This is a genomic window from Planctomycetota bacterium (genome assembly GCA_016235865.1).
GTDB lineage: Bacteria > Planctomycetota > MHYJ01 > JACQXL01 > JACQXL01 > JACRIK01.
In genome coordinates, this window is the sequence record JACRIK010000014.1 from 1 (window position 1) to 57,283 (window position 57,283).

Annotated in this window: 56 protein-coding genes and 1 tRNA gene (1 of these 57 cut by a window edge); 33 read left to right on the forward strand and 24 right to left on the reverse strand. The window is 48.3% G+C overall.

From position 1 onward, the window contains the following. The 8 genes from HZA49_04650 to HZA49_04685 all read left to right on the forward strand — a co-directional run. On the forward strand, nucleotides 1–531 hold a 531-nt coding region (locus tag HZA49_04650), incomplete at its 5' end, for an AAA family ATPase (protein MBI5778724.1). Nucleotides 532–540: 9 nt separating this feature from the next. Beyond that, nucleotides 541–2,610, forward strand: coding sequence for a polysaccharide biosynthesis tyrosine autokinase (locus HZA49_04655; protein ID MBI5778725.1), 2,070 nt, complete (start codon nucleotides 541–543; stop codon nucleotides 2,608–2,610). Nucleotides 2,611–2,695: 85 nt separating this feature from the next. Then, a complete protein-coding gene (locus tag HZA49_04660; protein ID MBI5778726.1) occupies nucleotides 2,696–2,929 on the forward strand; it encodes a NifU family protein in 234 nt (77 codons plus the stop codon). 68 nt (nucleotides 2,930–2,997) lie between these two features. Then, on the forward strand, nucleotides 2,998–3,336 hold the full coding sequence (locus tag HZA49_04665; GenBank protein ID MBI5778727.1) for an SCP2 sterol-binding domain-containing protein: 339 nt from the start codon (nucleotides 2,998–3,000) through the stop codon (nucleotides 3,334–3,336). Nucleotides 3,337–3,469: 133 nt separating this feature from the next. Then, nucleotides 3,470–5,173: a bifunctional phosphoribosylaminoimidazolecarboxamide formyltransferase/IMP cyclohydrolase gene (gene purH, locus HZA49_04670; protein MBI5778728.1), complete on the forward strand. Its 1,704-nt coding sequence runs from the start codon at nucleotides 3,470–3,472 to the stop codon at nucleotides 5,171–5,173. A gap of 240 nt (nucleotides 5,174–5,413) precedes the next feature. Further along, entirely contained in the window at nucleotides 5,414–6,334 is a 921-nt protein-coding gene (locus HZA49_04675) for a hypothetical protein (protein ID MBI5778729.1), read from the forward strand. Nucleotides 6,335–6,367: 33 nt separating this feature from the next. Then, a complete protein-coding gene (locus HZA49_04680; GenBank protein ID MBI5778730.1) occupies nucleotides 6,368–6,838 on the forward strand; it encodes a hypothetical protein in 471 nt (156 codons plus the stop codon). 40 nt (nucleotides 6,839–6,878) lie between these two features. After that, nucleotides 6,879–7,256, forward strand: a complete 378-nt coding sequence (locus tag HZA49_04685) for a PAS domain S-box protein (GenBank protein ID MBI5778731.1) — start codon at nucleotides 6,879–6,881, stop codon at nucleotides 7,254–7,256. 709 nt (nucleotides 7,257–7,965) lie between these two features. On the opposite strand, the gene ftsW is transcribed toward HZA49_04685, so the two are convergent. From ftsW to HZA49_04705, 4 genes are all read right to left on the reverse strand, one after another. Then, a complete protein-coding gene (gene ftsW, locus HZA49_04690) occupies nucleotides 7,966–9,096 on the reverse strand; it encodes a putative lipid II flippase FtsW (protein MBI5778732.1) in 1,131 nt (376 codons plus the stop codon). Between the two features lie 64 nt (nucleotides 9,097–9,160). Next, nucleotides 9,161–9,511 (reverse strand): four helix bundle protein, encoded by a 351-nt coding sequence (locus tag HZA49_04695; protein MBI5778733.1) that lies wholly within the window; start codon nucleotides 9,509–9,511, stop codon nucleotides 9,161–9,163. Nucleotides 9,512–9,557: 46 nt separating this feature from the next. Next, on the reverse strand, nucleotides 9,558–10,640 hold the full coding sequence (gene mraY / locus HZA49_04700; GenBank protein MBI5778734.1) for a phospho-N-acetylmuramoyl-pentapeptide-transferase: 1,083 nt from the start codon (nucleotides 10,638–10,640) through the stop codon (nucleotides 9,558–9,560). A gap of 61 nt (nucleotides 10,641–10,701) precedes the next feature. After that, nucleotides 10,702–12,111 (reverse strand): UDP-N-acetylmuramoyl-tripeptide--D-alanyl-D-alanine ligase, encoded by a 1,410-nt coding sequence (locus HZA49_04705; GenBank protein ID MBI5778735.1) that lies wholly within the window; start codon nucleotides 12,109–12,111, stop codon nucleotides 10,702–10,704. 144 nt (nucleotides 12,112–12,255) lie between these two features. Here HZA49_04705 and HZA49_04710 point away from each other — a divergent pair, with 144 nt between their 5' ends. The 5 genes from HZA49_04710 (at nucleotide 12,256) to HZA49_04730 (ending at nucleotide 17,759) form a co-directional block, all read left to right on the forward strand. Next, a complete protein-coding gene (locus HZA49_04710) occupies nucleotides 12,256–13,011 on the forward strand; it encodes an ATPase (protein ID MBI5778736.1) in 756 nt (251 codons plus the stop codon). A 119-nt stretch (nucleotides 13,012–13,130) separates the two neighbouring features. Continuing rightward, nucleotides 13,131–14,843 (forward strand): phosphoenolpyruvate carboxykinase, encoded by a 1,713-nt coding sequence (locus tag HZA49_04715; protein MBI5778737.1) that lies wholly within the window; start codon nucleotides 13,131–13,133, stop codon nucleotides 14,841–14,843. Between the two features lie 41 nt (nucleotides 14,844–14,884). Further along, nucleotides 14,885–15,088, forward strand: a complete 204-nt coding sequence (locus HZA49_04720; GenBank protein ID MBI5778738.1) for a hypothetical protein — start codon at nucleotides 14,885–14,887, stop codon at nucleotides 15,086–15,088. Nucleotides 15,089–15,101: 13 nt separating this feature from the next. Further along, the gene (locus HZA49_04725) at nucleotides 15,102–15,623 is read left to right on the forward strand and encodes a hypothetical protein (protein MBI5778739.1); all 522 of its coding nucleotides are present in this window, start codon (nucleotides 15,102–15,104) and stop codon (nucleotides 15,621–15,623) included. Nucleotides 15,624–15,662: 39 nt separating this feature from the next. Next, nucleotides 15,663–17,759, forward strand: coding sequence for an acetate--CoA ligase family protein (locus tag HZA49_04730; GenBank protein MBI5778740.1), 2,097 nt, complete (start codon nucleotides 15,663–15,665; stop codon nucleotides 17,757–17,759). Between the two features lie 9 nt (nucleotides 17,760–17,768). Here the strand turns inward: HZA49_04730 and HZA49_04735 are convergent, their stop codons facing one another. The 8 genes from HZA49_04735 to HZA49_04770 form a co-directional block, all read right to left on the reverse strand. Continuing rightward, entirely contained in the window at nucleotides 17,769–18,128 is a 360-nt protein-coding gene (locus HZA49_04735; protein MBI5778741.1) for an STAS domain-containing protein, read from the reverse strand. A 2-nt stretch (nucleotides 18,129–18,130) separates the two neighbouring features. After that, nucleotides 18,131–18,835: a PAS domain-containing protein gene (locus HZA49_04740; protein MBI5778742.1), complete on the reverse strand. Its 705-nt coding sequence runs from the start codon at nucleotides 18,833–18,835 to the stop codon at nucleotides 18,131–18,133. A gap of 177 nt (nucleotides 18,836–19,012) precedes the next feature. Then, a complete protein-coding gene (locus HZA49_04745) occupies nucleotides 19,013–20,194 on the reverse strand; it encodes an FprA family A-type flavoprotein (protein ID MBI5778743.1) in 1,182 nt (393 codons plus the stop codon). A 19-nt stretch (nucleotides 20,195–20,213) separates the two neighbouring features. Then, the gene (locus HZA49_04750) at nucleotides 20,214–20,903 is read right to left on the reverse strand and encodes a rubredoxin (protein ID MBI5778744.1); all 690 of its coding nucleotides are present in this window, start codon (nucleotides 20,901–20,903) and stop codon (nucleotides 20,214–20,216) included. Next, nucleotides 20,900–21,946, reverse strand: a complete 1,047-nt coding sequence (locus tag HZA49_04755; protein ID MBI5778745.1) for a DNA recombination protein RmuC — start codon at nucleotides 21,944–21,946, stop codon at nucleotides 20,900–20,902. The genes HZA49_04750 and HZA49_04755 overlap by 4 nt, the downstream gene beginning before the upstream one ends. A 38-nt stretch (nucleotides 21,947–21,984) precedes the next feature. Continuing rightward, nucleotides 21,985–23,499 (reverse strand): MFS transporter, encoded by a 1,515-nt coding sequence (locus tag HZA49_04760; protein ID MBI5778746.1) that lies wholly within the window; start codon nucleotides 23,497–23,499, stop codon nucleotides 21,985–21,987. A 22-nt stretch (nucleotides 23,500–23,521) separates the two neighbouring features. Next, nucleotides 23,522–24,151, reverse strand: a complete 630-nt coding sequence (locus HZA49_04765; GenBank protein ID MBI5778747.1) for a hypothetical protein — start codon at nucleotides 24,149–24,151, stop codon at nucleotides 23,522–23,524. A 110-nt stretch (nucleotides 24,152–24,261) separates the two neighbouring features. Next, a complete protein-coding gene (locus tag HZA49_04770; GenBank protein MBI5778748.1) occupies nucleotides 24,262–25,401 on the reverse strand; it encodes an aminopeptidase P family protein in 1,140 nt (379 codons plus the stop codon). A 352-nt stretch (nucleotides 25,402–25,753) separates the two neighbouring features. Here HZA49_04770 and HZA49_04775 point away from each other — a divergent pair, with 352 nt between their 5' ends. The 4 genes from HZA49_04775 (at nucleotide 25,754) to HZA49_04790 (ending at nucleotide 29,584) form a co-directional block, all read left to right on the forward strand. Further along, entirely contained in the window at nucleotides 25,754–27,025 is a 1,272-nt protein-coding gene (locus tag HZA49_04775; protein MBI5778749.1) for a MiaB/RimO family radical SAM methylthiotransferase, read from the forward strand. Between the two features lie 16 nt (nucleotides 27,026–27,041). Beyond that, on the forward strand, nucleotides 27,042–27,563 hold the full coding sequence (locus tag HZA49_04780) for a sel1 repeat family protein (protein MBI5778750.1): 522 nt from the start codon (nucleotides 27,042–27,044) through the stop codon (nucleotides 27,561–27,563). 29 nt (nucleotides 27,564–27,592) lie between these two features. Beyond that, nucleotides 27,593–28,270 (forward strand): hypothetical protein, encoded by a 678-nt coding sequence (locus HZA49_04785; GenBank protein ID MBI5778751.1) that lies wholly within the window; start codon nucleotides 27,593–27,595, stop codon nucleotides 28,268–28,270. A gap of 600 nt (nucleotides 28,271–28,870) precedes the next feature. Beyond that, entirely contained in the window at nucleotides 28,871–29,584 is a 714-nt protein-coding gene (locus HZA49_04790) for a hypothetical protein (GenBank protein ID MBI5778752.1), read from the forward strand. A 190-nt stretch (nucleotides 29,585–29,774) separates the two neighbouring features. Here the strand turns inward: HZA49_04790 and HZA49_04795 are convergent, their stop codons facing one another. Next, on the reverse strand, nucleotides 29,775–30,656 hold the full coding sequence (locus HZA49_04795; GenBank protein ID MBI5778753.1) for a hypothetical protein: 882 nt from the start codon (nucleotides 30,654–30,656) through the stop codon (nucleotides 29,775–29,777). Nucleotides 30,657–30,789: 133 nt separating this feature from the next. On the opposite strand from HZA49_04795, the gene ribD reads away from it, so the two are divergent. From ribD to HZA49_04855, 12 genes are all read left to right on the forward strand, one after another. After that, on the forward strand, nucleotides 30,790–31,872 hold the full coding sequence (ribD, locus tag HZA49_04800) for a bifunctional diaminohydroxyphosphoribosylaminopyrimidine deaminase/5-amino-6-(5-phosphoribosylamino)uracil reductase RibD (protein MBI5778754.1): 1,083 nt from the start codon (nucleotides 30,790–30,792) through the stop codon (nucleotides 31,870–31,872). Between the two features lie 36 nt (nucleotides 31,873–31,908). Further along, nucleotides 31,909–32,508, forward strand: a complete 600-nt coding sequence (gene purN, locus HZA49_04805; protein MBI5778755.1) for a phosphoribosylglycinamide formyltransferase — start codon at nucleotides 31,909–31,911, stop codon at nucleotides 32,506–32,508. A 153-nt stretch (nucleotides 32,509–32,661) separates the two neighbouring features. Continuing rightward, nucleotides 32,662–33,216, forward strand: a complete 555-nt coding sequence (locus tag HZA49_04810) for a hypothetical protein (GenBank protein MBI5778756.1) — start codon at nucleotides 32,662–32,664, stop codon at nucleotides 33,214–33,216. A gap of 50 nt (nucleotides 33,217–33,266) precedes the next feature. After that, nucleotides 33,267–34,043 carry a nucleotidyltransferase family protein gene (locus HZA49_04815; GenBank protein ID MBI5778757.1) on the forward strand — a complete coding sequence of 259 codons (777 nt, stop codon included), beginning with the start codon at nucleotides 33,267–33,269 and terminating at the stop codon, nucleotides 34,041–34,043. Nucleotides 34,044–34,129: 86 nt separating this feature from the next. Beyond that, nucleotides 34,130–35,185 carry a type IV pilus assembly protein PilM gene (gene pilM, locus HZA49_04820; protein MBI5778758.1) on the forward strand — a complete coding sequence of 352 codons (1,056 nt, stop codon included), beginning with the start codon at nucleotides 34,130–34,132 and terminating at the stop codon, nucleotides 35,183–35,185. Nucleotides 35,186–35,188: 3 nt separating this feature from the next. Then, nucleotides 35,189–35,812 carry a hypothetical protein gene (locus HZA49_04825; GenBank protein MBI5778759.1) on the forward strand — a complete coding sequence of 208 codons (624 nt, stop codon included), beginning with the start codon at nucleotides 35,189–35,191 and terminating at the stop codon, nucleotides 35,810–35,812. 3 nt (nucleotides 35,813–35,815) lie between these two features. Further along, nucleotides 35,816–36,400, forward strand: a complete 585-nt coding sequence (pilO, locus tag HZA49_04830) for a type 4a pilus biogenesis protein PilO (GenBank protein MBI5778760.1) — start codon at nucleotides 35,816–35,818, stop codon at nucleotides 36,398–36,400. A gap of 37 nt (nucleotides 36,401–36,437) precedes the next feature. Continuing rightward, a complete protein-coding gene (locus tag HZA49_04835; GenBank protein MBI5778761.1) occupies nucleotides 36,438–38,114 on the forward strand; it encodes a general secretion pathway protein GspB in 1,677 nt (558 codons plus the stop codon). A gap of 14 nt (nucleotides 38,115–38,128) precedes the next feature. Next, entirely contained in the window at nucleotides 38,129–39,904 is a 1,776-nt protein-coding gene (locus HZA49_04840) for a hypothetical protein (GenBank protein ID MBI5778762.1), read from the forward strand. Between the two features lie 9 nt (nucleotides 39,905–39,913). Beyond that, nucleotides 39,914–40,561, forward strand: coding sequence for a DUF2344 domain-containing protein (locus tag HZA49_04845; protein ID MBI5778763.1), 648 nt, complete (start codon nucleotides 39,914–39,916; stop codon nucleotides 40,559–40,561). Between the two features lie 16 nt (nucleotides 40,562–40,577). Then, entirely contained in the window at nucleotides 40,578–41,321 is a 744-nt protein-coding gene (locus HZA49_04850; GenBank protein MBI5778764.1) for a WbqC family protein, read from the forward strand. Nucleotides 41,322–41,608: 287 nt separating this feature from the next. Next, on the forward strand, nucleotides 41,609–42,400 hold the full coding sequence (locus HZA49_04855; GenBank protein ID MBI5778765.1) for an undecaprenyl/decaprenyl-phosphate alpha-N-acetylglucosaminyl 1-phosphate transferase: 792 nt from the start codon (nucleotides 41,609–41,611) through the stop codon (nucleotides 42,398–42,400). A gap of 3 nt (nucleotides 42,401–42,403) precedes the next feature. On the opposite strand, the gene ftsY is transcribed toward HZA49_04855, so the two are convergent. The 3 genes from ftsY to HZA49_04870 are packed head-to-tail and all read right to left on the reverse strand — an operon-like array spanning nucleotide 42,404 to nucleotide 44,220. After that, nucleotides 42,404–43,327: a signal recognition particle-docking protein FtsY gene (gene ftsY, locus HZA49_04860; protein MBI5778766.1), complete on the reverse strand. Its 924-nt coding sequence runs from the start codon at nucleotides 43,325–43,327 to the stop codon at nucleotides 42,404–42,406. Then, nucleotides 43,324–43,752, reverse strand: a complete 429-nt coding sequence (nusB, locus tag HZA49_04865; protein ID MBI5778767.1) for a transcription antitermination factor NusB — start codon at nucleotides 43,750–43,752, stop codon at nucleotides 43,324–43,326. The genes ftsY and nusB overlap by 4 nt, the downstream gene beginning before the upstream one ends. 3 nt (nucleotides 43,753–43,755) lie before the next feature. Further along, the gene (locus tag HZA49_04870) at nucleotides 43,756–44,220 is read right to left on the reverse strand and encodes a 6,7-dimethyl-8-ribityllumazine synthase (GenBank protein ID MBI5778768.1); all 465 of its coding nucleotides are present in this window, start codon (nucleotides 44,218–44,220) and stop codon (nucleotides 43,756–43,758) included. Nucleotides 44,221–44,406: 186 nt separating this feature from the next. Between HZA49_04870 and ispF the strand changes: the two genes are divergently transcribed. Beyond that, on the forward strand, nucleotides 44,407–44,886 hold the full coding sequence (gene ispF, locus HZA49_04875; protein MBI5778769.1) for a 2-C-methyl-D-erythritol 2,4-cyclodiphosphate synthase: 480 nt from the start codon (nucleotides 44,407–44,409) through the stop codon (nucleotides 44,884–44,886). Nucleotide 44,887: 1 nt separating this feature from the next. Next, nucleotides 44,888–46,327, forward strand: a complete 1,440-nt coding sequence (locus HZA49_04880) for a cysteine--tRNA ligase (protein ID MBI5778770.1) — start codon at nucleotides 44,888–44,890, stop codon at nucleotides 46,325–46,327. Here the strand turns inward: HZA49_04880 and ispH are convergent. From ispH to HZA49_04900, 4 genes are all read right to left on the reverse strand, one after another. Further along, nucleotides 46,322–47,200 (reverse strand): 4-hydroxy-3-methylbut-2-enyl diphosphate reductase, encoded by an 879-nt coding sequence (ispH, locus tag HZA49_04885; protein MBI5778771.1) that lies wholly within the window; start codon nucleotides 47,198–47,200, stop codon nucleotides 46,322–46,324. The genes HZA49_04880 and ispH overlap by 6 nt on opposite strands. 4 nt (nucleotides 47,201–47,204) lie before the next feature. Then, nucleotides 47,205–49,922 (reverse strand): hypothetical protein, encoded by a 2,718-nt coding sequence (locus tag HZA49_04890; protein ID MBI5778772.1) that lies wholly within the window; start codon nucleotides 49,920–49,922, stop codon nucleotides 47,205–47,207. After that, nucleotides 49,919–50,200: a GIY-YIG nuclease family protein gene (locus HZA49_04895; GenBank protein ID MBI5778773.1), complete on the reverse strand. Its 282-nt coding sequence runs from the start codon at nucleotides 50,198–50,200 to the stop codon at nucleotides 49,919–49,921. The genes HZA49_04890 and HZA49_04895 overlap by 4 nt, the downstream gene beginning before the upstream one ends. Nucleotides 50,201–50,343: 143 nt before the next feature. Next, nucleotides 50,344–50,415, reverse strand: a tRNA-Gln gene (locus HZA49_04900). A 158-nt stretch (nucleotides 50,416–50,573) separates the two neighbouring features. Here HZA49_04900 and HZA49_04905 point away from each other — a divergent pair. Further along, entirely contained in the window at nucleotides 50,574–51,437 is an 864-nt protein-coding gene (locus HZA49_04905) for a polysaccharide deacetylase family protein (protein ID MBI5778774.1), read from the forward strand. Between the two features lie 1,339 nt (nucleotides 51,438–52,776). Beyond that, nucleotides 52,777–53,586 carry a hypothetical protein gene (locus tag HZA49_04910; GenBank protein ID MBI5778775.1) on the forward strand — a complete coding sequence of 270 codons (810 nt, stop codon included), beginning with the start codon at nucleotides 52,777–52,779 and terminating at the stop codon, nucleotides 53,584–53,586. Between the two features lie 376 nt (nucleotides 53,587–53,962). Here HZA49_04910 and HZA49_04915 read toward each other — a convergent pair whose 3' ends face one another. The 4 genes from HZA49_04915 to HZA49_04930 form a co-directional block, all read right to left on the reverse strand. Continuing rightward, nucleotides 53,963–54,565, reverse strand: a complete 603-nt coding sequence (locus HZA49_04915; GenBank protein MBI5778776.1) for a hypothetical protein — start codon at nucleotides 54,563–54,565, stop codon at nucleotides 53,963–53,965. 557 nt (nucleotides 54,566–55,122) lie between these two features. Then, entirely contained in the window at nucleotides 55,123–56,058 is a 936-nt protein-coding gene (locus HZA49_04920) for a WD40 repeat domain-containing protein (GenBank protein ID MBI5778777.1), read from the reverse strand. 98 nt (nucleotides 56,059–56,156) lie between these two features. Continuing rightward, a complete protein-coding gene (locus tag HZA49_04925; protein ID MBI5778778.1) occupies nucleotides 56,157–56,411 on the reverse strand; it encodes a GIY-YIG nuclease family protein in 255 nt (84 codons plus the stop codon). 85 nt (nucleotides 56,412–56,496) lie between these two features. Continuing rightward, on the reverse strand, nucleotides 56,497–57,283 hold the 3' end of the coding sequence (locus tag HZA49_04930) for a HEAT repeat domain-containing protein (protein ID MBI5778779.1). 1,262 nt of this gene lie beyond the right edge of the window; 787 of the gene's 2,049 nt are visible here — the last part of the coding sequence; the start codon falls outside the window, past its right edge; it ends in the stop codon at nucleotides 56,497–56,499.

Below are 57,283 nucleotides of genomic sequence, written 5' to 3' on the forward strand. Positions count from 1 at the left end.
GATAAAATCCCGACTGCCAAGGTAGAACTGATTGAGGTTATTAACGGGATGCTCCAGCGTAACCTGGACATCAATAAATACACCGTGGTCATAGTCGATGAAGCTCATCTGATTGAAGACCGGCTCATCTTTGAGGAACTCCGGCTGTTATTGAACTTTCAGTTAAATGACAAATTCCTGCTGACCCTGGTGCTGATCGGCCAGTCGGAATTGCGAGAGAAGGTTAATCTGGTCCATCCGTTAAGGCAGCGTATTTCCATCAGATACCATCTGGAACCGCTCAACGAGGAGCATACCCGGGAATATATCCTGCACCGCCTGAAGACGGCGGCGAAAGAGGGCGGCGATTTGGCCCATCTCTTTTCCAAGGATGCCTGTAAATTAATTTACCAGTACTCCAAGGGGTTTCCCCGGGAGATAAATCATATCTGCGACCTGTCTTTGTTGGAAGGGTACCTCAGGCAGGAAAAATCCATCCCGGTGGCAATTATCGAATCCGCCGCCAAGGATTTGGAAATCTCGTATGCCTAACCTATAAATATGGCACAATATGAACTCAGTTTAAGGGATTACTGGCGGGTCGTCCGCAAGCGGCGTTGGATAATTATCATCATTATCGTCCTGGTCTCGGTTATTACCTTCATTTATTCTACATTCCAGTCTCATGTCTATCAGGCCACAGCCACGGTCCACTATAAGGAACAGCGGCTTCTGGCCACGATGTTGAGCGAATTAATATATCAGCCGATAGGGGATATCATGCTGTCGCAGGCGAAGCTGATTGAGGGGTATAATGTGGCAGAACTAGCCGCCAAATCACTGGGTTGGGTCAAGGCCGATATGCCGAAGAAAGAGGAAATCAGGATCATTTCCTCTATCCAGGCCGCGGTTGATGCCAAGGTGGTGCCCAATACCGATTCGATTGATATCATTGTCCAGCACAGCGACCCCCAAAAAGCCGCGGAGATTGCCAATGCCATGGCTTATGCCTATAAGGACTATAACCTCATTGAGAAGAGTAGCCAGGCTACCAACCTGCGCGAGACCGTGGAAAAACAGCTGTCTCAGGTTCGCATTGAACTTGGGAATGCAGAGGCCGCCTTGCAGAAATTTAAGGAGGAGAATAAGGAGGTGACCGGCACGGCTCTCCCGGCCTATAGCAGGTACGACTCTTTGAAGAAAGAGGAAGAAACGCTATTGAGAAAATATACCATAAAGCACCCCGATGTTATCAGAATAAGGCAGGAACTTGAGGTGCTGGAAAAGGAATTAGCCAGATATCCGGAAAAGGAAATAGTTCTTTCCCGATTAATCAGGGATAACACCATTAACAGCGGTCTTTATGCCGACTATAAACAGCAACTTGAAAGGGCCAAGATAGCTGAGGGTGAAAAGACTCCTGATGTTCGCTTTGATAATCCGGCCTGGCCGCCGAGCAGTCCGATCAGGCCGGACAAGGTGACCAATCAGCTTATCGGGTTGATACTCGGGATAATCATAAGCTTAAGTCTTGCCTTTATCATTGAGCATCTCGATACCTCCATCGGCACCATAGAGGAAATCGAACAGCTGGTTCAATTGCCGGTCCTGGGCGTGATTCCCTATCTCTCCCCGGAAAAATCCGGACCGGAGAAACAGCATTCCAAGCATCATAAGAAAGATTTCTGGTTATCCGCAACCGATTTCCTACTGGATACTTTCTATACGCCCCTTTTTAAGGAAAACAGCAAGTCGCCGTCCGGGGAGGGCATGTCCAAACAGGATTTCTATATCAAGTCGGAGAAGTCCATATCCGAGACCGAGCGGGTCCGGACGCAGCTGATCTGGAATTACAGCCCGACCTCGCCGTTATTCGAATCCTATCGCACCCTGCGCACCAATCTGGTCCGTTCCGCAAATAAGCCGGGCGCTGAGAATGCCGCTCAACCAATCCTGCCGGATGAGTCTAATAAAGTTATTGCCATCACCTCAACCGGCCCCCAGGAGGGAAAAACCATTACGGCCAGCAATCTGGCCATTACTATGGCCTTGCAGGGCGGTATGGTCCTGCTGGTGGATATGGATATGCGCAAGCCCCTGGTCCATAAGATATTCGGCCTGGAGCGGGAAAACGGATTGAGCGACATCTTAATCGGCATCAAGAAACTGGATGCCTGCGTCCATAACATCACCGATATGCTGGTGGGAGGTATAAAGTTTGATGTCATTGTCAATACTCCGGGCATAGATAATCTTCATGTGATCACGGCCGGCACTGCGGTGCCTAACCCCTCGGAACTGCTGACCCGGGGTATGTCGGAATTGTTTAGCCAGCTGCGGAAACGGTACCAATACATCATCTGTGACTGCCCGCCGGTTTTAGCGGTCGCCGATGTTCTGGTATTGGGGCCGAAGACCGACCTGACCGCTCTAGTATACCGGGCCGGCAAGACCGCCAAGGGCGCGTTGCTCCGGGCCAAGGAGCAGATAACCTCCTCGCATATTAACCTCAAAGGGCTGATTCTTAACTACGTTACGCCGGAAATTGAGGTTTCGCCTACCTATTACTATAATTACTACCGGTATTATCCTTCCGATAAAGAGCCAAAAGAGCCGGCCGCCAAAGTATAATCTTCGGATTTTGTTGACAACCATATCAAAATAAGGTAGCCATATCTGAAATAAACCTCTGAACCGATAGAAGGAGAATAGGAAAATGCCAACTCTACAGGAAAAGGTTGAAGCCGCGTTAGGCAAGGTCAGGCCGATGCTGGCGGCCGACGGCGGCGGCATCGAACTGGTCAGCGTGGATGACAAGGCCGGAGATGTCAAGGTCAAACTGACCGGCGCCTGCGGCTGCTGCCCGATGTCACAGATGACCCTAAAGATGGGGGTGGAAAAGGCGTTAAAAAAGGAGATCCCGGAAATCAAAACCGTTACCGCGGTCTAAAACCTGTGAAACTTTGGACCGTGGCTGGTTACCGGCCGCTGTCCACTTTATTAGAATAGGAGTTGTCTATGGCGACTGTAAAGGAGATGGTTAACCAGATGCCCGGGATGTTCAACTCAGCCAGGGCTAAGGGCTATAACCGGCAAATCCAACTCAATCTTACCGGCGCTGATGCCGGACTTTGGTGGCTGGAGATTAAAGACCAGAAATGCGTGGTCCATGACGGTAAGCTCGATAATGCCCGCCTGATTCTGGAAATGGACTCCAACGATTTCCTGGATTATTTCACCGGCAAGGTTCATCCGATGGATTTGGTCCGTTCCAAGAAGATGAAGTTCACCGGCCCGATGACCGAAGGCATCGCCTTTAACGCCATCTGGAATATACCGGTGGTGCCGCAGCCGTAATTCTAAAGGTAAGTCCCGACGTTCGCTCGCAGTGAGCGAAGCGAATCTGTCGGGATCTAACTCGCTGTCCCTCACGGGATCGATCTGCGGTCGTAACGACCGTAGGTCTAACAGCGAGTAAGAGAGGATTTTCATGCTCAAAATCAAACGCGCGGTTATCAGCGTCAGCGACAAGACTCATATCGTGGAGTTTGCCAAACACCTGAAGAAATACAAGGTGGAAATCATCTCCACCGGCGGCACGGCCAAGACCCTGCAGGAAAGCCGGATCGGCGTCACGCCCATCTCAAAAATCACCGGCAACAAGAACGATGAATACTTTGACGGCCGGATGAAAACCATCAGTTTCAATTACGAAAGCGCGTTGCTTTACAAGCGCAATAATTCCCAGCACGCCAAGCAGGCCCGGGAACTGAAAATCCCCCAGATTGACATGGTGGTCTGCAATCTCTACCCGTTTGAAAAGGTGGTGGCCAAGGAAGGCATCACCAACGAGGAAGCCATCGAGAATATCGATATCGGCGGGCCGTGCATGGTCCGGGCCGCGGCCAAGAACTACGAATGGGTAGTGGTGGTCACCGACCCGTCCCAGTATAAAGAGGTCCTGGCTGAAATGGACAAGCATAACGGTTCAGTCTCGCTGGAGGTGCGCAAGAAACTGATGATAGAGGCGTTTGACCGGACGGCCGATTACGACAGCGCCATCCATACCTATTTCAGCAGCCATCTGGGCGAAAATATGGTCAAGCGGATAAAATTCCATGACGGCAAACAGCTTGGTCGCTATGCCGAGAACTGGCACCAGAAGGGCTGGCTCTATAAATCGTCAGCCAAGGCCTGCAGTATCCCCTGGGCCCGCAAGGTGCACGGTGAGGCGCTGGGTTATAACAATTATCTCGATGCCGAAGGCGCCTTGCAATCGGTCCTGGAAATGAAGGATTACATCGCGGTTTCAATCATCAAACACGCCAATCCCTGCGGCTATGCCACGGGCAAGACGCTGGATGAGGCGTTTGAAAAGGCCTGGGCCGGCGACCCGGTCAGCTCCTTCGGCAGTGTCATTGCGCTTTCCCGGCCGCTGGATATTTCCGTGGCCCAGATACTGGGCGAGCGGTTTGTGGAAGTGGTGGTGGCGCCGTCGGTCAGCAAGGAGGCCCTGGGCTATATCAAATCACTGGGCAAGAAAAAGGAAAACCTGCGTATCCTGGAAGTCGGGCCGCTGGAGAATGTCAACACCTCAATGCTGCGCTTTATTACTGGTGGCGTCATGGAACAGGAACCGGATAACAAGTTCTACCTGACCAAGGCCATTGACGAACTCTTCAAGCGGGCCTTTAAGGTAAAGTGCGAGAACAGCGGCAAGGAACTGACTGTTGGAATGGTGACTAAGGCAAAACTGAATCCCAAGCGCGCCAAGCTCTATGAATTCGCACTGCGTTATGTCAAGCACGTCAAATCCAATGCCATAGGTATCGTCCGCGAGTATGAAGACGGTTTATTCCAGGTCATCGGTATGGGTTGCGGCCAGCCCAACCGCAAGGATTCCGTGGCCCTGGCCGCCCAGAAGGCATACGACCACCTGAAATTAGAATACGAAAGGACCAAGCCCAAAGGCACGATGGCAAATTGGGTTGCTAATGAACTGGCCAGCGACCGGGTGGTCCTGGTCTCGGATGCCTTCTTCCCGTTCCGGGACGGACTGGACAATGCCGCCAAGGTTGGTATCAAATACCTGATTCAGCCCGGCGGCTCCAACCGCGATGAAGAGGTCATCAAAGCCGCTGACGAACACAAGATAGGGATGCTGTTTACCGGCGTTAGAAAGTTTTACCATTAAAGCCGGTTTGGTAGCTAATTGTCAAGTGACCGGGAGCGCAGCGAGCGAACACAAGATAGGGATGCTGTTTACCGGTGTACGGAAATTTTACCACTAATAAAGGATTTGCCACTAAGACCCGAAGGCACGAAGGGAACAACCCCCGTACCCCCCTTAATAAGGGGGACTAATGGGAAAATTCCCCCTTAACAAAGGGGGACTCAGGGGGTTGTTAGTGTCTTGGTGGCAAGGAAGTTTTCTATGAAGCTTAAAACTGTTCCTATTTCCCAGCGTAAAACCCTGGTTGATGTCAGGCACTTTGCCAGGTTAACCCCGCCGTCAAAGGCATTTAATGCCTTTGTCAACTCATTTCCGGATATACTCGGCGGAAGCGACTTTAAGGCGCTGGTTGACTCTATCGTTAGGGCAGTCAAGGCGAAAAAGACGGTGGGCGTTGGTTTGGGCGCGCACGTAATTAAATGCGGGCTGTCTCCGGTGATTATTGACCTGATGAAGCGCAAGGTCATCAAGGCCATTGCCATGAACGGAGCTACCGCCATACACGACTACGAAATCTCGCTGGTTGGCAGAACCTCAGAGGATGTGGCCGCGAGCATCAAGACCGGTCAGTTCGGAATGGTGGACGAGACCGCCCAGGCGTTTGTCCGGGCATCTAAGGATGCGGTGCTGAATGATAAAGGACTCGGTGAGTCATTAGGCCATCTCATCCTCAAAGACCGCAATAAATACGCCTCGTACAGCATCCTGGCTCAGGCCGCCAAACTGGGTATTCCGGTCACGGTTCATGTTGCCCTGGGCACGGACACGATTCACATGCATCCGGCCATCTCAGGCGCTGAGTTAGGCGAATCATCTCTGAATGATTTCCGTATCTTTACCCAGGTCATCTGCGGGCTGAACAGGGGTGTCTGGCTTAATATCGGCTCAGCCGTGATTCTGCCTGAGGTGTTCCTCAAGGCCGTATCCCTGGCCCGGAACCAGGGCTATAAACTGGACTCCTTCACCACCGCCAATCTGGATATGATACAGCACTACCGTCCGCGGCAGAACGTCACCGGCCGGCCTCTTAGCAAGACATCTGTGGGCATCAATCTCACCGGCCAGCACGAGATACTCCTGCCGCTGTTACGTATGGCGGTGTTGGGTAGGGTAGGCAAATAATTAATACTAGGAAGTAGACGTTAAGACGTTAAAATGAGATTTACAGCATTAGTGCTGATGTTCAACCTATGTGTGTTGATAGCAAGTTGTGCACGACAAGAAAAGGTAGCCACGATCGATGAAGCGTATAAGGACGGATTTGAGAGTGTCGTTCTGGATTACAAGAATAGTACCCAACTAACGGTACTAAACTTACGCCTTAAAGAAGCAGAAGATTATATTAGCAATTCGCCAACCGCAACATTTATCGTTCCCGTTGAAAAAGTTAAATTTGTGAAGGAAGAGTTGACGAGATATAACAGGGGTGGTTCAAGGAATTACCCTGTTGTTCTGGTAAACGTCAAAAATACCAATAACGATAGCCAGATTGTTAATTTGTCATTTCATTACAGTAAATGCACTTTTGATTATTGTTACGAGGCAACAAAGGATAAGGTGATTCCTCTCTGGTCAAGTTTTAGGGATTTTGCTCGAAATTCAAAGACGGTTTACAAGAAGAGGTAGATTTATTCTTAGTGTCTTCGTGCCTTAGTGGCTAATAATTATGAAACAAATCAACTGGTCCGATGAATTCCCCGGCGCGATAACGGTTTGTGATGCCAAGGGGATTATCCTCTATATGAACCAAAAGGCCGGGGAGGTGTTTAAGAAATACGGCGGGCTGAAACTCATCGGCCAGAGCGTGTTAGACTGCCATCCCGGACCGGCGCGAACCAAATTGCGTAAGATGCTGAAAAGCCATAAGCCCAATACCTATACTATCGAGAAAAAGGGGAGAAATGAGCGCCATAAGGGCGCCATGGCGCTTCGGCGCCAGAAGATTATCTTTCAGACACCCTGGTATCTCAAAGGTAGGTATAAGGGATTCGTGGAACTCTCGCTTGAAATCCCGTTTAAGATGCCTCATTTCGTAAGGAAATAATAAGTTCCAGGTGTAATCCGGTGATATAATACTAATTAACCACCGCACCTCTATTTTTATTGAGGCCTTTATCCCTGTTCTTTACCCGTAGTGTAGGTAATCTATACCATGGGGGGAGGTGTTCTATACAGAGGGGGGAGGGTATGGCACCAGATACGGAGAGGTATGGCACCCGATACTGGTAGGTATGGCACCCGATGTGGAGGGGTATGGCACCCGATGTGGATGGGTATGGCACCCGAGGTGGACGGGTATGGCACCCGAGGTGGACGGGTATGGCACCCAGTATGGACGGGTATGGCACCCGATATGGACGGGTATAGCACCCGCTATGGACGGGTATGGCACCCGCTATGGACGGTTATGGCACCCGCTATGGACGGTTATGGCACCCAGTATGGACGGTTATGGCACCCAGTATGGACGGGTATGGCACCCGATGTGGATGGGTATGGCACCCGATGTGGATGGGTATGGCACCCCATATGGATAGGTATGGTACCCGATATGGATGGGTATGGTACCCCATATGGATGGGTATGGCACCCTCTATGGGTATACACCCCCTATCACCATATTTTTGTGATAATACGATGGTAGATAAGTGGTTAGGTAAAAATAGAGGTATTTTTGACCGTCTTTTATTAGGATAGCAGGCTAGATAGTTAATAGGCAGTATCTGCTATGGGGTATATGGCAAGTAAAACAGTTATTTTTGGATGCGTAACTGGTTGGGGTTTTTATGCTCGGATTGGACGGCGATATTTACCAGGATTCCGATGGCGAACATAAAGACGAGTAACCCCGAGCCGCCGTAACTGATAAATGGCAGTGAGATGCCTTTGGTGGGCATTAGGGCGGTGACCACGGCGATATTTATCACGGCCTGGATGACTATCATCAGGGTGATGCCAATGGCCAAGAGCGAGCCGAACCGGTCTTCGGTATGTTCTGATATCTTCCGGCCGTGCCACATCAGGAAGAAGAATAACAGGACTACGAGCAAGGTGCCGATGAGCCCCAATTCTTCACCGATGATGGACAGGATAAAGTCCGTGTGTTGCTGGGGTAGGTAGAAGAGTTTCTGGTAGGACAGACCCAGTCCGTGGCCGAATACACCGCCGGAACCTAAGGCAATCTGGGCCTGGTTTATCTGGTAGCCCTTGCCGGCGCTGTCGGCCATGGGATTAAAGAAGACGCTCAGCCGGGTTTGGATATGCGGATAAAATGACGCCACCAAGGCAAACACCACCGCGCCGACAACCAACCCGATAGGTAGTATATAGCTCACTCTGATTCCGCCGATTATCAGGAGTATGCCGGCAATCAGGGCGATAAAGACCGAGGTGCCGATGTCCGGCTCTATGATAGTCAGGAGGATAGTGAATCCGATGACCAGGGACAGCGGGATGAATCCTTTTTTGAATGACTTGACTTGGTCCGGGTAGCGGTTGACGAATGCCGCGATGAAGATAATCAGGACAATCTTGGCTATTTCGGATGGCTGGAATCCGATTGGGCCGATACGCAGCCAGCGTCGGGCCCCTCCGGCCACGTGCCCGATGCCCGGAATCAGCACCAGGATTAAGAGCAGCCAGGATATGGCCAGCAGGAACGGGCTGACCTTGGCCCAAAATTGGTAGGGGATGCGGCTGGCGATTATCATGGCGATAATCGAGAAGAGAATCAGAATACCTTGCTTCTTGAGGAAGTAGTTGCCGTCCTGGATAGATTTGGCTGACTCAGCCCTGATGGAACTGCTGCTGTAAACCATGATAATCCCGAAGCCGAGCAGGGCCAGGGTAATGAGCAGGATTTTGTGCGAGTTTCGTAGATGCATAGTGTTTAGCTTAGAGCATAGAGCGTATAGGTTATAGTAATATAATTCCAGGGCGCATAGGTTACTATGAAAGACTTCTTCCAAAGCCGGTCATCATTTTACACAATTCTTCAACTGCGCCGGTGAGCTCTTCTTTTACCGGATTAGTTATATATTTTCTTCTGTTAAATACGACAAGCATGCTGACTACTTCATAGGCAGAGCGTTTCGCATAGGTTAAAAAGAGCCTGGTTTCCTTGGTAGTGTCGCACCCGGTTCCTTCGGCTATATTATTGGTGATTGAAAGGCCTGCGCCCCGGAGTTGCTCGGCGAATCTGAATAGGTTCTTTTCAGTTAAATTGTCTGCGATATCAATAAGTTTATCCAAAACATCAATTGATTTCTGCCAGACCTTTAATGTTTCAAACCTGAACATATTTGTTTTCCTATACTCTACGCTCTAAGCTCTATGCTCTAAGCTTTTAGAGTTCAATCTTCAATGTTGCCAGGGTTAAAATGGCCAGTATGGCCGCGACAATCCAGAACCGCAGGGTAATCTTGGGTTCCGGCGTTCCGTTAAACTGGAAATGATGATGGATGGGCGCAATCTTGAAGACCCGCTTGCCCCAGAACCGGAATGAGATAATCTGGATGATGACCGAGAGGGTGTCAATGACAAATATTGCGCCGACCAGGAAGAGCGTCAGTTCTTGCTTGCCGGTGACGGCTACGAATCCCAGGGCGCCGCCCAAGGCAATGGAGCCGACATTGCCCATAAATATCTCGGCCGGGAAACTATTAAACCACAGGAAGCCCAGGCAGGCGCCGACAAAGGCGGCCATGAAGATGGTCAGTTCGCCGCTGCCCGGGATATAGGGAATCTCCAGATAGCCGGTGTAGTCCACGCGCCCGACGATATAAATAATAATCAGATAGGCCAGTCCGGCCATAATCAGGCATCCGGTGGCCAGTCCGTCCAGTCCGTCCGTCAGGTTGACGGCATTTGACGAAGCCATGATGACCAGGGCCACCAGGAAGGGATACCATCGGCCTAATTCGATGCTGATCTTTATGATGGGGATATAGAGGGTGATGGCAGAGGGCTGGTATTCTTTGAAGTAGTGCCAGAGCCCGAAACCCACGGCCAGGCCGATTAATCCCTGGCCCAGTAATTTGGAGAGCTTACTGATGCCGCCGTCTTTTTTGGCCCGGAGTTTGACCAGGTCGTCAATGAATCCCAGGGTCAATAATCCGAAGGTGAGCAGGATGGCGTAGACCACAAAGATATTATCCAGCCGGGCCAGCAGGGTAGTGGTGATTAAGATAGAGCCGATGATGGCAAATCCGCCCATGGTCGGGACCGATGCCTTGTGTTGGTGCAGTTCGACGAGCCGTTCTGAGTCCTTTTTCTCGGTGCGTTCCAACACGCTCTTTTTCTTGAGGAGCTTAATCAGCAGTGGAGTAAATATAAAGACCATGATAAAGGAGACGACCGCAGCCAGCGCGGTCCGGAAGGTGATGTAACGGAATTGGGATACGAAGGACGAGATTAGGTCGTATAACATAAAATAAAACTTTACCCCTCACCTATTCTCTCCCCCAAGGGAAGAGGATAGGGTGAGGGGGTTATATAATCTTCTCCAAAGCATTAGCCCTGGAGCCCTTTAGTAAAACCGTATCGCCCGGTTTAAGTATCTTATTGAGCGTGGGTCGGGACTTATCCACGGTCGCATAATAAAACACCGTTTTATTTCTCGGCTTAAGCCGCAATAGTTTATTCACCGTGTATCTGGCTTCCGGCCCGATGGCCACCACCATATCAATACTGCTTCGGGCGATATCATCCGCCGCTGCTTCATGGAACCGGCGGGAATACCGGTCTAATTCCCGCATCTCGCCGAACACCAGGATTTTCCGGCCTTTGGTCTTCATCCCGGATAAATCATTAATCACCAGCCCGACTGATACTGGGTTGGCGTTGTAGGCGTCGTTTATAAAAGTTATCCCATTTTTGATGCGCTTATCCATGCGCATGGCCGGGAGTTGGAAATCTTTTAATGCCTGGCATATCTCCTTTGGTTTTAGGCCCAGATGTTGAACTGCCGCGAAAGCCGCCAGTGCATTCTTGACATTCCACGAACCAAGAACCGGTATAAAGCAATCATAATGCCCGCCGTTTCTAATTGATACGGCAAATCTTAGGCCGGTTGGGGATACTTTTATCCTGTCCGCCCGGATATCAGATGAACCGTTAATACTAAATGTTACTGATTTATATTCGGCATATTTTGCCAATCTCTTAAGCCCTTTATTAGTAGAGTCAAACACTGCCTGAGCGTGGTTTTTCAGGGATTTAAACAAAGAGGATTCCTCTTTGAAAACACCGTCCGGGGTCTTTAAACCGTCCAGATGGGTGGCGGAGATATTGGTAATGACCGCGATATCGGGCTTGAGTATCTCGGCCAGGTAGTCAATCTCGCCGGGTTTGTTGGTGCCAACCTCAGCCACCAGGTATTGTGATTTTTCATCGACTGAAAGTATGGTTAGGGGCAGGCCGATAAAGTTGTTGAAACTCCTGGGCGATTTGGTTACCGCGTATTTCTTGGATAGGATATGGGCAATCATATCCTTGGTGGTAGTCTTGCCGTTGCTGCCGCCGACGGCGATGACCGGGATAGTCAGTTGCTTGCGGTAGTAGACGGCAATATCGCCTAGCGCCAGAAGAGTATCCTTGACTTTTATGATAGGGGGTCGGGTGGATTTAATACCTTTGGGAATACGAGAAGCTATAATGGCTGATGCGCCCTGGCTGACAGCCTTTTTGATGAAGTTATGGCCGTCAAAGTGTTCGCCTTTGAGCGCAATAAACAGGTCGCCTTTCCGAATGTCGCGGGTGTCCGTGGAAATCCGGCGGATAACGAGTTCGCACAGGTCCCCGCTGGGCACGTCAAAGGGCGCGGTAAAGATGCGGTTCTTTTTCGAGGCGATAATCCGGCCTTTAGTGGCCTTGATTATCTCGTACAGGTGTAATGGCATCATTAGATATATTATCGGCAGATTTTAGGCATCCCATTATCTGAATTATCTGTGTTTACCCCCACACCAATTTATTGGTGTGCGGGGTTTATCTGTGGTTGCAACTTTCTTGAATAGTAAAACTGATTTTGCTATGATATTGTTATGTCACAATATTTTGCCGGAATAGACGTGGGCGCCTCGGCTGTCAAGGTGGTTATTATCAATGACAAGAAAGAGGTGGTGGCCAAGGCATTACGTAAGACCGGCGTGGATATTGTCAATTCAGCCCAGGCAGCTCTGGACGAAGCCCGTACCTCGCTTAATATTGCGCGAATGTTCTCGACCGGATTCGGCCGGAGCAACCTGCCCTTTGTTCAGGGGGCCATCACCGAGATTTCCGCCCATTCCAAGGGTGTCTACTATTATTTCCCCAGGGCGTTGACCATTATTGACATCGGCGCCCAGGATAATAAGGTGATTCATCTGGATAACAACGGCCATATGGTTAATTTCAAAATGAACCGCAAGTGCGCGGCCGGCACCGGCGCCTTTCTGGAGGAGATTGCCTATAAGATGGATATTCCGATGTCCGAACTTAATGGACTGGCCAAACGCTCTGATAATCCGGTCGAGCTGGGCAGTTATTGCACGGTCTTTACCGCCACCGAGATTCTGACGCGCATCCGCGAGGGCAAGCAGAAAGAGGATATTATCCGGGGCGTCTATAGTTCGGTGGTAAAGCGGATTGTCGAGATGGATCCGTTGCAGGGTGAGGTGGCCATTACCGGCGGCGTGATTGCTCATAATGACGTGATAGTGGACTTGTTGAAGAAGTACGCACAGAAGGATGTGCTGATACCGCCCAGCGCCCAGTTTACCGGCGCGCTCGGCGCGGCGCTAATGGCACTGGGATTCTAAAATGTTAACGATTTAGAATATTAGGAATGGTATCTATTACCAAATTAACGCTGAGACGGGATGGAAAACAGGTAATCATTCATACAAATGGCTATATCTGCCGGTCCAAGGAGGAGCTTTTGAAAAGCGCCGCCTTTAAACGGGTGGTCGGCTGGTATGTTGATTATCTCAGCAAGCACGACTTGTTGCTTCTTAAGTCATTAAACGGTAATATAGCCAGGAAATCAACGGTTGTCGATTTGGTTAAACTTTTAGTCGGGTTGGAGAATGCACCGTTAAGCGAATTGGCGCGGGTTTCCCCCGGTCTGAAGATTTACCTGAAGAAACGCGAATTGCTCCACGAGTTTGCGGAGGGTCTTTACAACTTCTGGCGCAGTTACGGCCGTTTCCTGGTCTGCCATTTTGATCCTGAAGCCAGGTCGGGATATGAGGAAAAACCTTACCGCACCTTTAACCAGACCGTGGAGCAGCTTACCCATATTGTCAGGAGCGCTTATCGCGACATCTGCGAAAATATCACCGGCGACCACCCACGGGTTTACCGCCAGGTCTCAGCCGGCTGCGAAGTCGGATTGATAGTAACACCCAAATCCTGGCCCGCACCCAAGGGTTTATACAGTAAACTTAAAAATACATCTTTCATCCGCCAGGTCTGGATACACCCGCCGCTGATTATTGACCCGCCGATGAACAAACGGACCGGCCAATTCCAGCGGATTTATGAGAATCCCCTGAAGTACATCTCGCCGGATGAAGGCAAATGGTTTTGCTATCCGGCCCGGGTCGGGCATCTGGTCATATTTATATATTTCCATCAATCGGTTATCGGATTGGGATGCGCCTTGTCCAATTTATTTGAGTTGGCCGGCGATGAACAGATAGCCGAGGGCCCTGATGCCGTATATTTCTATGGCGCATCGCCTGAGAGTTTGGCCCGGTTCGGGAAAATGCCGACCGTTTTCTATGACGACGAGCCGAACCGGATTTTGCTTGCCGCGGTGCCGGCCGGCGACGAATTCGGCTATTTCGGATATCTCAAGAAGATGGTTCTGACGCTCCACAATATCATTATGCTCAAACAGGGCCGGATGCCTTATCATGGTGCGATGTTCCGGATTATACTAAAAGACGATACCCGGGCCAATATCCTGATGATGGGCGATACGGCCACCGGCAAATCAGAATTACTTGAGGCTTTCCGGACCCTGGGCCGCGATTATATCCAGGAATTAAGAATAATCGCCGACGATATGGGGTCGCTGGAGATTAAGCCCAATCGCACCATTGCCGGTTACGGAACGGAAATCGGCGCCTTTGTCCGTTTGGACGACCTGCAACCGGGCTTTGCCTTTGGACAGATGGACCGGTCAATCTTTATGAGCCCGCAGAAAATCAATGCCCGGGTGGTTTTGCCAGTTACTACTATGGAAGAAGTTTTGCGTGGTTATGAATTAACTATGCTGTTTTATGCGAACAACTACGAATCCGTTGACGACAATCATCCGGTGATTGAGCGATTCTCAAATGCCGAAGAGGCGCTGAAGGTTTTCCGGGAAGGCGCGGCTTTGTCCAAGGGCACCACCACGGCCACCGGATTGGTACATACCTATTTTGCTAATATTTTCGGCCCGCCGCAATACCGGACGTTGCATGAGAAGATTGCCCGTAGGACATTCAAGGCCGCCTTTGATTCAGGCGTTTTCGTGGGCCAGATACGGACCCGGCTGGGGATTGCCGGCTGCGAAACCAAAGGCCCCCGGGCCGCAGCCCAGGCGTTATTTGAGTTAATCAGAGAAAGAACATTATTAGAGACGTCTGTATATGCTAAATAGACAACGAGGTTTATCCTCGTTGATATGCTTGGGAAATAACCATGAATAAAGAATGCCCGAACACTAAACTCAATCTGGCGCACTGCAATTGTACCTATACGCCTTGTGACCGGAAGGGCAATTGTTGCGAGTGCTTGTATTATCACCGGCTGAATAACGAACTACCGGCCTGCTTTTTCCCCAATGATGTGGAAAAGACCTATGATCGTTCAATAGAGAGATTCATACAATTAGTGAAGAGGTAATTACAGGGATAAAATGAAAGTTGTTATTACATATATTTTTCTCATTCTTATATTGGGGCTTACATCTGTGGAATGCTCAAATAGAGAGACAGTTATAAAGCAAGTACTGAACAAGAAATCCACTTTAACATCTCTCTCACCGGGAAAAGCTGTTGAAGAGACGATTAAAATGATATATCAGGATATTAAGGCACTGAATGGTGTTTTCCCTCAGCTTGCAGAGATTGAATTAGCTAATGTCGGTTTAAATAGCTTTCGCTATGAATATGGATTTATAGATGACGGCAAAATGAAAGGGCCTTCGTTTGAGAAGAATGGTTGTGGGGTTTATGTTGAGATTGAATATCCGATCTATCCTGATAATCTAACTCAATTAAAATCATATGATTATCCGGATATTAATCTCAGGTTTTGGCGTTTAGTCAGGGCAGACCCAAACAGTGACTATACAAAAGAATTTAATTCAACCGTGAATGAAATTATTAGTAATAGGATGAATACTTTAATCCAACACCTTAAGGATGGTAAGAAATAAATCTGTGTAATCTGTGGCAGAATGGAAAGAAGATTAGTTATGTTAGATTCATTATTTTCCCCAAAATCCATAGCGGTCATCGGCGCGTCAAACCGGCCCCTGACCATCGGTTACCGGATTATCCAGAACCTGAAAGACATCGGATTCAAGGGCCCGATTTATCCAATCAATCCCAAGGATCCGGAGATAAACGGCCTAAAGGCCTATCCGTCCATTACGGCTGTGCCGGGCGGGGTTGACCTGGCTCATATCGTGGTCAAGAATACCATGGTGCCACAGGTGGTTGAGGAATGCGGAAAGAAAGGCGTTAAGGCGGTGATTATCAATACGGCCGGATTCAAAGAAATCGGCGGCGCGGGCATAGAACTGGAGAAGCAAATAAAGGAAATAGGCAAGAAATATGGCGTGCGCATCTTCGGCCCGAACTGCCAGGGCGTGATGAATACCGAAGTAACCAACCCGGTTTATGCCAATTTTACCTTTACCCGGATTAATCCGGGTTTTATCTCCATCCTGGCCCAGAGTGGCGGGGTGGGCGAGGTGATTAACCAGCGCCTGGCACAACTGGACGTTGGTATTCGGATGTACGCCTCGAACGGCAATGCGGCGGATATTTCCATCCCGGAAATTATGGAATATTGGGGCAGTGATGATAAGACCCGGGTGATTATCTTGCACATTGAAAGCCTGGCCAATCCGCAGGAGTTTATCCGGGTGGCCAGCCAGATAACTCCGCACAAGCCGATTCTTGGGATGAAGACCGGCCGGACCGCCATGGGCGCCCGGGCCGTGGCTTCACACACCGGCAGCTTGATGAAGGCGGACACAGCTATCGAAGCTGTATTTAAGAAGTGCGGTATTATTAGTTTTACCAATCAGGAAGATATCTGCCAGGCGGCCATTGCCTTTGCCTCACAGCCGGTGCCGCTTGGGCCGAGAGTAGGAATCATTACCAATACCGGCGGGCCGGCCATTATTGCCACTGATGAATGCATTGAAGGAGGGCTGACTATTGCCGATATCTCTGAAGACACCAAGAAACATCTCAAGGCCAATCTGTTTCCTGAGGCCAGTGTCAATAACCCGGTTGATGTCCTGGCCACGGCCGGGCCCAAGGAGTTTGCGGTGGCCATTGAGTCGCTGCTCAAGGACTCGAATATTGATTCTATTCTGATTAACTTTGTCACGCCGTTCTTTGTCGACTGTGCCGGCGTGGCCCGGGAGATGAAACGCATCGCGGCTACGGCCCAAAAACCGATTGTCATTAATAACATGACCGATAAAAAACAGTGGGCCGAAACACTGGAAATCATCAAATCCAGCGGCATTCCGGCTTATGACCTGCCGGAAACCGCAGCCAAGGCGTTGGTGGCACTGACTAAATACGGCGAATACCGGAAGAGGTTATCAGGAAGCAATGATATTAAGGTGTCAGAACCAAAGGATGTTAAAGCCCAGGCCACCCGGGATATTATTTCTAACGCCCGAAAATCAGGCCGGGAATTCCTGTCGCTGGGTGAGGCGCTGGGCGTGCTGTATAATTATAATATCCCGACCGCTAAATTCGTCATTGTGGATAAGCCCGAGGATATTCAGGTCTCGGCCGGATATGTCGGATTCCCGCTGGTGCTTAAGATTGATTCGCCGGAAATCATCCATAAGACCGAGCAACAGGCCGTGATACTTAATATTACGAACAAGGAACAGTTGGCTAATGAGATTGTTAATATTCGAAAGAGATTCGGCGGTAAAGTGGCTAAATACCTTATCCAGGAATACCTGACCGGCGGCCGGGAGGTGATTATCGGCGCTAATTACATGGAAAATCTGGGCCATTTGATAATGTTCGGCCTGGGCGGGATATTCGTCGAGGTGATGAAGGATGTGGCTTTTGCCATCAATCCCTTAACCTATCTTGAGGTGCAGGAAATGATTCGTTCGGTTAAGGGTTATAAGATGCTTGAGGGCGTCCGCGGGCAGCCGGGCATTGATATGGACCGGCTCATTGAGATTATGATGAGGGTGTCGCGGCTGCTTAAGGATTGCCCGGAAATAAAGGAGTTGGACCTCAATCCGGTGGTGCTGTATCCTGAGCGCGACCGGTGTAAGGCCGTCGATGTCAGAATAAGGATATAATCGAAACCGCTAGGGATGCGCGGGCGTGTGTTGTTCGATTATTTTCAGGGCATTAGGTATTGTATCGGTAAACGAGAGCATCTTGGACATGCCGAGCATCTCGAATATTTCCCTGACTTTTGCTTTGGGATTAACCAAAACAATGATACCTTTATTTTCTGCGGCCACGCAGTGGACGGCGATAAAAATACCGGCCCCGACGCTGCTCATATAATCGACTTTGGATAAGTCCACGATGAGTTTGTAATTATTCTTTTCCATCAGCTGGTCGAAGGATTCTTCGAATTTTTGGCAGGAGAACGCATCAATAAAACCCTCCAGTGAAACTATTGTAATGTCGTTCTGGGCTTGGGTGTTTAGTTTTAGCATAATTACTTCCCTCCTTTTTGTCCGCTGATATCGCGGAATATACCCTGAATGACTTTTCGGTTGTTAATTTTCATCACCCGGGAACTGATCAGGACCGGCACAATAGTGCCGTCTTTTCTTGCCACCTGTTGCCGGTCTGTCTCGACTATCCGGCCCATTTTTACATGGTTTTTGAAGTGTTTTTCGTAATAGTCTTTCTTTTGGAGCGGGTGGAGTTGCGACTGGTGCATTCCGATGATTTCTTTTCTTGAGCGTCCCAGCAGGACTTCGGCTTCTTTGTTGCAGTCAATTATTACCCCGGTTTTGGCGTCGCCAACAAAGATGGCGTCATTGGCTTTCTCGAATAAGTCGTGGTGGTGTTTATTGTGTGCGCTGGTTGATTGGAACATCTCGTATATATCATTAAATAAGAATTTTACTAATTCATTAGAGTCTCCGGCCTTAATCAGGCGATGGACTTTTTGAGCGGGCGCGCCATTGGAAACCCGGCAGATGATGTGTGTGCTTAGGCCCAATACTTTAGCCAGTTCAACTAGTTTAGGCAGGCGGGGAACCGGGTATTTGCCGGTTTTAAATTCGTGGAAGTTCTTCTCATCCATTTTCCATCTGCGGGCAATCTGCCGGTCTGAAACCTCCGTGCCTAATACTAGGCGGATGAATCTGTAAAGATTGATGGAGTCCTTGAATACTTTTCGTTTCTTTTCCATACTTAGGTTGTCCTTTTTTGCTTATTGTCTGCCCCCGGCAGTGGCAATCACTTAAAATACCGGTGAATTTTGGCAATATACCAATGTTATGGCATTATGTCAAGAAAATATGAATAATTTAGTGAAAATATTGGTATGGATGTGGTGGTGGGATTTACCAGTGAGCATCTCCGCCGGCTATCCGTTTAGTTGCCTGTGTTTCTGGAGAATGCTGTCAGCCAACCGGTCTAAGGCCTTAAAATCAGTTTCCTTGGGAAATCCCCTGATGATAACCGGCTCGATGACTTCGACTTTGAGATTAGTCAGCATTCCGGTAATCTGTTCGGCCATCTTGCCGCCCCAGCCGTAAGAGCCGATAAGTGAAGCGAATTTCGCCTTGGGTCTCAGGGCATTGGTCAGGTAGGTGGCATAAAGCGCGGCCGGATGCGGTCCGACCAGCACGGTCGGTGAGCCGATAACGATAGTCGCCGCATCAACCAGGGCCATAGCCAACTCGCCGATGTCGGTTTTGGTCAGGTTGAACGGCTTTACCGATATATTCCGCTTAATAAGCGCCTCGGTAAAGTAATCAACCATTTTTTTAGTCGAGCCGTGCATGGAAACATAAGGGATGAGCACTTCGTTCTTGACATCATCAGATATCCAGTCCTTATAGGCGTCCATGATAAATGACGGCTTGGGGTAGGCCGGCCCGTGGCTTGGGGCGATTATTTCTATCGGCAGATCCTTTATTTTTTCTATGTGCTTTTTGATGCTGGTTCTGAAGGGCATCATTATCTCCGCATAGTATCGCTTAGCCGACCGGTAGACCAGTGGTTCATCAGTCACATACAGGTCGCTGGTGGCCAGATGCGAGCCGAATAAGTCGCACGGGAACAATATCTTATCTTCCTTGAGATAGGTCAGCATGGTTTCCGGCCAGTGCACCCAGGGCGCCAGGATAAAATCCAATGTCTTGTCGCCCAGTGAAATGGTTTCCCGGTCTTTGACTTCAATAAAGCGGTTATCAGGAATGAGCAGTAAATCCTTGAGCATCTCCTTGCATTTCTGGTTGGTTACCACTTTGGCCTGCGGGTAGAGCTCCAGAATCTTGGGGATGGTGCCGGAGTGGTCCTGTTCGGCGTGATGGCAGATTACATAATCAATCTTGCCGACTTCCAATTCCTTTAGGTTGCTTATAAGTTCCGATTCCTTGGCCGGGTCAACCGAATCCAGCAGGGCGGTTTTATCAGTGCCTTTTATCAGGTAGGCATTGTAGCTGGTTCCCTCCGGCAGGGGAATCAATTCGTCGAATAGGCGGCGGTCCCAATCAATCGCTCCGACTGAAAAGATATTGGTTTTTATTTCTCTGGCGGGCATAGTTATTATTCCTTTCCGGTTATATTTTCTCGAATACGGACTTATCAGCCCCGCAGGTCGGGCAGACCCAGTCATCCGGTATATCCTTAAATTGAGTGCCGGGTTTTATGCCGCTGTCCGGGTCGCCTTTGGCCGGGTCATAGATATAGCCGCAGACCGTGCATTTATATTTCTCGGATATAACAGCCGTCTTCTGGGCAACGTCTTCTTTAATATAGGTCGGGGCTGACTTGGGCGCCTTGCCGCCTTTGATTTCGTGATAATAGGCGTAGGTCATGGGTTCCTTGTCGTTCAATATTTCGGCATCAACCACCTTGCCGACAAATATCGTATGGGTTCCGACATCCATTGAATTAATCACCTCGGCTTCCAAATAGCCAATGGAATAATCCAGGACTATCGGCGCGCCGGTTACGCCAATCTTGTATTTGACATCTTTGAATTTGTCGATGGTGCGGCCGCTTTTGAACCCGAATGTGCCGATGAACTGCATCGGTGCCTCTTGCGACAGGATAGCCGCGGTAAATATCTGGCTGGCTGTGATGTATTCATGGGTTAGGTTGGTCTTGCAGATGCTCACCGCAATGGTGGCTGGTTCCGAGGTGATCTGGAATACGGTGTTGGCAATCTGGCCGTTGAACCTGCCGTCTTTCCTGGAACTAACCACGTACATCCCGTAACTGATTTTCCAGAGAGTCTTATTATTCATGGTATTAATCTTTGCTGGCTATCCTCGGCTTCCTCCGGTTCCTCGGTCAGGCTGATGATTTCTTCAGGCGCCGGAAGCGTCTGGACGTTTCTTAATTTCTTGTCAATAGTGCGTGATTTCCGGGCCGCGTCGTCAATGATATTGCCCGCCTCCTGGACTTTTTTCTGGGCGCGGTCAAGGATTTCCCCGAACTTGGCGAACTCGGTCTTGATGGTGCCCAGGATGGCCCAGACCTCGCTGGAGCGTTTCTCGATGGCCAGGGTCCGGAATCCCATCTGCAGGCTGTTCAGGAGCGCGCCCAGCGTGGTCGGTCCGACAACCAGGACATGATACTCCCTCTGCAGGGTTTCCGACAAACCCGGCCGGCGCAATACCTCGGCATACAATCCCTCAATCGGCAGGAACAGGATGCCGAAATCAACCGTATGAGGCGGGTCCAGATATTTATTCCGGATATCCTTGGCCTCGGCCTTTATCCGGATCTCCAGGAGTTTCCCGATTTCCTCGACTAACGGCATGTTGGCCTTTTCCTGGGCGTCCACTAATTTCTGGTAATCCTCCATGGGAAATTTGGCATCTATAGGCAGCCAGACGACATCCTTGCTGTCCCGGCCCGGCATCTTTATGGCGAACTCCACCCGGTCGTTGCTGCCTTTCTTGGTGGCGACATTCTTGGCATATTGTTCGGGGGTTAGGATTTGTTCCAGCAGGGCGCCCAATTGTATCTCACCCAGCGTGCCTCTGGTCTTGACATTGGTCAGCACCTTTTTCAGGTCGCCCACGCCTGATGCCAGTGATTGCATCTCGCCCAATCCGCGCTGGACCGATTCCAGTTGGGTATTGAGCAGATTCATGAACCGGTCCAGCCCGCTCTGCAGGGACTCGGATATCTCCTTCCGGTTCTGGCATATCTCTTCTTTTACGACCCGTTCGGTCCGTTCCTGGGTCGCGGTGTTAGAGGAATGCCTGGTCAGCAGGATGACTACCAGGATAACCAGGGCGATGTTAAACGCCACCAGCAGGAATAACAGGATTTCACTCATTGGCTTGATTATAAATAATCAGTCGGACAAAGCAATATTTAATTATTCTTAATATTCTCTGACTGGCCCGGGTTGCTGGGTGGCTCGTCATTTTTGTCGGCGAGTGCGTTGTAATCTGCCTTGGGCATAAAGAATTTTGGTAGGCCTATAAATCCCTCCTTGGCCTCTGTTATCAGATGCATAACCAGCTGGACCATGGGTTTTTCCTTGGGGTCGTTTATTTTGGCAAACCATATCAGGCATCCGAACCTGCCGACAGAAACCAGCCAGAGAACGATAGGGATAGCATGCAGAGATAAGAATGTCCGATTGGCAACCAAATCTACAACCCAGCCGCTAATAAGCATTGGGATGGTAAAAGTCAGTCCTACTAAGGCGGAATAAATACCCAGGTAAATCTCACGGCCGTGCTTGGGGATAAAGGCCAGCTGGAGATTGAGAATGGCAATAGTGAATCCGCTCCACATCAGTCCGCTGGAGATGGCGTCGAGATAAATCAGGGCGGTAAAATTGGGGCTGGACACCACGTAGAACAGGGGGTGGAATGCCGTGACATAGAGCGTGAACAGGATAACGGTCTTGTTACCGAAGCGGTCGATAATCTTACCCCAGACCATAAGAGACAGTATGGTGAACAGCGGCGCCAAGAATAAATCGCAGGTATTCACCGCGGTCAGCGACATCTGAAGGTGTTTAAGTCGGAAAAGACCCCAGAATGGAGCCGAGAACCCATTGACAATATGCCAGATAGTCATCACCAGAAATAAGACCTTCAAGTCCTTGTTCTTGAGGATATACTTGATTGCAGCGACAATGGTTACTTTATCGCCTGAGATATCCTTGTCATCTTTCGGCACCGGTTTGACGTAGGGCGGCTCTGGCTGTTTTATCAGGAATATCATGGATGGCAGGGCGCCGGCAAAAACAGCTAAAATAAATATTAAACCAATCATGATAAATAAAAATGTTTGGTCAGGGGCCATAAATGCCGGAGTTACGAACGAAAACGCTCCAATTAATGGAATGCTGTAGTTATTCTTAACAAAGGTGTAGAGCCATCCTGCGAGAACTCCAGTGGGGTTAACTATTGTACAGAGTAGGTTGCGTCGGCTGAAATATCGGCCGCGCAGCGCAGAGGGGATGGCGTCGGCCATCCAGGATATCCATGAGTTTCCGGCTATGGCCATGGATAGGTTTATGATGGCGTAAACTATAAAGAATAATGATAGAACTTTTGTTTTAGGGAATAGGAATGGAATAATAGCAATCAGTAGCCAGGCGAAACGAGAGATGTTGGCGGTAATAATGGTAAGTGGCTTTCTCAGGTGCATGTGTGATTGTAGCCAGTGTGCTGAAATCGGTTGAATCAGTAAGGCGAAATTCGGTATGGCCGACACTAACGAGAATTGAAAATATGATGTGTCGTATGCGAGTAAGTAGTAAGTGAGAAAATTACCGCCGGCCAAGACCGCGTGGAACTGGGCAAAGACGCCGTCCCAGATGGATAGGTTTAACGATGAACGCCTCTGTTGAGGCGAGAAATCTTCAGCCATAGTGTTCAGAACCTAGCCTTACCTAATCAATCGGGTATTCAGGTCCGTGGAACATCTCGCTTTCCATGAGTTCCTTGTCTTTTTTCCGGCTGTCCGGCTTGCGATGTTCCCGCTCCACGATGTTGGACAGAATAATGGTGAATACCGGAGGTTCTTTGACCTCAATAATCTCGTTGAACCTGATGGTGATGGCGGTTCTGATTTTGTCAGTCACCTCGGTGACATTGGTGCCTTCCCAGACCGAGAAGGTGGTGTAAATCTGGATGGGCTTGTTCTCCGGCTTGCGGACCTTATAGACCCGGATATGGGCGTCGTTGATTTCCGGCAGTTTCCGGACCGCCCGGCGCAGGGAGTTTTCTATGGCCGAGATGGCGATGGAGAACGAGCCGGCTTGGGAACTGACCTTGACGCTCGAGGCGTAATTCCGGGTGACCCAGCGGCCGATAAGATAAAGCAGATTAAATAGAATAAGATAGAATGCGCCGATGGCCAGCAGCCAGCGATAGGTATCTCCGCTGTCATTCAGGTCGCTGGCCCATTTACCGATCATTCCCAAATCTATGACATTGCCGACCCATAAAAGCGAGAGCACAGTAAAAAACACTGCCACCATCCAGTTAACGGTTTTCATTATTGCAGAGATTGTCTTCATAAATATGACTCCAGAAGCCACTGATTGCACCGATTGAGATTAATTATCAGTGCTTATCATGGTGAACCTATAATACAATATATGTTTATAAATGTCAAATAATATAAATATTAACGTCCCGATGCCTTCGGATGCGGGGCGCTCCGCTCGTGAGCATCGGAGCGCAGCCGCATATCCGTCAATTCCTTGGGCAGCATTCTGGTTAAGACCTCGCAGCCCTGGGCCGTCACCAGCACCATATCCTCAATCCGGACGCCGATTTTGCCGGGCAGATAAATCCCCGGCTCGACCGTAAAGACCATCCCGGGCTTGAGCGTTTCCTTATTCTTGCCGCCTATCCGGGGCTGTTCATGGACCAGCCGGCCCACGCCGTGTCCCAGACTATGCCCGAAGTATTTACCATAGCCCTTTTGCTTGATATAACCCCGCGCCGCGTCGTCCAGGTCCTTGATAATTGCGCCGGGCCGGCATTTGGCAATGGCCCGTTTCTGGGCCTCCAGGACTATCGCGTATATCTTCTTGGCCAGAGGTGAAATCCTGCCCCGGAACAATACCCGGGTGGTATCAGAGTTGTAGCCGTTGACCCGGGCGCCCCAGTCAATCAATATGGCGCAGTCCTTGGTCACCTGCTTATCCGAGACCGGCGCATGCGGCAAGGCAGCCCGCTCGTCAACAGCAATGATGGTGCCGAAAGCGCTGCCTTCAGCCCCGTATTTGCGCATGGTGTAATCCATCTCATTGGACATCTGCTTTTCCGAAACCCCGGGCTTGATGAATCGTTTAAGCTTATTAAAGGCGTCAACCGCGCACTTGATGGATTTTCTGATATTGGCGATTTCCTCCGGCGTCTTAATAGCGCCCAAAGATTCTATGGCGCCCTGGGTCGGCACTAACTTGATAGGCTTCTTCAGCCGCTTTTTCAGTTCATTATAAGAGGTTAGATTTATGAAGACCGACTCGAAGGCCAGGCGTTTGCCGAACTTACGGGAATTCATCATCTTGGCGACTTCGGCGAACAGCCCGTCTTTATGACGGACAATCTTGATATCCTTGTCCGTGATTTCTTCCTGCGCCTGGACAATGTATCTGAAATCGGTAATCAGGTAGGACTTTTTGGGCGTGACCAGCAGAAAACTATCCCCGCCGGTAAAGCCGGACAGATACTGGACGTTATTGGCATTAAGCACCAGGAAGGCATCGCATTTCAGTTCCGGTAGTTTCTGGCAGAATTTGGCTAAATACTTGTTCATAATCCATTCTTTCTTTACAACGGGCCCTGTGCGCAGCACTGGTCGGGAGTACGCCGAAGGCGAACGCACCGGGTACTTAAACGAGTAACAACCCCCTCGTCCCCTTTAATAAGGGGGAATTAGTGTACCCCGAATTAGTCCCCCTTAACAAAGGGGGAATTAAAGGGGGTTGTTAATTTCCCTTGACTGACCACATCTTTTTAGTATAAGATTGAAATTATGTCAACGAATCAGAAGAATGTTTTAATCCAAACCTTTGGTTGCCAGATGCCCCTCGCGATAGCGATGGTCGGGAGCACCCCGAAAGCTTTCGGGGAGCGCACCGGGAGGCATCAAACGGATAGGTAAAACTATGTCTAAAAACCTGCTTATGCAAACCTTCGGCTGTCAGATGAATAAACTTGATTCCGAACTAATCTCCGGCTCATTCATCGACGCCGGATACAAACTGGTTGATTCCGAATCACGAGCCGATGTCATCCTGGTCAATACCTGCAGTGTCCGCGAACACGCCGAGGAGCGGGTCTATTCCCGGATGATGAATCTCAAGCCGTTAAAGGCCAAGAAACCCGGCCTGGTCATCGGCATCATCGGCTGTATGGCCCAGAAGGACAAAGAGGGCATCTTCAAGCGACTGCCGCATGTCTCTCTGGTCTGCGGCCCGCATCGGTATAAGAGTATTGTTAAACAGGTGGATAAGCTACGCACCAAAGACACTGACAAAGTGGTCTGCGCTGATAAAGAGGGTCTGGTCAAAGGCGAGTCATACGAACACTCCACCTTTCTGGCGGATAAAGACCGCGCCTATGTTCAGGTAATGAGGGGCTGTGACAATTTTTGCAGTTATTGCATCGTGCCTTATGTCAGAGGCAAGGAAATCAGCCGCCCGCCTGAAGATATTATTGACGAGGTCGGCTCGCTGTTAGATAGGGGAGTCAAGGAGATTACTCTGCTCGGCCAGAATGTCACGGCGTACGGCAAATCGCTGTCCCTTGATGTCATTGCGAGGAGCGAGACCCCTCGCTTGTCATTGCGAGCCCCAACGGGGCGAAGCAATCTCATTTACTCGGAACAGGCTCCGCAATCTCATGGATTGCCACGGTCTGACGCCTCTGGCGTCATCCCTCGCAATGACAATGTTAATAAGTATAATCTCTCCTGTCTTCTTAAAGAGTTAGTCATTCGTCATTCGTCATTAGACATCTCCTTCATCACTAGCCACCCCTCAGATGTAACCGACGAACTCCTAACCACCATGGCATCGCTGCCGCAGGTGAAAAGGGAACTCCACATGCCGGCGCAATCAGGGTCAGACCGAATCTTAAAGATGATGCGGCGCAGATATACCCGGGCTGAATATTTGGACATAGTGCGGAAGGCAAAGGAACTCATGCCCGATATCAGGATTGTCTCGGACTTTATTGTCGGATTCCCGACCGAGACCGATGCGGATTTCCAGGACACGGTTTCGCTGGTCAAGGAAGCCAGATTTTATAAGGTATTTATATTCAAGTATTCGCCCCGTTCCGGCACTAAGGCATCCAAAATGGCCGACGATGTGGCGATGGAGATAAAGAAGTATCGAAATAATCGCTTGTTAGAGGAGTTTAAGAAAACAAAATAGGGCGGGGGATTTTGATATGAAAAAAATAGAAGTATTAAAAAGAAAAGCCAAAAAAGGCGATGTTGATGCTATTTGCGACCTGGGATATTTTTATCAGAACGGAATTGGAGTTAGGAAAAACTTCAGAAAAGCATTTGAGTATTATAAACAGGGCCCAAAATTGCATTCGGCTTATTTGGTTGCTTGCCTTGCTGAGGCTTATGGATGTGGAGAAGGTGTTAGAAAGAATCTAAAGCTTGCATTTAAATACCACGACTTAGCCGCAATAAATGGCGATTCAGATGCTATGACTAGTTTAGGCGTTTGTTATCGTTATGGGAAAGGGGTCAAGAAGAATGAAAAAGAAGCTGTTAAGTGGTATAAAAAAGCAGCCAAGCAGGGACAAATAAATGCTCTTTATAATATAGGCCTTTGTTATATGAACGGAGAAGGCGTTAGAAAAGATCTAAAGAAAGCGTATGAATACTTTAAATCTGCGGCAAAGAAAGGACATAAAGAGTCTAAATATAATCTCGCCAAAATCAGAAAGTTTTTGTAATCACGGGCCGAGGATGGGAGAATAAATTAATGATTTTTAATATACCTTCTAAGGATGACGTTAAGGATTTATTAAGCCAAATATTAAATCAGCAAAAATTAACCTATAGTGACTTGGTGAACTTGATTACAAAGACAAGGCTGTTGATTGAAGGGGAGAATTTACGAAATGAATATCAAACGTTAAATTTTTACTGCGATTGGTGTTTACACACGGTTATTTCTAGATCTGCTAAAGGTTATAAAATACTAGAGCAAATAGCTGATATTTTTCTGGATGATGCCAGGGTTGATAAGAAAACTCATACAAACACGCGTATGTGTGAAGTTGTGTCCCTTAAGGAATTGAGACAAGAATTTATATCTCTTTATACACAATATGGGATTCCTGTTTTTTTATTTACAGATAAGCAACGGTGGAAGGGGTTTTGTGGAATGTTGTTAAAAGAATTGATGCATAAACCAATCGAATTTCAGCCAATGTCAAAAATGAGTAAAGAAGCAAAGAAAATTTATGATTCTATAATGAACAAAACCAAGGGCACTAATTTAGCTCCGTGTAAATTTGTTATATCAGGTGATATAAACCATGGTGTGTTTTGGAATGTAACTTTAATTTCTAAACCTAATGTCCTAGTATCCGGTCCTCTTCTTTTTACTGAAACGGACAAAGATTTTTCAAGCGGCGATCAGGGTACACACGCCTAACTTATCAGTGCCCATCAACTCCGTGGACAGCGTGTTTGATTAATACTTTACCCGCTTGTAAATCACCAGTATTTTCCAGAACGGGCTTGACAAACCACAGGTAAAGGGTATAATATTATTGGGTAGGGTGGTAGGACGTAGATTTAGCGTCTTTTCATCCCTTCTTATAACGGCTTCGTTACGAGTTATAACGGCAACGTTACGAGTTATAACGGCAACGTTACGAGTTGTAACGGCAACGTTACGAGTCATAACGGCAACGTTACGGGTCATAACGGCAACGTTACGAGTCATAACGACACCGTTACGGGTCAAAGTCAGGTGATTTTGTGCTTAAATCAGCGCATTTCACCGTTTAATCAGGTGGTTTTAAGGGTGATTTAGGAGTTTTCCCGCCGGAGGCATATACGCCTCTGACGGAGATGGTTGTTTACATGGTCCGCCTACGCCCTTATGGGCTTTGGCGAGATGAATTAAAAGGGGATTTAGTTGGTTCTGATTGCCCCCGCCGTGGCGGGGGTCTAAGAGTCCCGCCTGAGGCGGGTCTAAGAGGCTGTAATGCTCCTGCGTCGCTAACAGCCTCTAAGAAAGGTTGTTGTTATGGCCGGTAAGAGAGGCAGTGACTGGATTCCGAACAAGGATAGTGAGTTTTTTACCAAGCAGCGCATCTATGTGGACCGGGTGGATACGAATAAGGTTGCCTGGGGCATCCCGGATGCTGATATTCAGGTGCTGAAAGACCTGCGCGCGGAGTATGAGCCGCGTTACAAGCAGGTGTGTATTAAGCAGAACCGGACCAGCGCCCAGGTTTCGGCGCACCGGGCCTGCCGCAAGCGATACGAAAAGGCCTGGCGGGCATTTCACAAGGAATGGGTTCTGAATAACCGCCGTATCCCCAAATCAGACCTATTAACACTGGTCGGCCGGGAACCCGATATCAAGCCCACGCCCAAGCCGAAGATTAACGATATTCCCTGGGTCGGCTTGACGCCCATGGGCGGCGGCTGGATAAAGGTCACTTGCCGAAGGTTGACAGATGAGGACAGTCCGAGCATGCATAATGACGCAGATGTGATAGAATGTCGGTATACGTTTCTGCCGGTCCATATCAAGCCGGTGGAAGGCAAGAAGTTTTTCTTCCCGACTCCGGAGGAATGCCAGTATGTGCAGAACTCAACCCGGGCGCGGTTTATCATCAAGTGCGCGTCCGAGGGTGTGGGCATGAAGTTCTACGGCTACTTCCGCTGGGTTAATCAGAGAAATCCGGCCAACAACGGCTCCTGGACCAATGGACTGCAAGTGGTGATAGCTTAGGGGCAGTTAGCGAAGAATGAGCGTTACTGCCACTTAGCCTCGCCTCAGGCGGGCTTAGAAAAATACCTTGCCACACGTTCGCTTTGCTCAGTGTAAACTCCGACACAGAGGGCACAGAGAAGGATAAACCACGAGATTGCACAGATTAGCACAAGAATAATCTGGTGAAAATCTGGTGTTAATCTAGTGGTTACTTTTTCTGCTTGGCTTGTTCGTCCGGCGTGAATCCGAAATCACTCAGAAAATCTATATTAAAACCGCCACTCGAATTTGCGCCATCATGGATAATAATCCAGTCATTGCCGGATTTACGGAATTTTATGTGGTAACTGCTGCCGTATCTCCTGGCGTGGAATAACCACAAAGTATAGCTGGCTAATTCATGGTTTGCTGAGAAGTCTATCCAGGCGTTGGCCTTGACTCCTTTTTGCCGGTCGAAAGAATGCATAATGATATTTATGCGGTCTAATGCCAGTTTTTCTATATTTTTCACTTCCGGAAGGCCGATAGCGTTGACATATTCGTTCATATCTATTTTTCCCGGAATAACAAAAGGTTTAACCTGATTGCTGTTTTTAGTCCGTGTTATGGGAGTGGCTGACGCATCACTTTCTGAGAATTCATCTTTCTTTTCACCCGGCGGCTGGACATGAGTCGTGACCGTCACGACATTTTTTGGCCAATATTCGTATTCATCGGTTGTTACGAAAAACAGGGCAATGCCGAATGGTATGCAGACCAGGAAATAGATGAGGGCGGTTTTTCTTATGAATTGGAATGTGGTATGTGTCTGGCCGGAGCGTTTAATGACAAAACCTATGATAAATGCGATGGTTATTTGGATGCCGAGAATTATCAAAAATGGGGCAAGACCGTAGAATTCCACGCCGGCTCGGCATTGCAAATAGCTGAACGGGGCGGATGAACCCAGAAATAAAGCGGAAATGCAAAAGGACAGTATGGCCTCAGAAATCCTTGTGAGGTCAATCAGGGCTAACGGCAAAACTAAGACAATGGCAACAATCAAAAATATAAACGGCATGAGCAGGCTGGTGATGATAACCCTTTTCATGGGTTCTTTCTACCAAATTCTGATAGGGATGTCAATACTTGTTATAATCTGTGAACTCTACTGAGACCGCGCTAGCGAAATCTGTGGCTACTTTTTTCTTGAGTTATTTGCCTGTTGATGCTAATTAAGGGATATGACTCACGAGAGATACATGCGCCTGGCTTTGGAACTTGCTATCAAAGGCGAGTGGTATGTGGCGCCGAATCCGCAGGTCGGGGCAGTTGTGGTTAAGAATAACCGCATTATCGGGCGGGGCTATCACCAGTATTTCGGCGGGCCGCATGCGGAAATCAATGCCATTAATTCAATTAACAATCCGGAGCATCTCAATGGCGCAACGCTTTATCTGACCCTGGAACCGTGTTCGCATTTCGGCAAGACTCCGCCCTGCGCTGAGGCCATAGTCTCAAGCGGGATTAAGAAGGTAGTAATTGCCACCAGAGACCCGAATCCGTTGGTCCGGGGCAGAGGGATTGCATTGCTCAAAAAGCATGGTGTTACTATAATAGAAGGTGTGTTGGCCAAGGTGGCGCAAGCCATTAATAGGCCATTCTTCAAAACGCAGGAAAAAGGCCTGCCTTATGTGATTGCCAAGTGGGCCATGTCCCAGGATGGAAAGATGGCCTTGCCCAAGGGTCAGGGGCGTTGGATTACCTCCAAAAAGTCGCGCGACTACGCCAAGTCCATCCGGGCACAGTGCCAGGCAGTGATGGTCGGCATCAATACGGTCTTGAAGGATAAGCCGCGGCTGCTGGCCCGGGTTGGATATCTGATGAATCCGGCAAGGATTATTCTGGACAGCCACGCGCGGTTGCCTTTGGATTCCAAAATCATCAAGACCATTGACCAAGGCGATGTTTATCTTATGGTCTCACCGGCTGCGCCTAAAATTAAGAGAGCAAAACTGGAGAAGAAAGGCGTTAAGGTGTTGACCGTGCCGGCGCGCAAAGGACGACTGGACTTTATGGCGGCGATGAGGACGTTGGCCAGGAACGGGATTAACAAGTTAATGATAGAAGGCGGTCCGAGCGTCTTAAAGAGCGCCTTTGATAATAAGGTGGTGGACGAGGTCTATTGCTTTATCTCCCCAAGGATAATCGGGGGCAGTAAGACCATTAGCGCAAGGGGATTCTTTAAGATTGACGGCGCGATACGACTAAACAATTCCGGCGTGAAATATATCAGGCCGGATTTGCTGATACATGGGTATGTATAGCGTAGAGCGTAGGGCATAGAGCATAGAGGTATAATTATGAAAAAGTTAAACCTGGCGGTTCTGATATCCGGTTCAGGCCGGACCTTGCAGAACTTCATTGATTTGATAGGGCAGGGCAAACTGCCGGCTAACATTCAAGTCGTGATTTCCAGTAAGCCGGATGTGCAGGGCCTGGAGCGCGCCAAGAAGCATAACATCCCGGCATTTGTGGTTGACCGCAAGAAATACAAGACCAAAGAGGAATTCAGCCAAGCTATCAATGACATCTTAAAGAAGTATCCAATTGACCTGATTACCCTGGCCGGGTTTCTTCATTTATATGTTATCCCGCCGGAGTATCATCGCAAGGTGCTGAATATCCATCCGGCGTTGTTGCCGGATTTTGGCGGCGATGGTTTTTACGGGGACAAGGTCCATCAGGCAGTTCTTAATGCCGGGCGTAAGGAGTCGGGTTGCACGGTGCATTTCGCGGATAATACCTATGACACCGGTCCGATAATCGTGCAGAAGAGGGTGCCGGTATTGGCCAATGACACGGTTCATACCCTGGCTGACCGGGTGTTTGAGGCGGAGAAACAGGCGTACCCTGAAGCCATCCGGATATTTGCCGAAGGTAAGTTGGTAGCGAAGCAATAAAATGCCTTTTGTAGTCTCTTACTGAATCTATTCCCCTCCCTGGATGGGAGGGGTTAGGGGAGGGTGATTACTTTCCCCCTCACCCTGCCCTCTCCCGCAAGGGGAGAGGGAGTATTTCTTTCAAGCTTGCTTTATTCGAGCTGTTTAATCTTTATGCTAAAGGAACTCTACGAAGAAGCCATTGAGTGGTGCAGAGGCCGGGTTTGGTATCTGCGCCTGGCGGTGTTAATCTTCTTTGGCTATGTCTTTATAAATCATTTATCCAGTTCTTCGTATCAGAGTATTTTCAAGCCGCTCAATCTGGGTATTCACGAACTCGGACATTATGTCTTTGCTTTTGGGAGATTTATGGAAATGGCCGGGGGCACGCTGGCCCAGTGCCTGGCGCCGGTCGTTTCGATGGCGATGTTTTTCCGACTTCAGCGGGACTTCTTCGCGGTGGCATTCTGTTTCGGCTGGCTGTCAACCAATTTTTACGATGTGGCGGTTTACGCGGCCGATGCCCGGCTGATGCAACTGCCTTTGGTCAGTCCGGGTGGGGGTGATGTATTCCACGACTGGAATTGGCTCTTGGGCCGGATGGGTCTGCTGGAGTGGGATAGCGCCATAGCATTTCTGTTCAATGCCGGTGGGGTTATTTCAATGTTGGTCTGTTTGGTCGGCGGCGGTTGGCTGGTCTGGAATATGGTGAAAAAAAGCGGTGAATAATCTCTTTTTTTGGTTGACCCTGTTAGCATATTTAAATAAAATTAAGCATTATGAAAGCATTAATTCTCGGCGCCGGGTATGGGTTGCGTTTGTACCCCTTAACCGCCAATACACCCAAGCCGCTGCTGGATATTGCCGGCAAGCCGGTAATTGAATGGACCCTGGATTTACTCCTGCCGCGCAAGGAGATTGACAGGATATTTATCGTCAGCAACCACCTCTTCTATGGTAATTACGAAAAGTGGCTGGCCGATAGGATGGAGCAGCGGTCCGGGCTGTTTCGGACCTACGGCAAAAAGATTGTGCTGTGCGATGATATGTCGGAGAGTGTCAATGATAAATTAGGCGCCATCGGCGATATTAAATTTGTCATCAAGAAGAACAAAATCAACGACGACCTGCTGATTGTGGCCGGCGATAATTTGTTTGAGATTGACTTCACTGATTTTATAAAGTATTTCAAGAAGCAGGGCACGGCCATTTCACTTAAGGATTTCAAGGGTAGCCATAAAGAGATTATCAGCCAGTATGGCGTGGTGACCCTGGATAAGGACAAGCGGATAATTGATTTCGAGGAAAAGCCGGCCCAGCCGCAGAGCACCCTGGTGGCCATGTGCCTGTATATCTTTGCCAAAGGCGACCTGATGCTGATTGACAAGTATCTGAACAAGGGTTTTAATCCAGATGCGCCCGGCTACTACCTGCAGTGGCTGTATAAACAGAAGGATATCTACGGCTATACCCTGAAGGGCAACTGGTTTGACATCGGGGATATTGATTCTTACCAAAAGGCGTCTGATTATTACCGGCAGAAATACGCTGAATGACGCGGCCGGAACCGGCTTTAAATTAGCGGATAAAAAATTATTAAATACTTGAAGTAATATACGTATTTTGATATAAACAATAATCTATGGCAGTAAAGTTAAAAGGCAAACCGCTGATTGGTTTAGACATCGGTTCGCGGGCTATTAAAGCCGTGGAATTGTCATACTCGCCCAAGACCGAGGGGTATGCCATGAGCGGGTATGTATACCGCGAAATAGCCCCCGGCGAGGACCTAAAGGAGGTTCTGAAACAAATCTGGGCCGAACACCAGTTCCACACCAACAAAGTCGCGACATCGATATCAGGCCGGTCGGTTATTGTCCGTTACATTACCATGCCGGATATGACCGACGAGGAATTGAAGAACGCCATTAAATACGAGGCCAGCAAATATATTCCGTTTGAAGTGGATGAGGTGATGATAGATTGCCTGAAACTTCCGCATATCAGGAAAGAGGATGCGGGCGGCAAACCGTCAAAGGATATTACCGTGCTGTTAGTCGCGGCCAAGCGGGATAAGCTGGATGAGCATATCACGTTGCTTGAGGAAAGCGGTCTTTGGCCGATAGCGGTTGACGTGGATTGTTTTGCCCTGGGTAATTCATTCGAACTGAAGCAGTTGATTAATCCGTCGCCGGATATCGGCAACAAGGTCACGGCTCTGATTGATATCGGCGCGGTCAAGACTAATGTTAATATCATGATCGGCTTGCAGGTGTTTTTTACCAGGGAAATCTATATCGCCGGCAACGATTTTACCGAAGCCATCAGCAAAAAGATGGGCATGCCGGAAAACGAGGCGGAACAACTCAAGCGTAACCCGGCGCTCAAAGCCGATGAGATTAAGGACTATGTCAGTTCGCTGCTGGATGACCTGACCCACGAGATACAGCTTTCATTTGATTATTTTGAGCACCAGTTTGACAAGCCGATAGAAAATATTTATCTTTCCGGCGGCGCGTCTCAATTGCAGGGTCTGGAGGAGTCGTTTGATTCGGCGTTTAACCGGAAATTGATTCGCTGGGACCCGTGCGAGTCATTTGAGGTGATTTCAGACAAGATTGACCCGGTTGAATTAAAGAAAAAGGCCACCCAGCTGGTTATTGCCGCCGGACTGGCATCAAGGGTAAAAAAGGATTAGATTATGATTCGGATAAATCTGCTTCCGGAAGAAAGAAGGCGTAAGGAAAAGACCCCATTGCCGCGCTTTCTGGCAATGAATGCGGCTGTGATTATCTGCTTGCTTCTGGGTATTTGGGATGCTTATACGTATGTGGACATCAATCGCAAGACCGAGATGTTAAGGACCGATAAGGACGCGTTGTCAAAACTGCAAATCCAGACCGCCGACTATAATACCATGCTGGCTGAAGAGCAGAAATTGAGCGAATGGAATAAAGCGGCTCTACAGATAAAAGAGACCCGGGAATTCTATTGGTGGGAGAAGATTGATGAAATCTGGGATATTATTTATGGCGCCCGGGATGTATGGATTACCTCCCTCCTGGCGAACGAGAGCGCGCCGGCCGGTTATCGCGGTAAGGCGTCGGTTTCGGCATCCATCAGCATGAATTGCCTGGCCACGGGATTTTCTTCAGAACGGATGACGAATTTCCGGCTAAAGCTAAAGAGCCATCAGAGTTTGATGGAAACTTTTAATCTCAAGATTAACGAACCTCCCCAATTTTCGGTGGTCGCCCAACCGCAAGCTAAGGAGGAATTCGCGGTCAAATTTGACATTGATATGAGCCGGGAGCGGAAGAAATAACAGATGAAATTGACTGAAAAACAACTGCTGATTCTGACCATTGTGATACCGGCCGTGGTAGCCATTGGTTTGGCCGGTGTCGGGTTCTTTGTGTTCAGTAAGGATATCGCCAAGTTAAACAAAGACATCGCTGAAGTTAATTTGAGGATAAAAGACGAGAAGGACAGATTAACTAAAATGGTGGAATTGGAAGAAAAACTGAAAAAGCTAAGGTTAGAGCGGGATGCGCTCCAGGCGCTTTTGCCGACCAAGGAAGAGGCGTCTTATGAGAATTTTATCGACACGCTGACCAGATTCAGCCGTGAAGCGGGTGTTAAGCTTTCCAGCGCCACCGCCGACGAAGGACGGAGTGGCCCGCCAACAACCGGTTCAACCTCCTTTGACAAAATGGCATATTCGTTAAAAATTCAGGGTAATTTTTTCCAGATTATTAACTTTGTCTATCTGCTGGAAACCTACCAGCGGTTCATTAAGGTGGATAACTTTTCGGTCAGGCCGGTTGGCGCCGTAACAGCGGATAAGCCGACTCAATACAACCTGGATGTAAAAATAACATCCTATGTCTACAAGGAACCGGGAAAGAAATAAAATACGGTATTTGCACCGGGTGATGCGAGTTTAAATTATGAAGCGTTTTATTTGTCTATCAGTTATAATTACTTTGGGTTGTTTATTGTCTGAGGCGCTAATATGGGGGCAGGCCACCGCGCCTGCGGCCGCAGATAAAAAACAACCGGAGGCCGGCCAGCCAAGCCGTTTTGTCAAAGATGAAAGTTGGTATACTATCGTTCTGAACGGGGAAAAAGTCGGTTCCCGGCATACGACGCTTGATGAGATACCTGTGCAGGTCCAAGGCAGCACAGCAACACAAAAGGCATATGTATTTCTGCAGGAGGTATTTCTTGGTAACCCGGCGGCATTGCCTTATGTGAAATTGAGCGAAGAAATGCAGTTTAACGCCTCCGATATGACTTTGCTGAAATCAACCCTCAGGCTGTCATTGGCAGATAAAAGGGAGATTGTTCTTAAGGGGAATAGGGAAGGGGACAAGCTAATGTTTGTCACTACAATAATCACTCCGGTGCCTTCAGGTGAGCCTGTTTCCCAACCTCCGGCCAACCAGGAGTTTGCAGATGGTGAGAATTTGTATTCAGAGCAGGCTTTGGGTTTTCTCTTGATTAATAATAATTGGACGGTTAATCAGAGCTATCCCTTGAAGCTTATAAACAGCTATAATCCCGGCAATTTGTTCGCCGATGCCCATCTGATGATAAGGGAAAAAACAACCCAAAGGATAATGGGAGTTCCGACCGAGGGATATATGTGTTCTTTGGTGGTAATGGATCCTTCTTCCAGCGTGAAGGATATGGAGTATTTTATCGGGTTGAATGGCATGGTTTTGAAGCAAGCCACGGGCAATCTTACAGCAATCAAAATATCTCAGGAGGAGTACGCGAGCGGCATGGCCGCTAAACGTGTTTTTGAGCCCAAGGGGCGGATTGACCCCTTTGTGCCGCGCCTGACTGCGATAGGTCCTGGACGCACTTCAGGTAGTGACACGCCAGTCACCCCGCCAAAGACGCCGATAGGCGACGTATGGCTGACCGAGGCAAGAGAACAACTCCAGTTGATGAAGGATATTTACGAAAAGACACCTGCTGAGGAAAGAGATGCGTTGTTAGTGGCGCCATACCAGAGAATCCTCGATCTGTATGGGAAGGTAAACAGCACCAATGATATTAAGGCGAAGAATGAGATGGAGGATATTCGGACCGAAGCGGAACGTCTCTTTGGCGGGGCAGAAAAGATATACGCTGAAGCAGTCTATATAAGAAACGAGGCCAAGAATGATTTTGAAGGCGGCATGACTATGGGGCTTTATAAGGACATCCCCAAGAAGTTAGTCAGGATTTCAGAGTTGGTTGATAGGAAAGAAATAAGAAAGACTGAATATCAGTCCAAGGTTAAAGCGCTGGTCGATGAGGTGGCGGAGCTGGCCCGGCGGGCAAAAATAATAGAGGAGTTCTTTGCCACCCGGCCGGTTATCAGCGGCATTATTTATTATATGAAGGCGGAAGAGGTAAAATTACAGCCGTTGGTTATTAATTTCCTCGGCTCCGAGATTTCCCTGCCGATATCGTATTTTAAGCAGATACCGGCTTCATCAATTATGATAGGTACTAAGGTCTATAAGGAAGGGGACAAGGTGTCCGATGATTTGGCCGTTAAAACGATCCGGCCAAATGTAATAATATTCGACTATAAAAACGAGGAAATTTCGTTAGAATATAAGGGAAGATAAAAGGAGTGTAATTTATGAGGAAAGATACCTATCGATTAATGGCAGTTTGCGTATGCGTGCTGATGATTGGGGCGCTGGTATTATCGGCCCAGGAAAACCCGGTTCCGGCAGCCGGTTCGCCGGCATCAGCTCAGCCGGTGACAGATAAAGATAAATCTATTGCTCCGACTATTACGGTTGAGTGGGTGGAAAAACCATTGAGAACGGCATTGGAAGCCATTGGAGAAGCCGCCAATGTCAATATAATAATTGACACTCAGATATCAAACGAAGATAAAGTTACGGTGACATTCAGAAACCTTGATTGGCGCCTGGCCCTGGAAGCAACTACCCAATTGGCAAAGTGTATCCTGGAAGAGACCAGCCCTTCAGTTTTCATGGTAACCAAGCCGCCGACAATTAATATGGACCTTAAAAATGCCCCGCTGGACGAGGTTATTCGTCAGATTGCCAAAATGGCCGATGTTAATATTATTATGACAGACGACATTAAAGGGTCTATTACGATGATGCTTTCAGATGTGCCCTGGCTGGAAGCGTTGCAGAATATCATTAAGACTACGGGTTTCAGTTTAGTGCAGGAGAGACACAAAGTTATTAGGATTGTCCGAACCGAGACGCTGAAGGAACAGTTGGAAACCAGGGTCTTTCAGTTAAAATACCTCAGGCCGCCCGGTTCTTACAAGGCAACGATAACGACTCCTTATGCGGTGGGCGGCGTTAAGGCCACAAGTGATAATATTAAGGAATTTACGGTATTAAACATCCTTAAGAATATGTTAACCCGTAAAGGGAGTTCCCTTATTGGTAATCTGGAATACGATATAAAAAGCAATTGTCTCATTGTTCAGGATACCAAGACTGTCCTTGATTCAATGGGGAAGATGATTGAACAGTTAGATGTGGCTCCCGAACAGGTTCTTATTGAATTAAAATTCGTCTCTACCACCAATGAAGATCTGCTTAATTTTGGCATGAAGTATAATTTCGGCGGCTCCAAAGACCCCAAGTCGGAAATAATGAAGACGGCGCCGAGTCCGTCAAGCGTTACGACTTCCTTGCCTTTTGGATTCGGGCGCAAGCAGGACAGTACATTTAATCAGTTCTTCTTGAATACTTATGATGTCTCGGCGGTCTTGAGATTATTCAAGACAGATACCAAGAGTAAGTTTATTCAGGAGCCCAACTTGATTATGCTGGACGGTGATGAAGCCACCGTATTTGTCGGTGAATTAATTCGTTATGCAGTGACAAAGGTTTCTTACTCAGCCGCCGGATTGCCGCTCTACGAATTAACCGAAGCACCCCCGATAAATGTTGGATTCCAATTGTGGGTTATGCCGAATGTTATCAAGGGGACAAATCAACTCCTGGTTACTCTTATTCCCCGCCTGGAAGATCTTTCAGGTAAGGATGATGGTTTTGAGACATTTGAAGTAGCTGGGCAGTCACTTAAACTTCCCAGGATAAGGCAGTCAACCGTGGTGACGAAAATACTTATTGAAAGCGGTCAGACTGCAATCATAGGCGGCTTAGTGGATGAACGGCTGACCAAGACAATGGAGCGGGTGCCCGGGCTGGGCGATATTCCCATAATCGGGGAACCATTTCGATATCGAGGTAAGTCGCTTAATGAACGCAAACTCTTAGTATTCGTTACTCCGCGTGTCATAAAAACGGCTGAGGTAACCACGAAGATATTAAGTGATAAGATTAACGGTGTGGAAAGTCCACTCGTGATGCCTTTTGACTCGGAAAAAGAAAAGGGCAAGGATAAGAAAACCAAATAACGCGCCGAGATGCCCACAAAATTTCAGTTCCTGGTGCGTTTTACCAAAAAGGGCAGGGCCAAATACCTGTCGCATCGGGAACTGCTTAATCTTATCGAACAGGCCGTTCGTCGGGCAGATATTCCAGTTGTTTTCTCCGAAGGCTTTAACCCCAGGCCGCGCATCTCTTTTCTGACGGCATTGCCTTTAGGTATTTCATCTGATGATGAAGTTCTGCATTTCCAGCTGTCGGAATGGGTAAATCAGAACGAAATAATCCAGAAGTTTAATCGTGAGCTGGTTGAAGGCATAACGGCTACGAGCATTGAGCCGCTTAGGCAGGATATAACCGGTTCTTTTAATGTCGAATATAAAATTATGCCGCTTACTGAAGATGCTTCAGCACAGATTTTGAAATTATCGGCTGACAAGATAAAAAACTGGATGCTCCAGCCAGTCCAGGTAATTAAGCGCGACTATGACAATAAAGAGTCTAAGAATATTAACCTGAAATCGTTTGTCCAAAAAATGGAATTAAAAGACCAGGCGCTGTTTTTAACTATAAAAGTATCCAACGACGGTACCGCGCGGCCTGAAGAAGTCCTTTGGTCGTTGGGTATTAAAAGCGGTATAAAAGATGGTTCTTATTCAATCCATAAACAAAAAACGTTCAGTTAACGCGTAATAATTGTCTATGCTAATTACCGGACATCAGCCGAATTACTTGCCGTATATTGGATTTTTCCATAAGGTTTTATTGGCAGATGTTTTTGTTATCGTAGATTTAGTCCAATATGTTAAGCGCGGGCCTTTTGGCTGGATTAATCGTAATCGCATCCGCACTGATCAGGGCTGGATTTGGTTGACAGTTCCGGTTAAAACCAAAGGGAAGTATCATCAATCGATTATGGAAACAGGAATAGATAACTCAACTTCTTGGGCACGTAAACATTTAAAAAGCATCGAACGAAATTACCATAGCGCCCCATATTTTCAAAGATACTTCAAGGCTATACAGCAAATTTACCTGAAGCAGTGGCTGTTATTGGCTGAGCTAAACGAGGCCATCATTCGCTATCTGATAGATGCTCTGGGTATAAAGGTCAAGATTGTCCGGGCTTCTCAATTAGGACTCGATTATAAGTTACCTGATGCCGATACTAGAAATGATGGTTCGGCTACGGATCTGATTATCCAGATATGTCAGAAACTTGGTTCTGATTCCTATTTGCACGGTAAGCACGGGCAGGATTATCTTGACGAATCGATGCTGAAGGAATCAAAGATTGTTTCCTGCTTTCAGGAGTTCCATCACCCGGTTTATAAACAGCAGTATCAGTCGTTTATGCCGGAAATGTCCGTTATCGATTTATTATTTAACCACGGCGATGAGAGCATGAAAATCATCAGCCAGAGCGGTAAATATATATGCAAGTGAGCTGGCTTTACTTTTATTTGGTTGTTTTTGCCATAGCGGCATTGATCACCTATCTGGCTACTTTTCTGACACGAGCTATTTCCGGACCGTTGAAAATAGTGGATAACCCCGGTCCGCTTAAAATTCATACTCAGCCCACTCCACGACTCGGCGGCCTCGGTATTTATATTGGCTTTATACTGACGATTATTTTGATTTTCTATAATATTATCGGGGGGTCCCTGGTTAACCTTACGGAAATAACAAAACAACAATTCATAAGTGTGATTCTCGGTGGGGGCGTCGTTATGCTGATAGGATTTTATGACGATGTCCGGTCCGCGTCTTCCGGCGGCTTATCAGCGATAATAAAATTAATTATTCTTTTTGGCGCTACATTCATTTTGGCGCATGCCGGGATAATTCTGAATTTCCCGTTTCCCCAGTGGATTAATTTCGTGTTAACTCTATTCTGGATAGTCGGAGTCATCAGCGCCTTTAATGCCATGGATAATATGGATGGATTGGCGACCGGATTAGCCCTGATTGCTGCAGGGATATATGTGGTTATTGCCCGCCAGACCCATCAGTGGGTTTGGGGATTGCTGGCCTCGGCTTTAATGGGTGCCACAGCCGGTTTTCTGCCGCATAACTTCAGAGTTAAAAAGCCGGCGGCAGTCTTTATGGGTGATTCCGGAGCATTTTTCATCGGCTTTACACTGGCCGCACTGAGCATTATGGGCGGATGGTCCACCAGCCCTTTTAAGGCATCGATTATCCCGATTATCATACTGGGTGTGCCCATACTTGATTTTATCTATATCGTTATCCAGAGGTATTTGAAGGGGCTCACGCCGACAATCTCTCAAGTAATTACCTATACCGGTAATGACCATCTCTCGCATCGGATTAATCATTTCCTGGGTAAAAAGCCGACGGTGTTGTTTATCTACCTGATTTCTTTTACCTTGGGGCTTGGGGCTGTGGCGCTCCGGAATTCTACTAAGACCGAGGCCATATTTATCACGGTTCAGTACCTGCTTATAGTTTCTATTATCCTGATTCTGATAGGGTTCTTGTCCAGGCACAAGGCGCATTAGCGTCTATTCTTCAAACATGGCCTCGACGAATTTATTAGCATCGAATTCTTCTATATCTTCCAGTTTCTCGCCGATGCCAATGAACTTGACCGGCAGGTTAAGCTGGTTTTTGATGGCTACGATGATTCCGCCTTTGGCCGTGCCGTCTAATTTAGCCAAAAAAAGCCCGTTGATTGGGACTGCTTCATTAAATAGTTTTGCTTGGATAATGGCATTCTGACCGGTGGTGGCATCAATCACCAGCAGAGTTTCATGGGGCGCATTAGGTATTTTACTGGCAAGCACATTTTTTATCTTGGATAATTCCTTCATAAGATTGGTTTTCGTGTGCAGCCGCCCGGCCGTATCCACGATAAGCACGTCGGACTTCCTGGCCATCGCGGCCTCAGCCGCGTCAAAAGCCACCGCGCCGGGGTCGCTGTCCGCCTGGTGTTTGATGATATCAATGCCCAACCGTTCGGACCAGATTGTAAGTTGTTCAATCGCCGCCGCCCGAAAGGTATCGCTGGCTGATAGTAAAACCGATTTCCCGTTTCGTTTTAACAGGCCGGCTAATTTAGCAATCGAGGTGGTCTTGCCGCTTCCGTTAACGCCGACTACCAGGATAACCGTTGGACCTGATGGCGCTAATTTAATCTTATTATAGTCGCTCTGGCTAATCAGTGATTTCTTCAATTCCTGCTTGAGATAGTCAATAATTTGCGCTGAATCCGTCAATTTACCTGCCTTGTAATCAGTCTTCAAGTCCTCAACAATTTTAACGCTTTCCTGGACGCCGATGTCAGCGGTAATCAGGATTTCCTCAAGGCGGTTAAGGAGTTCCTCGTCTATCCGGGCTCCTCGGAGCAAGTCGCGCACATCGCTGTTCAGGAGTTTTCTGGTTTTGGCTAGTCCTTCCTTTAGCTTGCTAAATAGGTTCCCAATCATAATTGTCTCTTATTTTCTGCTGCAATTTTGTCCAAAATGCCGTTGATAAAGTTTGATGAGTTCTGGCCGCCGTATTTCTTGGCTAATTCGATAGCTTCATTGATACTGACGGCTTGAGGGATATCCGCCCGGCAGAGCAGTTCATAGGCGGCAATTTGTAGAATTGCCCGGTCAATCAGGGCGATTCTCTGGAATTCCCAGTTAGCGGATGATTTCTTGATTGCTTCATCTATTGTATCTCGGTTTTGTAGGTATCCCTTGACTAATTCTTTGGTGTAGTGAGTTGTTGATTCTGCATGGTTAGCCGATGCTTTTATCAATTCCTCTAAAACGGCGTTAAGATCGATGTCGGAGATGTCTTTTTGGAAATTAAGCCGATAGATAATCTGGAGAGCCAGTTCGCGCGATAGGGTTCTTTGACGCATTTCCTAAATCTGTTCTAGGATGTTAATCATCTCTACTGCGGCTTCGGCAGCTTGTGCGCCTTTATTGCCTCGCTTGATGCCGGCACGTTCCATAGCTTGCTCGACGGTTTCAGCTGTGATAATGCCGAATTCTATGGGGATGCCGCTATTCAGAGAGACCTGGGCAATGCCTTTAGCTGATTCCGAGGCAATGTAGTCGAAATGAGGCGTATCACCCTTGATGATTGCGCCTAAGCAGATTAGCGCATCATATTTCTTAGTCTTGGCCACTTTCTGGGCGACGATGGGTATCTCGAAAGAACCGGGAACCCAAAAGGTATCTATGTCATCCTTCTTAGCGCCGTGACGGATGAGCCGGTCTTCCGCGCCATCAAGCAGGCGCTGGGTTACCAATTCGTTAAATCGGCTGACAATAAGCGCAAACTTCTTACCCTTGCCATCTAAATTACCCTGAAATGTTTTACCCATATTATGCTCCTTTTACTGGCGGTTAAGCTTTAGTTGTTACAGCCAGTTATCCCGACAGTTTTTGTCGGGGTTCTTACAGATCGTTATATGATGTCATCGGCGTCACGATTAAGCGTATACTAACATTGGATTGTCAAATATCAAGAAAATCTTGATTTAATTGTAAAGATTCCATATTATAACAGTATGTTAGGGCTTGGTTTTGATATTCATCGTTTAGTTCATGGTCGGGAGTTTATCTTAGGCGGGGTTAAGATTAGCTATCCCAAAGGTTTGGAAGGCCACTCGGATGCGGATGTCCTGCTCCATGCCCTGATAGATGCGCTCTTGGGCGCGGCTAAGTTAAAACAGGCCGGCGATATCGGGGACCTGTTTCCCAACACTGATCCGTCCTACAAAGGCATCGCCAGTTCAGTATTACTCAAAAGAACCATAGACTTTATCCGGAAACATAAGCGCAAATTTAAGGTTGGGGAAGTGGACAGCATTGTCTTTCTTGAGGAGCCGAAATTAGGCAAGAAAAAAATGGCTATCGCAAACAAGATCGCGCGTCTTTTGAAGATACCTGCAAATAGAGTCAGCGTTAAGGCCAAGACCATGGAACGCCTCGGTCCAATCGGCCATAAAAAGGCTGTCGCGGCTTTGGTATTGGTAATAATCAATTAATATGGCTTTATATCTTTATAACACTTACAACAAGCGGAAAGAGGAATTCAAGCCCGGGGAGTCGGGAAAGGCCAGGGTTTATTCCTGCGGGCCGACTGTCTATTCCCATCCCCATATCGGTAATTTCCGCTCATTCATCGCGGCTGATATTCTCTGCCGGTACTTGCGTTACCAGGGGTATGAGGTTACCCAGATAATGAATATCACCGATGTCGGGCACCTGACCACCGATGATAACCTGGCTCCGGATGAAGAGGGGGTTGATAAGATTCAGTTAGCCGCCCAGTCCGAAAAGAAGTCACCCAAGGAGATTACCGAATTCTATGCCAACAAGTTCTTTGAATTATCCAAATTACTTAATCTCTATCCGGCCAGCCATTATCCAAAGGCAACCCAGCATATCCCTGAGATGATAGTCATTACAAAGCGACTGCTGGAAAAAGGATATGCCTATGAGGTTAATGGCAATATTTATTATGATATAAGCAAATTCCCTGATTACGGTAGGCTTTCCGGCAATACGTTGGAAAATCTCAAGGCCGGAGCCAGGGTGAGTATAAAAAGCGAGAAGCGGAGTCCGATGGACTTTGCGCTCTGGAAGCATGACCCCAAACACCTGATGCAATGGGACAGTCCCTGGGGACGTGGATTTCCTGGCTGGCATCTGGAATGCTCGGCTATGGCCTTGAAATATCTGGGCGAGAAAATAGACATCCATACCGGCGGTGAAGATAATATCTTCCCGCACCATGAATGCGAGATAGCCCAGTCCGAGGCATTTACCGGCAGTAAAGTGATAAAATATTGGGTTCACGCCAGGCATTTACTGGTGGATAACCAGAAGATGTCCAAGTCATTGGGTAATTTCTATACGGTGGATGATATATTAAAGCAGGGCTATCATCCGATGATCCTGCGTTATGCCCTGATGAGCAGCCACTATGGCCAGCAGCTCAATTTTAATATGGACTTATTGAAGGCGTCGAAAGGCGCGATAGAACGGCTGATTAATTTCCAAAGGATGCTGGATGCCCCCATTAGAGAAGGACGTCCCGCTGGGATTATCTCTAACGGGGTGAGTTTACTTATCGGAAATACCAGGAAGCGGTTTGAGGCGGCGATGGACGATAATCTGAACATCTCCGAAGCGCTGGCCGCCATATTTGACCTAATCACCGCGGTGAATAAACTGGCTGTTTCCGCTGCCGATGCAGTCGCGATAAAGTCGGCCTTAGAGGATTTTGATAAGGTTCTGGGTATACTCGGTGTGGTACGGGAAAGCGATTCAGATGAAGAGATAGAGAAACTTGTTATCGAAAGGACCCTGGCCCGCAAGGAGAGCAATTTCAAGAGGGCAGACGAGATAAGAAAATATCTGGAAGACAAGGGCATTATCCTGGAGGACACGCCTCGGGGCACCAAATGGCATCGGCATCTATAATTTCGATAGTTTATCAACCACTTCCTTAATCAGCCAGTCCGGAGTGGATGTTCCGGTGGAAATCCCGATCGAGCGGTATTTCTTTAGTCGGATGGTCGGCAATTCCGAGGCGGACGCCACCTGAAAGGCGGGAATTTTCATGGAACGCGCCAGCAGGGTCAGGTTGGTGGTATTGGCGCTTTTATGGTCGCCCACCACCACAATGGCATCAACCTCTTTGGCCAGGTCCTTGACCGCGCCCTGGCGCCGGGCCGGCGCCTGGCAGATAGTGTCCAGCACCACCATCTCAATATCAGGCGGTATTTTTGATTTTATGATGGTTACAATTTGATAATATATCCGCGGTTGGAAAGTGCTCTGGGCCAGGATACATATCTTCTTTTTGAGTTTGCGTTTGCTTTCCTTGACTATTTGCTGGGCTTCGGCTGTTGAACTCACGACAATCACCGGCGGGTGGCGTTTTATGGCCCGGGCATAGCCGACCAAACTGATGACCTCGGCGTGTTTCTTATCTCCGGCAATGATTATCTGATAGCCCTGATTGGCGTATTCCTGGACTATTTTCTGTGATTTCTTGACGTGTGGGCAGGTGGCGTCAATAATACCGTAGCCGTTGGCTGAGAGTTTAGCCCGGACCGGCGGCGGCACACCATGGGCGCGGATTAATAATAGCGTCCGGTGCGGTGATTTTGCCTTGCGTCTTTGGAACGGCTCCACGCCCTTGGCCTTGAGCATCTCCACCACATTCTCGTTATGAATCAAGGGGCCGTAGGTATAGACCTTTTTGGCCGAGACCGAGCTCTTCAATGCCAAATCCAGGGCTCGTTTGACACCCCAACAAAAACCCACATCCTTAGCTAATTTAATCTTCATATGTTCATTTACTCTCAAACAAGTAGGGCAATAGTTTTATTTCGGCCTTGGGATTATCAAAGGTTCCGCCGATCTTTACGGTATAAATCGGTTTTATAAACAGGTTCTTAATATCATCCAGTATCTTTATCTTGATATCAAGAAATTTTGTGTCAAATTGTAGGTCGAGTGTGCCATCCTTGAGTTTCATCTTGCCGGCGCCTTTTAAAACTACGTCTTTGCTGGTAAAGGATAATCTTCTTATCTGCATTTCGCCGTTGGCGATACTGAATCTTATTTCGCCTTCATGGAAGACGCTCTTCTTGGCCAGTCCAAAGAGATTATATACGCTCAGGAAGACCGGCACCTCCCATATTTGGGCGTCCCTAAGGATGGCCCGGCCGTCGGTAACGTTTAGGTTTTCGATGGATGTGCCTTTGCCATTAAAGGCGAATTCGCCGGATAATTTTCCGGTAATCTCCCGGCTGCCCCAGCGGGTATCACGCGAAAAATCCTTCATGTCAACGCTGCCGATTTCTATTTTTCCCTGGTATTCAATGGCATCGGTCGGCGTGATGGAATCCGGTAACGACGGCAGGGTGATAATCAGGAATCCGTTAACCGCGCCGTTATAGGCATTGCCTTTAATGTCGTAAAAACTGATATGGTTGCTCTCCTGCAGAAAAGCCAGCGACATATTGTTAATGACCTTGTCTTCAACTTTTAATTGGGAGAATTTGCCGGAGCCGGCCAGGTGACTGGTTTGGTTCGTTCTGGTTATCGAGTGTGATCCCCGGAAGATTATGGAGCCGGTGATGTTACTGAAATCCAGTCCCTTGCTGAACCCACAGTCAAACAACTTGATTTCACCTTGGTAATTAAGGGCTTCCTGATTTTCGTTGGTGACCTTCAGCGATATGTCTGAATTAGTGGTAAAACTAATCTGCTCCAGCAGGTATTCCAGGTTGGATGGGAATAAGCTGTATAATGCCTTCCCGCCCACCAGGAGATTGGAGATTCTAATCTCCAACGCAATTTTAGGCGGGGCTTTGGCCGAGGCGGTGGTGATGGATGGATTGGAAATACCGCCGTTTAGTTCGAACCTGCTTTTGTCATAGCCGGCCGAGAGATTCGTTATGGACAGATAGGGTTGCTGGCTATCTGCGTAATCAGTATAGTATTCGATTTGTCCCCGGATATCGGTAAAGGCCAGCGCGGACGGGCCGACCTTGGCTGTGACCCCATTGCATTGAACCAGGGTTTTGGCATTAATAGCCGGATGGTCGGCTGATTTATGGAGCGTGACCGTAACATTGACCGGTCCTTCAGGTTGTGATTTATTCCATAGGCTGTCGATTCCGGTAAGAATCTTATTAGTGGCTTCTTTCAGAACATAATCATTGCTCTCAATATTCTTGGCGTTGATGTTGACAGCCAGATCCTCGACCTGTCCATTCTGGCTGAGGGTTATTTCGCCGTCTATCCTGAATTCACCATTGTTCCGGGCCGCCAAAAGCGATTTGAGTTTTACCAGCCGTTCAACGATTTCTACTTCTCCGGTCAGGCCGTCAAGCGGATAGGGGAAAAAAGTGGGTTTGACCTGCACCTTTCGGCAGTATATCTTGGTGTGATAACGTGTTTCCTGCTTGGCGCCGACCGGTTTGGAGATTGATACTTCCGCGTCAGCCAGCCCGCCGAGTGATAATTCATCCCAGATATTCCTGAACTGCGGGTTAAGGGAATTATGGAGTTTGTCATCAAAGGCCATATTCTGGATCTTGAGCGCCAAATCATACCCGCCGGATTGCTCATAACCGTCCACAGAACCGTTTGCCGTCACGGTCGTCAAGCCGTTTAGTCCCCTGAGGTTTTTGAGACTGGCGCCTTTTAAGGTGAATTCCACCTGCCCCTCTACCTTGGTTAAGGGATATGGGAATCCGTTGTAGGTCATATCGTTCTTCTGGCAGTCCATCAGGGCCGTGACCTCCGGGGGTTGTCCGTTGCCGGTCTTTAGCAGGATGTTCAGGTTTACCTTGCCCTGCGGCTGGTAACGTTGCCAGATAATATTATAATGGCTGCTCAATTTATCGGATAAATATGTGCCGATATCGGTATTCTGGGCCAGCAGGTTGAGATTGATATTGGTGACGTTCGAATCCAGTTCGCCGCGCACCTTCCAGTTACCCAGTTCGGATGCGTCAAATCCGCCTTCAGCCACATAACGTCCCTTGATGATGGGGTAGAGATTGAGGTTGATGTCCTTTAGTTTCAAGGACGCATTATCTTTCAGGATGTGATTGTCGGAGAATACCAGAGACGCATTCTTCAGGATGATTATTGGCGAAGGCGCGTTGCCCGAGGCGTCGAACTTAAAGTCGGGAATCCGGTTATTGACCAGGAAAATCTCCGGATTATAAAGCGCTATTTTGTCGATGATAAACTTCCCGCGCAGTAATTTGGTCTGGTCATAGGTGACCCGGAGCGTCTTTACCCTGATGAAGTCATAATTGCCTGCGCCGTTGGCGTCGGTGCAGGGGAGCTTGATATCCGAGACCTTTATCCCGCGCCAGAAGTTGAAGGTGATTTCACCGACCGAGAATTTTGTCCCGAATATTTTATAGAGCTCCGACTCCACCTTGGCCGGCGTGACCAGGGAGGCTGTGATAATCCGGACATTTATCGCCGCCAGAATCAGGAGAAACGCGATAATGAAGAAAAATACGCCAATAGTTCGGTATCTCATAGAATGTTCTTATTTAAATAAAGATTTAAATCTAATGCTTCTCTTAACATTTGTTTTACCGTTGATTTGCCAGATGACGTCTTAAAATAATCTTCCCTTCTCATGGCATCTTTTTTAGATGAATGAGCTTCGTAGTAAATAAGTTTGAACGGACGACGCGGCTCGGTGCTTTTGCACTTGCCTAAGGTATGTTCCGCCATTCTCCTTTTTAAGTCAGATGTGAATCCGATATATAACTTCCTGTCTTTAATACTGAGCAAGATATAAACGTAATGCATCAGTTCTGGGGTTGAATTAAGCCGCTTAGTTGTCCGTGAACCACGTGGGGTTCACGGCACTGAACTATCATATATTGTTTGGCATTGCACCGTCATGCGAGTTCTCACACAGTGCGTAGCACTGAACCCAACGCGGTTCAGTGCTACCCGGCTTGGACTCGAACCAAGACTAAGAGAACCAAAATCTCTTGTGCTACCAATTACACCACCGGGTAATCTTACTGGCTGTTAGTTCCCCGTGGACGTTACAGCCCGTTACCCCGTCGTATGACGGGGACTTGCAATTATTAGCAGGTTTATATATCATACATCTTCGGCCGGGTCAACAAATTATTATTATGTTTGCTTCTCTGATAGCCGATATATTCTTGCTATGCGTAATTTAGTAATCCTCTGCCTTCTGCTGTTTCTCATCTCCGGTAATTCATTTGCCTACGCCGAGGACAAGAAAGAACCGCCGCCGGTTCCTATCATAACGGATATCGCAAAGGAAAAGGCAACTCCGGAGTGGTTTAGTTTCACCGATGTTATCGGCGACTTCGTGGTCCTGACCTTTGACGACGGCCCGTTCCGCTCCGCCTTTAGGCGAGACCTCGCCTCTGGCGGGCAGGCCAACAACAACGGATGGGTGGACCATACCGGCATCATTCTGGATATCCTTAAAAGAGAAAACCTTAAGGCCGCCTTCTTTATCCTGGGCTTCCAACTGGATACCGCCAATGTCAAGACCGGCGAGACCTACCAGAAATACTGCCAGTGGCTGGGCCGGATGTTCGCCGAAGGGCACACCGTGGCCATCCACGACCGCAAACATATCCAGTTTTACAAGCAGAGCCGGAAGGATATGGACGCCTCATTCGCCTATACCAAAACCCGGGTTCGGGAAATCTGCGGCCAGGAACTCTCCTGTTATGTCCGTTCACCGGGCGGGTCAGTCAGCCGTGAAGCATTGCAATACCTGAGGCAGAATGGCTACAAGCACATCTTCTGGCACATCAATTCCGAGCCCGAACAGTATCTCACCCCGAAGCAGATATTAAAGGCCATCATTAAGGAACTCAACCGGGGCAAGCGGGGCATTATCATGATGCACGACCGGAATGCCTCGGAGTATCTGGAGGAATTGCTGCGCTGGCTCAAGGCCAATAAGATTAAAGTCATCACGCTGGAGGAATGGGAACGCCGCTACGGACTGCCTGAGACGCCCTTTACACCCCAAAAGGTCAAGTTTGACTGATAGCGCGGGAATCTGCCCGGCAGGGATATACCTATCCTACTAACCGGATATTATCTTCTGCCTGCATCCCTGTTACGGATAATCCAATGGGATACTATTCCTGGCCTGGCCGGGTATTATGCCTAATCCCGGAGCCGATATCCTCTGCTTACGCCTGCTACATATCCTAAATTACCTGGGTATGTATTTGTGCCTGATAGGATATGCCTGCTGAATCATCGGGGCAGTATAGCCGGAGAAATAGTATATGCCTTCTTAAATAATAGGGTATGTATGGCGCAAGCGCCTGGTATAGTTCTCTTATCAGTCGGGTATGCGCGACAAAGACAAAGGGTAGGCAGGGTAAATCAATATGGTATGCTGGATGGGGGTATATACTATGCTTGGTGTATCCACAGCCATATAGTCCCGACCGTACATCCTACCAGACCTTGCCTCACAGGGTATTACGGGTTGCGTCTATGGGTGCCAGAGGGTAGGGGGGAGGGTGGTAGGAGGGGGGGTGGGGGGTACTACCCCCTGACGCTTGGGATAATAGGGTATATCGGTGGTGGTATTACCATAACCGGATGGGGGTATTAGGGTTAGTGATAACGACTAATACCAGATGACTCAGGGGGTGTCAGGACTTGCCGCTGGGGATACTACCATCTGGGTTAGGGGATAATACCTCATCCGGCTACCACTGATACCATGTCTGGCCAGTGATAATAGGTCTTGTGGTTGGCCATAATACCACGTATGGCCAGAGGTATTACCAGTAACGGACAGAGGTATATGGCTGTAGAGCCATAGAGCCGGGGGAGTAGGGTTATTTAGCATAGGGTATTGCAACAGAGAATATATGCTATTTCTTTTAGATACCACTTGATATTGGACAGAGGTATGGTTATATTACAATGGGGAGAAGATAGGGCTTCTCCAAGGATATGTCCGAGGGATTATATATAGTTATGGGGCGTATCAGCAGAGGCATAGGGCAGTGCATTAGAGGAATGGGGCTCGTTCTAACAAGAGCATATGCGTGTGGATTAGGATGCGTATACTCCTGTTACTAAGAGCATAGGTGACTGTTGAGTGAGGCATACTCATAATCATTGCCCATAAGCCCCTGGAAGAGTTGGTATATCCGGGGTAGAGAACGCGGAGCGTACTCCGTAGGGACAACCCCCTAACCCCCTTTGTTAAGGGGGATTCAAACTCCCCCTTGGTAAAGGGGGACCAAGGGGGTTATTATGTAACCTTAATGTAACATTATGAGTGAGGCAGTCCCGCCATTCGGCGGGATAAGAGTTTGTAACTCGCTTCGCTCTAACAAACTCTAAAGGGGGTGATAACAATGAGTAAAGTAGTAAGTTTTCTGCGCGTCTCGGCCACCGGCATTGCCTCAGACCCGCCCACCGGGGTATCTGTTCCGGACGGGTCCAAGGAACAATGGCAGGAGGCGATGATTCTCAATGCCAGCCGGATTAACCAAAAACGCAAGAAGAAGATTCCGGACCAGCCCAGATACGAGACCAATATTGCCGGCTCGTCCATCAAGACCTGGGGCAACTTTATTGACCCGAACTTTATCAGCCGGTCCGGACGGACCAAGTCCAATATCGTGGCCACGCATGCCCGGGCTATTTCCCAGGGCTATGCCAAATATAACCAGCATCTGGACGAGATGTTCGCCACCGAGGACGGCGTGCCCTGCAAGAAGTTCCGGGACAAGGTCACGGCCGCGGCGGACCGCTATGCCCAAAAGGCCCGGATAATGATGGGCCTGACCGGCAACAAGGTGACCGGCTACGGATGCAACGTGGTCATTCCGCTCTGGATTGCCAATGACTCGCGCATCGCCGGGATGATTGGTCCGGGCGACAAGATGAGCGGCGGGCCGGTGGATATCATCAGGCCGGGGCTGCTGGTGCCGTTCAAGGGCGGGATAGTGTCGCTGTTAAATCAGGGCGGTTTCATGGTGGCCATGTCCAAATTCAGCCCGGAGATTATGCTCTATGAGAACATGCGCAACAATGATTTCCTGTCCGGGTTGCAGGACAGTGTCAAGTATGAGAAATTCTCCGTGGGCGGCGCCTCGCACTGCGACTGGGTCTCGGACATCGACCTGGGGCTTTGTTTGGAGGTGCAGATAAGCGAGAAATAGTTGAGCGTAGGGCGTATAGCGGAGAGAGTAGAATCCCCTCTAAAAAGAGGGGCAGGGGTGTGTTACAGTGAACCCGCTGCGACTGAAGGGAGTCCCGTTAGGGATGCGGCTGAATTAATCGGCGTATGCTCCTAACTGGACTCTCGCCATGGCGGGAACGGGTATAATCTTTCGGCAATAATGCACTTATTGACAATCTGATTGATAGAAAGTAGTATTTCCTGCCCAGCCCTTTGCAAAGCAATAGTCGGTAGCGCTTTAGCCAGCGGCTAAAGCGCACCGGGTACAATATTGTGTCCCCAGATTCCCAGATTCTGTAGATTCCCCAGATTCCATATTCCCAATCTTGAAAAGTACTATCACAAGAATTACAATTTTACTTTATTTGGAATGATATTTCTGATTTTAATTCGCCATTCCATATTTTTTGCCCTTGATTGTATCTCTCAAAAGAGTATAATTTCCAATATTCCCAGACATAATCTCCGGGTTTCCACTCCACTAAAGACAATGGCCCTTCATTATCTTTATAAACAATATTTTTTATATAGGTACACCCCTTCTTTATTATGATAAATCCTCCGATATCCACCTGTACGTCCATTAGAGATCCTTGCCAAACGAGTTCCCTCTTATTATTAGTTAGTCTATATGCCACCCTCCACTCATCTTTAGCTGACGGGAATTTAGTAATAATAATATCATTCTCATCTAAATTTACTATTCTAAATTCCAATTTCATCTCGTCGCCTTTTGCATATACTTTTTTATCAGTAATGATTCTCATCGCTAACTTAGACTGAACAAATTCATTTGGAGGTGGGGGACGCAGGTTTTCTTGTATGTATTGAATTACATCTGTATCACGCTTCTTTTTTAACTCCGCCTCAATGGTATCGTGTGGAACAAATGAATTATTAGTACATGAGCCAACAGTCCAAACAATAGTTAAAACAAGTAAAACAATTTTAATATTCATTTAATTATCTCCAGTTTATGGTCTTGTTTTGAGCCAGCACTAGGTCGTTGTGCAATTTGGTAATCTGGGGACACAATACTAGTTTCCCTCCTGTTTAACCTTGAATTCGGTAGTTCAAGTTAGTTGGGGACAGACCACATATTTTCTTCCCCTTTATTTATGCGGCCTACCGGACTTTTTCTTTATAAAACACCGTTTTAGCCGACGCTCCAGGCGCTCTATAATCTGGGATAATCTGGGATAATCTGTCTGGGACTGTCTGGGGACACAATACTAGTTTCCCTCCTGTTTAGCCTTGAATTCGGGGGTCACCTACTCAATTCGCTCCGCTTAGAACGCTCCGCGGTCTCTACGAGTTCGCCCTCACTTTCGGTTTCGGGCCGGGCTTTTTAAACCCCAGAAACCGCCCCAAGAAATTTTCTATTTTCTTTATGAAACTCTCGTTCCCCGAATTCTGGGGATAGCATACTCGATTGTTTAATTCGGTATACCCAGAACGAACCCAGCATAAGATAACACACCCCTGACCCCTCTTGATAGAGGGGATTATTAGGAAACTACTTGTCCTTGGCCCAGAATTTTATCAGGGTGTCGCGGGAGCCGGAGGCGAGTAGTTGACCGTCCGGGCTGAAGACGATAAAGCAGGCCTTTTCGCTATGGCCCCGGATGGTCTGGATTTCCTGCCAGGTTGCCGTGTCCCAGATTTTTATCATCTTGTCCCAGCCGGATGATGCCAGATACCTGCCGTCCGGGGTATATGCCAGGCCGCAGAGTTTGTCCGTATGCCCGTAAAGGGTCTTGACTTCCTGACCTGTTGCCACGTCCCAGATTTTGACCAGTTTGTCATAGCCGCCGGATGCCAGGTATTTGCCGTCCGGCGAGAAGGTGACAAAGCTGACCTCCTTGGTGTGGCCCAGCAGGGTGTAGGTCGGGCGGTTTTGGTAGATGTCCCATATCTTTACGGTGCTATCAATGCCGGCCGAGGCGAGCATAGTCCCGGTCGGCGCTCCGATGCCTTCGGATGCGGAGCGCCCCGACTCCTGTCGGGGCGCAAATGCCACCGAATAGACCTCATTGGTATGGCCCATGAGGACATTAAATTCCTTGCCGGTGGCTACGTCCCAGATGACGATGGTCTTGTTGTGGGTGGCCGCGGCCAGGAAGGCACCGTCCGGGCTGAAGGCCAGGGACCAGATTTTGTCGTCGTTCCGGTCGCCTAACAGCCTGACTTCCTCGCCGGTATTAACGTCCCAGAAACGGATGGTCTTGTCCGAACTGCCTGAGACCAGGTATTTGTCGTCGGGTGAGAATATGACAATCGGGATATAGCCCTGATGTTCGGTGATGGTCCGGATTTCCTTGCCGGTGGCCACGTCCCAGAGCTTGAGGGAATAGCAGGATGAGGCCAGGTATTTTCCGTTGTGGCTGAAATTGATGCAGTTGACACAGCGATTGTGGCCGGTCAGGACCTTGACCTCCTTCCATGCCCCCACACCAATGGAATTGGTGTGGGGGCATGGGGCAGGTGAATTAGTGGTACAACTGATGGTAAATAGCAGTATGCCACAACACCAATATAGTAATAAATTTTTCACCGTATACTCTCCTTGATACGGTTTTTCAGTTGCGCGAGAGCTTTTGACCTTAGTTTCAGGTTCTTTTCCCTGATTCGCGCATCCTTTTCCGATTTGTATGCTTCATAATAGATTAATTCAAATAGAATTCTGCTTTTAGTAGAGAAGACCTGACCTCTATTGTGTTCTGCCAATCTTCTTTTCAAATCACTGGTTGAGCCGAGATATAGATTGTTATCTTTCTTACTCTTCAGGATATACATATAGAACATATGAAGTTTACCCCCACACCAATCCATCGTCCCAATGTGTTGTGTGAGGGATTTATCCCCACACCAATGGAATTGGTGTGGGGATTTACCACACCGGTATTCCCCCAATATGGTCCATAATTACTGATGAGACGTCCACCAGGTTGCCAGTGACCTTACTAAGCGGATTGAGCTGGTTTTTATCCATCAGAAATCCGATGGCGCTCATGGTGGTATACATGACAAAGGTATTATCCTTATCTGACGCGGCGTTGATAAATACCTTGGCGGATTCCCGGTCGCCCAGCAGTCCGAGCGAATGCAGGGCATAGGAGCGCAGGAGTTGGTCCCGGGTCTGGGAGGCCTGTTTCAGCAATGCCGGCATAACAATGTCTTTTTTCTTGCCGAGCATGGTCAGGGCAATGGCCAGGTTAGAGTGATACGGATAGGTATTTGACCGGTCCGGCAGTTTTTCCCACATCTTCTGCAGAATCTCAACGCCTTTGGGGTCTTTAATCATTCCCAAAGCCAGGATTAGATAGGGGGTCAGGAGGGTATCGTTTTGTTGTTTTTCATCGCTGAGGATACTGACGATTATCGGGACGGCTTCGCTGTCTTTCAGCAGGCCCAGCCCGATGGCGGCCGATGCTTTGAACAGGGGTGAGCGGGCCTTTTTGTTTTCCAGAATCTTTCTCAAGTCCGCCTTGGCCTTGTCATGGCAGGATAGCCCTAAGGCCAGGGCCATCAGGCCGTCGGCTTCAACGGATTTCTCCTTGCGGAATAATTCAGATATAATTTCATAGGATTTAGGGCTCTTGACCTGGGCCAGGGCCAGGGCGGCATAACCGCGGACTACCGGATACCGGTCACGCAGGAATGCGGCAACAGAATCT

What these genes read in the sequence shown, in the direction of transcription:
- HZA49_04740 (MBI5778742.1), bottom strand. Translation starts at nt 18,835, where the DNA reads ATGGAAAAGAAACGAAAAGTATTCAAGGACTCCATCAATCTTTACAGA.
- HZA49_04780 (MBI5778750.1), top strand. Translation starts at nt 27,042, where the DNA reads ATGAAAAAAATAGAAGTATTAAAAAGAAAAGCCAAAAAAGGCGATGTT.
- HZA49_04760 (MBI5778746.1), bottom strand. Translation starts at nt 23,499, where the DNA reads ATGGCTGAAGATTTCTCGCCTCAACAGAGGCGTTCATCGTTAAACCTA.
- HZA49_04705 (MBI5778735.1), bottom strand. Translation starts at nt 12,111, where the DNA reads ATGCCATTACACCTGTACGAGATAATCAAGGCCACTAAAGGCCGGATT.
- HZA49_04735 (MBI5778741.1), bottom strand. Translation starts at nt 18,128, where the DNA reads ATGCTAAAACTAAACACCCAAGCCCAGAACGACATTACAATAGTTTCA.
- HZA49_04825 (MBI5778759.1), top strand. Translation starts at nt 35,189, where the DNA reads ATGATTCGGATAAATCTGCTTCCGGAAGAAAGAAGGCGTAAGGAAAAG.
- HZA49_04775 (MBI5778749.1), top strand. Translation starts at nt 25,754, where the DNA reads ATGTCTAAAAACCTGCTTATGCAAACCTTCGGCTGTCAGATGAATAAA.
- purH (MBI5778728.1), top strand. Translation starts at nt 3,470, where the DNA reads ATGCTCAAAATCAAACGCGCGGTTATCAGCGTCAGCGACAAGACTCAT.
- ispF (MBI5778769.1), top strand. Translation starts at nt 44,407, where the DNA reads ATGTTAGGGCTTGGTTTTGATATTCATCGTTTAGTTCATGGTCGGGAG.
- HZA49_04810 (MBI5778756.1), top strand. Translation starts at nt 32,662, where the DNA reads ATGCTAAAGGAACTCTACGAAGAAGCCATTGAGTGGTGCAGAGGCCGG.
- HZA49_04910 (MBI5778775.1), top strand. Translation starts at nt 52,777, where the DNA reads ATGAGTAAAGTAGTAAGTTTTCTGCGCGTCTCGGCCACCGGCATTGCC.
- HZA49_04680 (MBI5778730.1), top strand. Translation starts at nt 6,368, where the DNA reads ATGAGATTTACAGCATTAGTGCTGATGTTCAACCTATGTGTGTTGATA.
- HZA49_04665 (MBI5778727.1), top strand. Translation starts at nt 2,998, where the DNA reads ATGGCGACTGTAAAGGAGATGGTTAACCAGATGCCCGGGATGTTCAAC.
- HZA49_04840 (MBI5778762.1), top strand. Translation starts at nt 38,129, where the DNA reads ATGAGGAAAGATACCTATCGATTAATGGCAGTTTGCGTATGCGTGCTG.
- HZA49_04730 (MBI5778740.1), top strand. Translation starts at nt 15,663, where the DNA reads ATGTTAGATTCATTATTTTCCCCAAAATCCATAGCGGTCATCGGCGCG.
- HZA49_04895 (MBI5778773.1), bottom strand. Translation starts at nt 50,200, where the DNA reads ATGCATTACGTTTATATCTTGCTCAGTATTAAAGACAGGAAGTTATAT.
- purN (MBI5778755.1), top strand. Translation starts at nt 31,909, where the DNA reads ATGAAAAAGTTAAACCTGGCGGTTCTGATATCCGGTTCAGGCCGGACC.
- mraY (MBI5778734.1), bottom strand. Translation starts at nt 10,640, where the DNA reads ATGTTATACGACCTAATCTCGTCCTTCGTATCCCAATTCCGTTACATC.
- ftsW (MBI5778732.1), bottom strand. Translation starts at nt 9,096, where the DNA reads ATGCATCTACGAAACTCGCACAAAATCCTGCTCATTACCCTGGCCCTG.
- HZA49_04785 (MBI5778751.1), top strand. Translation starts at nt 27,593, where the DNA reads ATGATTTTTAATATACCTTCTAAGGATGACGTTAAGGATTTATTAAGC.
- HZA49_04835 (MBI5778761.1), top strand. Translation starts at nt 36,438, where the DNA reads ATGAAGCGTTTTATTTGTCTATCAGTTATAATTACTTTGGGTTGTTTA.
- pilM (MBI5778758.1), top strand. Translation starts at nt 34,130, where the DNA reads ATGGCAGTAAAGTTAAAAGGCAAACCGCTGATTGGTTTAGACATCGGT.
- HZA49_04755 (MBI5778745.1), bottom strand. Translation starts at nt 21,946, where the DNA reads ATGAGTGAAATCCTGTTATTCCTGCTGGTGGCGTTTAACATCGCCCTG.
- HZA49_04855 (MBI5778765.1), top strand. Translation starts at nt 41,609, where the DNA reads ATGCTGATAGGATTTTATGACGATGTCCGGTCCGCGTCTTCCGGCGGC.
- HZA49_04655 (MBI5778725.1), top strand. Translation starts at nt 541, where the DNA reads ATGGCACAATATGAACTCAGTTTAAGGGATTACTGGCGGGTCGTCCGC.
- pilO (MBI5778760.1), top strand. Translation starts at nt 35,816, where the DNA reads ATGAAATTGACTGAAAAACAACTGCTGATTCTGACCATTGTGATACCG.
- HZA49_04660 (MBI5778726.1), top strand. Translation starts at nt 2,696, where the DNA reads ATGCCAACTCTACAGGAAAAGGTTGAAGCCGCGTTAGGCAAGGTCAGG.
- nusB (MBI5778767.1), bottom strand. Translation starts at nt 43,752, where the DNA reads ATGCGTCAAAGAACCCTATCGCGCGAACTGGCTCTCCAGATTATCTAT.
- ispH (MBI5778771.1), bottom strand. Translation starts at nt 47,200, where the DNA reads ATGAAGATTAAATTAGCTAAGGATGTGGGTTTTTGTTGGGGTGTCAAA.
- HZA49_04725 (MBI5778739.1), top strand. Translation starts at nt 15,102, where the DNA reads ATGAAAGTTGTTATTACATATATTTTTCTCATTCTTATATTGGGGCTT.
- HZA49_04675 (MBI5778729.1), top strand. Translation starts at nt 5,414, where the DNA reads ATGAAGCTTAAAACTGTTCCTATTTCCCAGCGTAAAACCCTGGTTGAT.
- HZA49_04790 (MBI5778752.1), top strand. Translation starts at nt 28,871, where the DNA reads ATGGCCGGTAAGAGAGGCAGTGACTGGATTCCGAACAAGGATAGTGAG.
- HZA49_04795 (MBI5778753.1), bottom strand. Translation starts at nt 30,656, where the DNA reads ATGAAAAGGGTTATCATCACCAGCCTGCTCATGCCGTTTATATTTTTG.
- ftsY (MBI5778766.1), bottom strand. Translation starts at nt 43,327, where the DNA reads ATGATTGGGAACCTATTTAGCAAGCTAAAGGAAGGACTAGCCAAAACC.
- ribD (MBI5778754.1), top strand. Translation starts at nt 30,790, where the DNA reads ATGACTCACGAGAGATACATGCGCCTGGCTTTGGAACTTGCTATCAAA.
- HZA49_04710 (MBI5778736.1), top strand. Translation starts at nt 12,256, where the DNA reads ATGTCACAATATTTTGCCGGAATAGACGTGGGCGCCTCGGCTGTCAAG.
- HZA49_04880 (MBI5778770.1), top strand. Translation starts at nt 44,888, where the DNA reads ATGGCTTTATATCTTTATAACACTTACAACAAGCGGAAAGAGGAATTC.
- HZA49_04905 (MBI5778774.1), top strand. Translation starts at nt 50,574, where the DNA reads ATGCGTAATTTAGTAATCCTCTGCCTTCTGCTGTTTCTCATCTCCGGT.
- HZA49_04845 (MBI5778763.1), top strand. Translation starts at nt 39,914, where the DNA reads ATGCCCACAAAATTTCAGTTCCTGGTGCGTTTTACCAAAAAGGGCAGG.
- HZA49_04685 (MBI5778731.1), top strand. Translation starts at nt 6,879, where the DNA reads ATGAAACAAATCAACTGGTCCGATGAATTCCCCGGCGCGATAACGGTT.
- HZA49_04915 (MBI5778776.1), bottom strand. Translation starts at nt 54,565, where the DNA reads ATGAATATTAAAATTGTTTTACTTGTTTTAACTATTGTTTGGACTGTT.
- HZA49_04850 (MBI5778764.1), top strand. Translation starts at nt 40,578, where the DNA reads ATGCTAATTACCGGACATCAGCCGAATTACTTGCCGTATATTGGATTT.
- HZA49_04745 (MBI5778743.1), bottom strand. Translation starts at nt 20,194, where the DNA reads ATGCCCGCCAGAGAAATAAAAACCAATATCTTTTCAGTCGGAGCGATT.
- HZA49_04720 (MBI5778738.1), top strand. Translation starts at nt 14,885, where the DNA reads ATGAATAAAGAATGCCCGAACACTAAACTCAATCTGGCGCACTGCAAT.
- HZA49_04870 (MBI5778768.1), bottom strand. Translation starts at nt 44,220, where the DNA reads ATGGGTAAAACATTTCAGGGTAATTTAGATGGCAAGGGTAAGAAGTTT.
- HZA49_04765 (MBI5778747.1), bottom strand. Translation starts at nt 24,151, where the DNA reads ATGAAGACAATCTCTGCAATAATGAAAACCGTTAACTGGATGGTGGCA.
- HZA49_04925 (MBI5778778.1), bottom strand. Translation starts at nt 56,411, where the DNA reads ATGTTCTATATGTATATCCTGAAGAGTAAGAAAGATAACAATCTATAT.
- HZA49_04750 (MBI5778744.1), bottom strand. Translation starts at nt 20,903, where the DNA reads ATGAATAATAAGACTCTCTGGAAAATCAGTTACGGGATGTACGTGGTT.
- HZA49_04890 (MBI5778772.1), bottom strand. Translation starts at nt 49,922, where the DNA reads ATGAGATACCGAACTATTGGCGTATTTTTCTTCATTATCGCGTTTCTC.
- HZA49_04815 (MBI5778757.1), top strand. Translation starts at nt 33,267, where the DNA reads ATGAAAGCATTAATTCTCGGCGCCGGGTATGGGTTGCGTTTGTACCCC.
- HZA49_04695 (MBI5778733.1), bottom strand. Translation starts at nt 9,511, where the DNA reads ATGTTCAGGTTTGAAACATTAAAGGTCTGGCAGAAATCAATTGATGTT.
- HZA49_04770 (MBI5778748.1), bottom strand. Translation starts at nt 25,401, where the DNA reads ATGAACAAGTATTTAGCCAAATTCTGCCAGAAACTACCGGAACTGAAA.